Source organism: Nocardiopsis rhodophaea, assembly GCF_039530945.1.
GTDB classification, from domain to species: Bacteria; Actinomycetota; Actinomycetes; order Streptosporangiales; family Streptosporangiaceae; genus Nocardiopsis_C; species Nocardiopsis_C rhodophaea.
The window spans coordinates 168320-225990 of the sequence record NZ_BAAAPC010000009.1 but is presented as its reverse complement, the minus strand read 5'-3'; the positions used below and the strand labels follow the sequence as shown (position 1 = coordinate 225990).

At 69.6% G+C, this 57671-nt stretch carries 52 protein-coding genes (2 of these 52 running past the window's edge); 23 read left to right on the top strand and 29 right to left on the bottom strand.

The annotated features are described in order from the left end of the window. Positions 1 to 1261 carry the 5' portion of an acyl-CoA synthetase gene (locus ABD259_RS12570; protein WP_344162446.1) on the bottom strand. Its footprint begins 143 nt before the window's first position, so 1261 of the gene's 1404 nt are visible here — the first part of the coding sequence; its start codon is at positions 1259 to 1261; the stop codon falls past the left edge of the window. Positions 1262 to 1378: 117 nt separating this feature from the next. After that, positions 1379 to 2002: a TetR/AcrR family transcriptional regulator gene (locus tag ABD259_RS12565; protein ID WP_344109445.1), complete on the bottom strand. Its 624-nt coding sequence runs from the start codon at positions 2000 to 2002 to the stop codon at positions 1379 to 1381. Between the two features lie 175 nt (positions 2003 to 2177). On the opposite strand from ABD259_RS12565, the gene ABD259_RS12560 reads away from it, so the two are divergent. Further along, entirely contained in the window at positions 2178 to 2582 is a 405-nt protein-coding gene (locus ABD259_RS12560) for a DnaJ family domain-containing protein (protein ID WP_344109447.1), read from the top strand. A 95-nt stretch (positions 2583 to 2677) separates the two neighbouring features. On the opposite strand, the gene ABD259_RS12555 is transcribed toward ABD259_RS12560, so the two are convergent. Then, on the bottom strand, positions 2678 to 3091 hold the full coding sequence (locus ABD259_RS12555) for a hypothetical protein (protein WP_344109449.1): 414 nt from the start codon (positions 3089 to 3091) through the stop codon (positions 2678 to 2680). Positions 3092 to 3580: 489 nt separating this feature from the next. Between ABD259_RS12555 and ABD259_RS12550 the strand changes: the two genes are divergently transcribed. Then, complete coding sequence (locus tag ABD259_RS12550) at positions 3581 to 4723, top strand: helix-turn-helix domain-containing protein (protein ID WP_425573516.1); 1143 nt, start codon at positions 3581 to 3583, stop codon at positions 4721 to 4723. An 879-nt stretch (positions 4724 to 5602) separates the two neighbouring features. On the opposite strand, the gene ABD259_RS12545 is transcribed toward ABD259_RS12550, so the two are convergent. From ABD259_RS12545 to ABD259_RS12525, 5 genes are all read right to left on the bottom strand, one after another. Next, on the bottom strand, positions 5603 to 6160 hold the full coding sequence (locus ABD259_RS12545; RefSeq protein WP_344109458.1) for a GTP-binding protein: 558 nt from the start codon (positions 6158 to 6160) through the stop codon (positions 5603 to 5605). Positions 6161 to 6173: 13 nt separating this feature from the next. Continuing rightward, positions 6174 to 6452: a DUF742 domain-containing protein gene (locus ABD259_RS12540; protein ID WP_344162444.1), complete on the bottom strand. Its 279-nt coding sequence runs from the start codon at positions 6450 to 6452 to the stop codon at positions 6174 to 6176. Between the two features lie 125 nt (positions 6453 to 6577). Further along, positions 6578 to 7003: a roadblock/LC7 domain-containing protein gene (locus ABD259_RS12535; RefSeq protein WP_344109450.1), complete on the bottom strand. Its 426-nt coding sequence runs from the start codon at positions 7001 to 7003 to the stop codon at positions 6578 to 6580. Between the two features lie 75 nt (positions 7004 to 7078). Next, positions 7079 to 8116, bottom strand: a complete 1038-nt coding sequence (locus ABD259_RS12530; protein ID WP_344162441.1) for a sensor histidine kinase — start codon at positions 8114 to 8116, stop codon at positions 7079 to 7081. 1190 nt (positions 8117 to 9306) lie between these two features. Continuing rightward, positions 9307 to 9777: a type 1 periplasmic-binding domain-containing protein gene (locus ABD259_RS12525; protein ID WP_344162438.1), complete on the bottom strand. Its 471-nt coding sequence runs from the start codon at positions 9775 to 9777 to the stop codon at positions 9307 to 9309. A 15-nt stretch (positions 9778 to 9792) separates the two neighbouring features. On the opposite strand from ABD259_RS12525, the gene ABD259_RS12520 reads away from it, so the two are divergent. After that, entirely contained in the window at positions 9793 to 10998 is a 1206-nt protein-coding gene (locus tag ABD259_RS12520; protein ID WP_344162436.1) for an RNA-guided endonuclease InsQ/TnpB family protein, read from the top strand. After that, positions 10904 to 12063 (top strand): IS3 family transposase gene (locus ABD259_RS12515; protein WP_344162463.1). Its coding sequence is split into 2 segments (ribosomal slippage): positions 10904 to 11156 and positions 11156 to 12063, totalling 1161 coding nucleotides; the frame shifts between segments, so codons are not numbered across the junction. Before ABD259_RS12520 ends, ABD259_RS12515 begins: the two co-directional genes overlap by 95 nt. Before the next feature lie 498 nt (positions 12064 to 12561). Here the strand turns inward: ABD259_RS12515 and ABD259_RS12510 are convergent. Further along, complete coding sequence (locus tag ABD259_RS12510) at positions 12562 to 13170, bottom strand: hypothetical protein (RefSeq protein WP_344162433.1); 609 nt, start codon at positions 13168 to 13170, stop codon at positions 12562 to 12564. Positions 13171 to 14812: 1642 nt separating this feature from the next. Here ABD259_RS12510 and ABD259_RS12505 point away from each other — a divergent pair. The 5 genes from ABD259_RS12505 (at position 14813) to ABD259_RS12485 (ending at position 19777) form a co-directional block, all read left to right on the top strand. Next, positions 14813 to 16045: an aminotransferase-like domain-containing protein gene (locus ABD259_RS12505; protein WP_344109049.1), complete on the top strand. Its 1233-nt coding sequence runs from the start codon at positions 14813 to 14815 to the stop codon at positions 16043 to 16045. Positions 16046 to 16101: 56 nt separating this feature from the next. After that, entirely contained in the window at positions 16102 to 17052 is a 951-nt protein-coding gene (locus ABD259_RS12500) for a D-alanine--D-alanine ligase family protein (RefSeq protein WP_344109039.1), read from the top strand. A gap of 207 nt (positions 17053 to 17259) precedes the next feature. Continuing rightward, positions 17260 to 17709, top strand: a complete 450-nt coding sequence (locus ABD259_RS12495) for a nuclear transport factor 2 family protein (RefSeq protein WP_344109037.1) — start codon at positions 17260 to 17262, stop codon at positions 17707 to 17709. A 395-nt stretch (positions 17710 to 18104) separates the two neighbouring features. Continuing rightward, positions 18105 to 19304, top strand: coding sequence for a saccharopine dehydrogenase family protein (locus ABD259_RS12490; protein WP_344162430.1), 1200 nt, complete (start codon positions 18105 to 18107; stop codon positions 19302 to 19304). Between the two features lie 167 nt (positions 19305 to 19471). Then, the gene (locus ABD259_RS12485; RefSeq protein WP_344109032.1) at positions 19472 to 19777 is read left to right on the top strand and encodes a hypothetical protein; all 306 of its coding nucleotides are present in this window, start codon (positions 19472 to 19474) and stop codon (positions 19775 to 19777) included. Positions 19778 to 19829: 52 nt separating this feature from the next. Here the strand turns inward: ABD259_RS12485 and ABD259_RS12480 are convergent, their stop codons facing one another. After that, on the bottom strand, positions 19830 to 20339 hold the full coding sequence (locus tag ABD259_RS12480) for an NUDIX hydrolase (protein WP_344162427.1): 510 nt from the start codon (positions 20337 to 20339) through the stop codon (positions 19830 to 19832). A 184-nt stretch (positions 20340 to 20523) separates the two neighbouring features. After that, complete coding sequence (locus ABD259_RS12475) at positions 20524 to 21627, bottom strand: pyridoxal-phosphate-dependent aminotransferase family protein (protein ID WP_344162425.1); 1104 nt, start codon at positions 21625 to 21627, stop codon at positions 20524 to 20526. 246 nt (positions 21628 to 21873) lie between these two features. On the opposite strand from ABD259_RS12475, the gene ABD259_RS12470 reads away from it, so the two are divergent. Both ABD259_RS12470 and ABD259_RS12465 read left to right on the top strand, forming a co-directional pair. Further along, entirely contained in the window at positions 21874 to 22440 is a 567-nt protein-coding gene (locus tag ABD259_RS12470) for a GNAT family N-acetyltransferase (RefSeq protein ID WP_344162422.1), read from the top strand. A 209-nt stretch (positions 22441 to 22649) separates the two neighbouring features. Beyond that, positions 22650 to 24170 (top strand): aminopeptidase P family protein, encoded by a 1521-nt coding sequence (locus tag ABD259_RS12465; protein ID WP_344162419.1) that lies wholly within the window; start codon positions 22650 to 22652, stop codon positions 24168 to 24170. A gap of 506 nt (positions 24171 to 24676) precedes the next feature. Here ABD259_RS12465 and ABD259_RS12460 read toward each other — a convergent pair. The 4 genes from ABD259_RS12460 to ABD259_RS12445 form a co-directional block, all read right to left on the bottom strand. Beyond that, positions 24677 to 25354 (bottom strand): YdcF family protein, encoded by a 678-nt coding sequence (locus ABD259_RS12460; protein ID WP_344162416.1) that lies wholly within the window; start codon positions 25352 to 25354, stop codon positions 24677 to 24679. 260 nt (positions 25355 to 25614) lie between these two features. Next, the gene (locus tag ABD259_RS12455) at positions 25615 to 26061 is read right to left on the bottom strand and encodes a hypothetical protein (protein WP_344162413.1); all 447 of its coding nucleotides are present in this window, start codon (positions 26059 to 26061) and stop codon (positions 25615 to 25617) included. 111 nt (positions 26062 to 26172) lie between these two features. Beyond that, the gene (locus ABD259_RS12450) at positions 26173 to 26346 is read right to left on the bottom strand and encodes a hypothetical protein (protein WP_344162410.1); all 174 of its coding nucleotides are present in this window, start codon (positions 26344 to 26346) and stop codon (positions 26173 to 26175) included. Between the two features lie 303 nt (positions 26347 to 26649). After that, positions 26650 to 27336 carry a lysophospholipid acyltransferase family protein gene (locus ABD259_RS12445; protein ID WP_344162407.1) on the bottom strand — a complete coding sequence of 229 codons (687 nt, stop codon included), beginning with the start codon at positions 27334 to 27336 and terminating at the stop codon, positions 26650 to 26652. A 201-nt stretch (positions 27337 to 27537) separates the two neighbouring features. On the opposite strand from ABD259_RS12445, the gene ABD259_RS12440 reads away from it, so the two are divergent. Further along, positions 27538 to 28362, top strand: a complete 825-nt coding sequence (locus ABD259_RS12440) for a potassium channel family protein (protein WP_344162404.1) — start codon at positions 27538 to 27540, stop codon at positions 28360 to 28362. Between the two features lie 140 nt (positions 28363 to 28502). On the opposite strand, the gene ABD259_RS12435 is transcribed toward ABD259_RS12440, so the two are convergent. Beyond that, positions 28503 to 29432 (bottom strand): threonine/serine dehydratase, encoded by a 930-nt coding sequence (locus tag ABD259_RS12435; protein ID WP_344109017.1) that lies wholly within the window; start codon positions 29430 to 29432, stop codon positions 28503 to 28505. A 322-nt stretch (positions 29433 to 29754) separates the two neighbouring features. Between ABD259_RS12435 and ABD259_RS12430 the strand changes: the two genes are divergently transcribed. Beyond that, complete coding sequence (locus ABD259_RS12430) at positions 29755 to 30648, top strand: LysR substrate-binding domain-containing protein (RefSeq protein WP_344109047.1); 894 nt, start codon at positions 29755 to 29757, stop codon at positions 30646 to 30648. Positions 30649 to 30759: 111 nt separating this feature from the next. Here the strand turns inward: ABD259_RS12430 and ABD259_RS12425 are convergent, their stop codons facing one another. Next, on the bottom strand, positions 30760 to 31605 hold the full coding sequence (locus ABD259_RS12425; protein ID WP_344109015.1) for an SAM-dependent methyltransferase: 846 nt from the start codon (positions 31603 to 31605) through the stop codon (positions 30760 to 30762). 488 nt (positions 31606 to 32093) lie between these two features. On the opposite strand from ABD259_RS12425, the gene ABD259_RS12420 reads away from it, so the two are divergent. After that, positions 32094 to 32513 carry an ATP-binding protein gene (locus tag ABD259_RS12420; RefSeq protein ID WP_344109013.1) on the top strand — a complete coding sequence of 140 codons (420 nt, stop codon included), beginning with the start codon at positions 32094 to 32096 and terminating at the stop codon, positions 32511 to 32513. Between the two features lie 290 nt (positions 32514 to 32803). Here the strand turns inward: ABD259_RS12420 and ABD259_RS12415 are convergent, their stop codons facing one another. Then, on the bottom strand, positions 32804 to 33712 hold the full coding sequence (locus ABD259_RS12415) for a LysR family transcriptional regulator (protein ID WP_344109011.1): 909 nt from the start codon (positions 33710 to 33712) through the stop codon (positions 32804 to 32806). 72 nt (positions 33713 to 33784) lie between these two features. On the opposite strand from ABD259_RS12415, the gene ABD259_RS12410 reads away from it, so the two are divergent. Beyond that, entirely contained in the window at positions 33785 to 34918 is a 1134-nt protein-coding gene (locus tag ABD259_RS12410; protein WP_344109009.1) for a YeiH family protein, read from the top strand. Positions 34919 to 34942: 24 nt separating this feature from the next. On the opposite strand, the gene ABD259_RS12405 is transcribed toward ABD259_RS12410, so the two are convergent. Continuing rightward, positions 34943 to 36385: an amidase gene (locus tag ABD259_RS12405; RefSeq protein WP_344162401.1), complete on the bottom strand. Its 1443-nt coding sequence runs from the start codon at positions 36383 to 36385 to the stop codon at positions 34943 to 34945. Between the two features lie 236 nt (positions 36386 to 36621). Here ABD259_RS12405 and ABD259_RS12400 point away from each other — a divergent pair, with 236 nt between their 5' ends. Together ABD259_RS12400 and ABD259_RS12395 are read left to right on the top strand one after the other, a co-directional pair. Further along, on the top strand, positions 36622 to 37176 hold the full coding sequence (locus ABD259_RS12400; RefSeq protein WP_344109005.1) for a TetR/AcrR family transcriptional regulator: 555 nt from the start codon (positions 36622 to 36624) through the stop codon (positions 37174 to 37176). Positions 37177 to 37219: 43 nt separating this feature from the next. Next, positions 37220 to 37654: a tautomerase family protein gene (locus ABD259_RS12395; RefSeq protein ID WP_344109003.1), complete on the top strand. Its 435-nt coding sequence runs from the start codon at positions 37220 to 37222 to the stop codon at positions 37652 to 37654. Positions 37655 to 37676: 22 nt separating this feature from the next. On the opposite strand, the gene ABD259_RS12390 is transcribed toward ABD259_RS12395, so the two are convergent. Together ABD259_RS12390 and exaC are read right to left on the bottom strand one after the other, a co-directional pair. After that, positions 37677 to 38108, bottom strand: a complete 432-nt coding sequence (locus tag ABD259_RS12390) for a DUF779 domain-containing protein (RefSeq protein ID WP_412759485.1) — start codon at positions 38106 to 38108, stop codon at positions 37677 to 37679. Continuing rightward, entirely contained in the window at positions 38108 to 39631 is a 1524-nt protein-coding gene (gene exaC, locus ABD259_RS12385) for an acetaldehyde dehydrogenase ExaC (protein ID WP_344162398.1), read from the bottom strand. Before exaC ends, ABD259_RS12390 begins: the two co-directional genes overlap by 1 nt. A 716-nt stretch (positions 39632 to 40347) precedes the next feature. Between exaC and ABD259_RS12380 the strand changes: the two genes are divergently transcribed. Together ABD259_RS12380 and ABD259_RS12375 are read left to right on the top strand one after the other, a co-directional pair. After that, on the top strand, positions 40348 to 42246 hold the full coding sequence (locus ABD259_RS12380; RefSeq protein WP_344105906.1) for a serine/threonine protein kinase: 1899 nt from the start codon (positions 40348 to 40350) through the stop codon (positions 42244 to 42246). A 272-nt stretch (positions 42247 to 42518) separates the two neighbouring features. Next, entirely contained in the window at positions 42519 to 43367 is an 849-nt protein-coding gene (locus ABD259_RS12375) for a DUF817 domain-containing protein (RefSeq protein WP_344105904.1), read from the top strand. A gap of 506 nt (positions 43368 to 43873) precedes the next feature. Here the strand turns inward: ABD259_RS12375 and ABD259_RS12370 are convergent. The 5 genes from ABD259_RS12370 to ABD259_RS12350 form a co-directional block, all read right to left on the bottom strand. Continuing rightward, positions 43874 to 44824, bottom strand: a complete 951-nt coding sequence (locus tag ABD259_RS12370) for a MerR family transcriptional regulator (protein WP_344105902.1) — start codon at positions 44822 to 44824, stop codon at positions 43874 to 43876. A 61-nt stretch (positions 44825 to 44885) separates the two neighbouring features. Further along, on the bottom strand, positions 44886 to 45908 hold the full coding sequence (locus ABD259_RS12365; protein WP_344162395.1) for a helix-turn-helix transcriptional regulator: 1023 nt from the start codon (positions 45906 to 45908) through the stop codon (positions 44886 to 44888). A 181-nt stretch (positions 45909 to 46089) separates the two neighbouring features. Then, the gene (locus tag ABD259_RS12360; RefSeq protein ID WP_344162392.1) at positions 46090 to 48522 is read right to left on the bottom strand and encodes a glycoside hydrolase family 65 protein; all 2433 of its coding nucleotides are present in this window, start codon (positions 48520 to 48522) and stop codon (positions 46090 to 46092) included. After that, a complete protein-coding gene (locus ABD259_RS12355; protein ID WP_344105896.1) occupies positions 48519 to 49277 on the bottom strand; it encodes an HAD family hydrolase in 759 nt (252 codons plus the stop codon). The genes ABD259_RS12360 and ABD259_RS12355 overlap by 4 nt, the downstream gene beginning before the upstream one ends. 447 nt (positions 49278 to 49724) lie before the next feature. Then, on the bottom strand, positions 49725 to 50087 hold the full coding sequence (locus tag ABD259_RS12350) for a hypothetical protein (RefSeq protein WP_344162390.1): 363 nt from the start codon (positions 50085 to 50087) through the stop codon (positions 49725 to 49727). A gap of 387 nt (positions 50088 to 50474) precedes the next feature. Between ABD259_RS12350 and ABD259_RS12345 the strand changes: the two genes are divergently transcribed. From ABD259_RS12345 to ABD259_RS12335, 3 genes are all read left to right on the top strand, one after another. Beyond that, complete coding sequence (locus ABD259_RS12345; protein ID WP_344162389.1) at positions 50475 to 51641, top strand: site-2 protease family protein; 1167 nt, start codon at positions 50475 to 50477, stop codon at positions 51639 to 51641. A gap of 213 nt (positions 51642 to 51854) precedes the next feature. Then, entirely contained in the window at positions 51855 to 53429 is a 1575-nt protein-coding gene (locus tag ABD259_RS12340; protein WP_344162387.1) for an alpha/beta hydrolase, read from the top strand. 529 nt (positions 53430 to 53958) lie between these two features. Continuing rightward, positions 53959 to 56445, top strand: a complete 2487-nt coding sequence (locus ABD259_RS12335; RefSeq protein WP_344162384.1) for a lysylphosphatidylglycerol synthase domain-containing protein — start codon at positions 53959 to 53961, stop codon at positions 56443 to 56445. 173 nt (positions 56446 to 56618) lie between these two features. On the opposite strand, the gene rpmF is transcribed toward ABD259_RS12335, so the two are convergent. From rpmF to rpmG, 3 genes are read right to left on the bottom strand one after another with little or no spacing between them, the layout of a single operon-like run. Continuing rightward, entirely contained in the window at positions 56619 to 56789 is a 171-nt protein-coding gene (rpmF, locus tag ABD259_RS12330; protein WP_344105884.1) for a 50S ribosomal protein L32, read from the bottom strand. 57 nt (positions 56790 to 56846) lie between these two features. Continuing rightward, positions 56847 to 57101, bottom strand: a complete 255-nt coding sequence (locus ABD259_RS12325) for a type B 50S ribosomal protein L31 (RefSeq protein WP_344105882.1) — start codon at positions 57099 to 57101, stop codon at positions 56847 to 56849. Between the two features lie 46 nt (positions 57102 to 57147). Beyond that, positions 57148 to 57312, bottom strand: coding sequence for a 50S ribosomal protein L33 (rpmG, locus tag ABD259_RS12320; protein ID WP_344105881.1), 165 nt, complete (start codon positions 57310 to 57312; stop codon positions 57148 to 57150). Positions 57313 to 57659: 347 nt separating this feature from the next. Here rpmG and ABD259_RS12315 point away from each other — a divergent pair, with 347 nt between their 5' ends. Continuing rightward, positions 57660 to 57671: the beginning of a MarR family winged helix-turn-helix transcriptional regulator gene (locus ABD259_RS12315; RefSeq protein ID WP_344105877.1), read on the top strand. The gene runs 438 nt beyond the window's last position; only the first 12 of its 450 coding nucleotides appear in the window; it begins with the start codon at positions 57660 to 57662; its stop codon lies off the right edge, out of view.

Genomic DNA, 57671 nt, shown 5'->3' with positions numbered 1-57671 from the left:
TGTTCTCGCCGACGAGGTAGGCCACGATCCGCTGGCCGAGATCGTCATCGGCCTCGCCCACCACCGCCGCCTCGCGCACCGCGGGGTGGTCGAGCAGAACAGCCTCGATCTCGCCCGCCCCGATGCGGTAGCCGCCGCTCTTGATCAGGTCGGTTGACATCCGTCCCACAATGCGGTGCCAGCCGTCCGCGTCGAGGACCGCGGCGTCGCCCGTGCGGAACCACCCGTCCTCCGTCCACCCGGCCGCGGTCGCTTTTGGCAGGCCGAGGTACCCGTCGAACAGCGTCGTTCCGCGGACCTGCAGCTCGCCCGTGGTCTCGCCGTCCGCCGGAACCGCCTCCCCGTGCTCGCCGCGCAGCCGTGACTCCACGCCGTCCAGTGCCGTACCGACCCACCCCGTGCGCCGCGGCGCGTCGGCTCGGGCGGCGAGCGTGATCAGGGTTTCGGTCATCCCATATCGCTCAACCGGAGCGAGCCCAATCGAGGCCGCAAGGCCGTGCGCCACCGCATCGGGCAGCGGCGCGCTGCCCGACACCAGCAGCCGCGCCCCGGCCAGCGCCCGCATGCTGTCGGGATCCCCCGTGATGCGCGACCACACCGTGGGCACGCCGAAGAACAGGGTGCCCCCGGCCCGCGCCGCGGCGGCGTAGGCAACGGGCGTGGGCCGCACCGTGTGGATCAGCGGGCTGCCCACGCGCAGCGGCCCCAGCACACCGAGGACGAGCCCGTGGACGTGGAACATCGGCAGACCGTGCACCAGCACGTCATCGGGGGCCCACGCCCACGCGTCGGCCAGCGCGTCGAGGTCGGCGGCCAGGGCCCGCCGCGAGATGACGGCCCCCTTGGGTGGGCCGGTGGTCCCGGACGTGTACATGATCAGCGCGGTGGACTCCGGCGCGGGCTCGGGCATGGAGACTGAGGAGCGGGCGGCGGGATCAGCGGGGACGACCGGCAGGTCCACGTCCTCCCGCGGCGCCCCCACCCACAGCGCGGCCCCGGAGTCGCGCAGGATATGCCGCCGCTCTTCCGCCCCGGAATCGGCCGGGACCGGTACCACCGGTACGCCGGCCGTCAGACCGCCGAGGACCGCGACGATCGTCGACAGGTGCGCGTCGCCGTGCACTGCCACCGCCGGAGCACCGGCCACACGTTCGGCCACGGCCGCGGCGGCCGACCGCAGCTCCTCGCGATCCATCGCGTCGTCGCCGACCCGCACCGCGGGGACATCGGTCCGCACGGCGGCCCCCGTATCCAGCAGCATTGCCCTCCCCATTCTTCTCCCGTGCGAGCGGCACGACGCGGGTGCGACGGCATGGTCACGCTAGCTCACGGGGCGCCGGTGGTCCCGTCAGGGGCGGGGGCAGGGTGGCCGCGGCGGTCAGGCGCGGGGCGCGGCCTCCTCGGCCCCGAAGAGGTGATCGAGGTGGTAGCGCAGGACGGCTTGCGCCGCCTCCGGTGTGCGTTGTCCGACCAGGACGCTGGTGCCCAGCCCGTGGTTGACGGCGGTTAGGCGGGCAGCCTCGTGGTCGGGGTCGAGGCCCGCGGGCAGTTCGCCGGTGGCCTGGGCCTTGCGCAGCACGTCCGCGAGCTGCCGTTCGAGTCGGTTGGGCCCATCGATGAACGGCTGTTCGGCCAGTGGCTCGTCGGTCATCGCCAGGACCGCGTAGGAGGTCCACACGAGATGGAAGACGCGGCTGCGCTCGTCGGACGGCAGGGCCTCAGCGAGGAAGGCCTCCACATAGTCGCGCGCTGTGTGTGGGCTCGGCAGCTCGGCCAGCCGTGCCGCCCACCGCTCGTTGCTCGCGCGTTCCAGGTGGAGCAGTGCCGAGTGCATCAGCTGCGCCTTGCTCTCGAAGTAGTACTGCACGAGCCGCAGGGAGACGCCCGCTTCGGCGGCCACGGACCGCATCGTGACGGCGTGGAGTCCCTCGCGCCCGGCGACGCGGACCAGTCCCTCGGCGATCTGCGCGCGGCGCTGGTCGTGATCGGCGGTTTTGGGCACGGGATCATCCTCTCGTACGGGCGGGCCCGCTGTTCATGGTATTGGCGCACCATTATGGTACCTGTGTACCAGAATGGTGCGGGGGAGCGTCGGTCCGGCGCGAGCGCACAGCGCACAGCGCACAGCGTGGAGGGCGTTTGTCCCGGCGCCGACGACAGCAGGAGGGATCCACGCCATGACCGAACGCAAGCCTCCGGGCGTCAGCTTCGAATCGTGGGTCGACCGGCAGATCCGCGAAGCGGCGGACCGCGGCGACTTCGACAACCTGCCGGGCGCCGGCAAGCCCATCCCCGACCTCGACAAGCCCTACGACGAGAACTGGTGGGTCAAGAAGAAGCTGCGTGAGGAGAACGTCTCCCTCCTGCCGCCAGCCCTCGCTCTGCGCAAGGAGGCTGAGGACGCGCTCGCCGCGGTCCGGGAGGCGAGGACCGAGGCTCGGGCGCGCAGAATCGTCGAGGACATCAACGAAAAGATCCGCGACGCTCTCAAGCGGCCTCTCCCCGGGCCGCCCCTCCACCTGATGCCCTACGACGTCGAGCGCGTCATCGACGAGTGGCGCGAGCGGCACACCGGCGACTGACGATCAGCGATCGGAGGGACGGGCGAAACCGGCATAGCGCGAAGGCCCAGCGGCACTCTTTGCCCCGCACACGCCCCGTCCCTACAGCGCGCCGCTCAGGACGTACCCGAAGGCGTCTGCGGCTTGCAGCTGAAGCAGTTCATCCGGAAGACCTCTTTGCCGTTGACCGTCCCGCGGTACGTCCCGGGCAGGCCGGCGTCACCCGGTTCCTGCTGGGACAGCCGGTAGCGATCGATCATGCCGGTGAAGTGCGCCTCCGCCTCGGCGTGCGTCAGCCCGCTGCACTCCACCACCAGATCGGTGGGCTGCTTGATGTCCGGCTGGCATTCGAGCTTCCCCTGGATGGGGTGGCCCTTCCGGGCGAAGGCGTCCTGGGCCTCCTGGCGCAGCAGAGCCGCCGAGAGTTCACCGGTGACCCGCTTGAATTCCCCCAGCTCCGAGGCGCACCCAGCGAGCAGCGCGCCGGTGATAAGCGCGGACAGCACGGCGGATGTGGTTCGACGTCCCATTGACAGATCTCCGATCCCGGCCATGTCTCGGACGTGCTTCCTATGACGGTTCTCTACCGAAACTATTACTTAGAGTAAACACACTGTGATTCTAAGTAACGGAAAGAATGTGTAAGGACTCCGCATGGCCGCGGGTGAGCCCCGTTGCGCGTCCGCTGGCCCGGCCCGGCTCCCGTGTCTTTTCCCCCGTCCCACATTCGGCGATTCCCGCCAAAACGGGCATATCGTCCCGCGAGCCTCGACCGAAAGGCGGCGGGCTTCGCGGTTTCGGTTGATCTCCACCGCGTCCCCCACAAGGATGAAGTGATCCGTCCCACCAGTGAGGTCAATGGGGTCGCAGTGGCGCCAACACGCCTTGACACCGCCCTGCCTGCGGGCATCGATGCGCGGGAGTACGCCCGATTGCTGCGCCGCGTCCACGAGGCCACACTGTCGGGGTCGCCCCCGCCCGCGCGGCTGCGACCGGTCATCGAGGAGTCCTGGCGGCGCATGCTCCGCCACCGGATCGACCCCGACCACTGCAGGCCGAGCATGGCGCTGCGGCGCGAGGAGATCCAGCGCCACCGCAACGACTCCCCGCTCTCCGACCTCATGCCCCTCCTGCGCCAATCCCTTGTTCCCGTGGCCGAGGACGCCGGACACGTCATGGTCGTCGCCGATGACAGGGGTCGTGTCCTGTGGCGCGACGGCCCCCGCGAGATCAGTCGCGTCGCCGACGGCGCCGGACTGGTCGTCGGAGCCGCCTGGGACGAGTACTCGGCCGGGACCAACGCCATCGGCACGGCGTTGATGGTCGGCCGCCCCGTCCAGGTCTACTCCGCCGAGCACTACGTGCGCGGCCTGCACTCCCTCACCTGCGCCTGCGCCCCGATCCGCGATCCCCGCGACGGCCGTGTCGCCGGGGTCATCGACGTGACCGGTCCCGCGTCGACCGCACACCCCTCCACCCTCGCCCTGGTCGACGCCGTGGCGCGGTTGGCCGAATCCCGACTGCGTTGCATGCACCACGCGCACCTGGAACGGCTGCGATCGGTCGCCGCCCCCCTCCTGGCGGGCCTCACGGAAAAGGCGCTAGTGGTCGACGACGAGGGATGGACGGCCGCCGTCGCCAACATGGAGCCGGTGCGCCGCGTCCCACTGCCCAAGCGCGCGGAGCGCGACCGTGTCTGGCTGCCGAAACTGGGCGAGTGCCGGATGGAGCCGCTGCCCGGCGGCTGGCTGATCCGCCCGACCGACGCCGAGACCGCACCGGCGATGCGCGCCCGCCTCGACCTCACCGCGCCTTCGGCTGCCTCCATCACCGTCGGCGGCCCCAGCGGGGAGTGGACCCAGCGTCTCACCGCGCGGCACGCCGAACTCCTGTTCCTCCTGGCCCGCCACCCAGAGGGGCGCAGCGCAGCCCAGCTCGCGGCCGACCTCTTCGGAGACGAGGAACGCGTGGTGACGGTCCGCGCCGAAATGTCCCGCCTCCGACGCCACCTCGGAGGGATCGTGGAGAGCCGCCCCTATCGATTCAGCGAGAACGTCGACGTCACCGTGCTCGCGCCGGTGGACCTCATGGCACTCATGCCCGCCTCCGAAGCCCCCGGCATCCGCCGCGCCCGCGCGGACCACGGTCTTGCGTCGACCTGATCCCCCGCGGAAGGGCGGGGGAGCCGCGGGCGTCGCCATCGGCACAGCGTCGGCCGTCAGCCGGGCTGTCCTGTTCCGCAATCACTAGATGACTCTGGGTCAAGTTCATGCAACGTTCTGCAACCTTTGCTGGTTGCTTTCTGATGCGCTGAACTGATTCCACTTCGACGGGGGATCGACTCCGACCACGTCCGCCGGTGGTCCGCGCTTTGGGGGAGCGAGGGTCGACCGCAAGGCGGACCGTCCAGCGGCGGCCCGAGGGTCATGGGGAATACCTCGGGTCGCCGCAACCATAGAAGTCGTCGTGGCGAGGCTCCGCCCCCGAAGGCGGGAACAGGGCACAGGGGAACGTGTCCCCGCTCCTGTCCGCACGGTCGCGGCCGATGGCCCGCCGACGCGTCCTCGCCGCGCGCACCGGTATCCGGTTGGACGGGGCCGGGTAGCGGGGCTGGGTCGGCCGGATCCCGCAGGTGCGCATGTGGATGGTGGTCCGGCCGACGAAGCCGACGCCCTTCGCCCTCGGTATCCCGCCGACGGCGGAGGGCCTGTCCACCCCTGCGCACAGTGGAACGCCGATCTACCGAAGCCGACGCCGCGCGGCAGGCGCGGGCACCGGTTGCCGGATCAGCGAGGGAGAACGCGGGGGATGCGATGCCTACGAAGGTCGTTCCCTAGGGCGCTGCTTCGTGGCGGCGGGGCCGGTGGACCCCCTGGATGCCGATCCAGGCGATCCGGGGTCCCGCCGATCCCGTCGTCGGGGCAGCGGCTCAGGGGAGCTTCTCCGACGACGGATCGAGAGCGCGGCGGACAGCGGACGAGCAGGCGGCAGCACGCGGACGCGCGGACATGGCTGGGCGACCCCGCCCCAGATGGGCGGGGTCAGCCAACGAGTTCGGTGTCCTGGGGGCGCTCCAGGGCGTGCCGCAGGAGGGACATCAGGACACTGCCGCATGACTGGGTGTCGCGCGCGTCGAAGTCGACGATCTGGACATCGGGGCCGACCTCCAGTGCCTCGCGGACCTGGTCGACCGAGTAGTCCAGGTGGCCGTCGAATCTGTTCAGGGCCACGATGTAGGGGATGCGCCGGTTCGTTTCGAAGTAATCCACCGCGTCGAAGCTGTCGGCCAGTCGGCGGCAGTCCACGACCACGACGGCGCCGACGGCCCCCCGCACCAGGTCATCCCACATGAACCAGAAGCGTGACTGCCCGGGCGTACCGAACATGTACAAGATCAGCTCCCGGTCCACGGTGATGCGCCCGAAGTCCATGGCGACCGTGGTGGTCGTCTTGAAGGGGGTGGCTGAAGTGTCGTCGTGCCCCACACTGGCCTCGGTCATGATGGCCTCGGTGGCGACCGGCGGGATTTCGGATACCGAACTGACCAGGGTCGTCTTCCCGGCCCCGAAGCCGCCGGCAATGACGATCTTGGTCGACAGCATCGACCTGTTGTCACTGGAAGAGTCGTTCGAGACCACGTAGAGCCCTCTCGAGAACCTGGTTTTCCGATGGACTGTGACCGGTGATGGTCGGGTGGATGTACACGAGGTCTTGATCGGCGAGGTCGCTCAGCAGCACCTGGGTGACGCCCAGCGGGATCTTCAGCTCCGCCGACAGCTCCGCCACAGACCGTGTCGACCGGCACAACTCGAAGATGTTGCGTGCCTCCGGCATCATCGACGGCGGCGGCTGGGTTCCGGGGTCCGCGATCGACACCAGCGTCTGCACCATGAGCGGATGCCGTGATCTCGTCCGCCCGCCCGTGAAGGTGTAGGGGCGGATGCGGCCGCTCCTTCTCCTGCGATAGCTCATGTGATGGCAACCTCTTCACGCATGGTTTGGACGGACGGCCTGGGCTAGTTGCCGACCACTTCGCGGAGTTCGGAACGCAATTGGGGGGTGAGCACGTGGGCGGCGCTTTCCACGAGCAACGTCATTTGGTAGGCGACGATGCGCATTTCGGCATCGGGGGAGGTGAGCACGGCCAGTGAGGAGCCGTCGCTGATTGCCATCACGAAGAGGTGACCGCGCTGCATGCGCACGATGAGCTGTTCGCAGTTGCCCCGGGAGAATATCCGGGCGGCGTTATGTGCGAGGCTGTGCAGGCCGGTGGCGATAGCCGCGAGCTGCTCGGCGTGTTCCATCGGGAAAGCGTCCGACGCTGTCAGCAGGAGTCCGTCAGAGGAGACCACGATGGCGTGCTCGACTCCCGGAACCTCTTCGACGAAGTTGGAGACGAGCCAGGCGAAGCTCTCCGCATTCTCACTCAGCTGGCGATTCATTTCGAGAAACCCTTTTCTCTACTAGGGACCGGAGGGGGTAGGGCATGCGCCCATTTCACAGGTCACGGATCGTGTTCAGGGATCGTTCTGGCTTGAGGCCGCCTGCTCGCCCTGGACGAAGCCGTCGAGGTCGGCGCTGATCCGCGCGGCCCTCTCCGATGAGTCCGTGGGGGTGTGTGGTGCTGCGTCCGTGGCCGTTGCTGGCATGTCCATCCCCTCGGCGATCCGCTGAGCGGTCTGGGAGCGGTTGGCGGTGCGCCGGGGCAGCCCGGCCGAGGTCACTGGCGACCGGTCGCCGTCGCTCTGCGGGGCGTGGCGACCCGTGGGCGACGCCGGGGGAGCGCTCGGCGACACCAGGGCGGGCATGGACGGCCGTGGCTCCTGTGTGGGGGCGCCGTACGGGGAGGACGCGCGCAGCAGGTCGGTCGGCACGATGACGAAGGCGCTGATGCCGCGGAACGCCCGCGATTCCAGCTGCACCTCGAAGCCGTGCTGCTGTGCCAGCAGGCTCACCACGTACAGGCCCATGTGCCGAATGACCTGCTCGTCCAGCACGGGCTTGCCGTTGAGCCGGTAGTTGAGGTCGGCGATCTGCTCCCTGGAGATGCCGATGCCCTCGTCCTCCACGGCCAGCAGGACGCGGCCGTCGGACATGCGCTGCCCGCTGATGACCACCTGGGCGTGGGCCGGCGACTTCGCCGTGGCGTTGTCCAGAAGTTCCGCCAGGAGATGGCTGAGGTCGTCGGCGGCAGAGCCGGCCAGAGCGGTCGACGGCAGGCGGCCCACCTGGACCCGGTCGTAGTCGCTGATTTCGGAGATGGCCGCGCGGGCCACGTCGAGGAGCGGGACGGGGTCGGTGCGCGGGTCGTCGATCTCCTGCCCGGCGAGGACCAGGAGGTTCTCGCCGTTGCGGCGCATCCGGGTGGCGAGGTTGTCGATCTTGAACAACCGCTCCAGCAGGTCAGGGTCGTCGCTGGTCTCCTCCAGATCCTCCACGACGGCCAGCAGGGAGTCGATGAGCGTGAGGTCGCGCATCGCGAGGTTGGCCAGGGTGTCGGTCATCAGCCGGGCCTGTCGCGCCGCCGCGGCGTCGATGGCCGTCTGCTCCGGCACAGGGACGCTTTCGTACGCGGCGACCTGGGTCGCCTGACCCTCCGGGGCCGCCGACTCCGCAACCTCCGTCCCCCGCCCGGCATCCCCAACACGTTCGCCCTCGGGTGTAGACGCCGCCGACGGAACCTCCGTTCCGGGGGGCGAGGTTGGCGGGGGCGGCGCCGGGGGCGCACCGGTTCTGGGAGCCGTGCCCTGGTCGGCCGGTGGAGCGGGTGGGGGCTGCGGCGTAGGGGCGGAGGGCGCCGATCCCCCGAGCCATGACAGGAAGCGGCGTAGCCGCCCCTTGCGGGCCTCACCTTTTCTCCTCACCTCCTGGCGTCCCTCCTTCCCCGGCGGTTGTGTTCGGGGCTGGTCGTCGCGACCGGCCGATGACGGCACCTCTGCCACGGCGCATCTCCTCACTCAGGGCTGTCCGCTCAGGGCGGTCTGCTGACTCGCCGCTCCGTGGGCGGTCTGTCGTTCTTCGACGTCCTCGCTGCCGCGAATGACAATCCGGTCAAAAAGCATCATCGCGGCGTTGGCTGGTCTTATGGGGTCACATGGTTGATTTTGGACAAAACAAATAGAGAGGGCACTGAAAAGCGCCCGTCGGGGTGCGGTCGAGGGCATCGGCACACGCCGATGCGGGGTCTCCGCGTTGGCGGGGAAATGGCTCAGGGGGATTTCGCACCCAGGTGCGCCGAATGACCGGATATCCGGAATTCAACTACCTGGCATTCCAGCCGGAGGTGGACCGACCGGGTGGCTGACGTGTTCTCGCCGCCCCGCCGTTTAACGGCCGAGAACGATGATGCGCGCCTCCACATGTCTGGTCGGCCCGTGCGGCGCCGACACCGAACCCGGAGGTCCTTCCCCCGTTGGGCCGGGGATGTTCGATCCCGTCACCGCAACACCTAACGTCATAGAATGCACAAATCCTCAGGGCGCGAGACGTGGCCTCCGAAGAGACCGACGGCCGCGCGAAAGTACCGGTTGTTCTGCGCCTGCTGTTCTGCGTGGCTCAGAACAGTACCCCCGCATCAGGGGCGCGCTCAGGCGTTTCCGTATATTTCCGGGGTCGATTTGCCAGTCCGTCCGAGATTCATTCCGGGGCGCCCTCATGACCTGCTATGACGATTGTGTGCGAGGCCAGGGGGAGGAATCGCCGCGGTTACCGTGGAGCCGTAACCGCGGCCGGACGGGGCGCGTCGCTATTCCGCCGTGGTGACGAAGGTGTCGCCCTTGGCCGCCCGCACGTCGTCGGGGCCGCGGACCTCGATGACCGGGACGAACTTGCCCGCGGGGTTGCCGTTGCCCTCCTGCGTGAAGCTCAGCGTGCCGCTCGCGCCCGGGACCGGGCGCGCGGTGTGGAGGAGGAGTAGCGCGTCATACACGTCCATCGGCCGCAGCCCCTCCCCCTCAACCGGCTCGGCGAAGCGGACCGCCGAGACGGCTGTGGCCATCGCGTCATGGTGCATGATCGCGTAGCCATCGTTCAGGGCGTCGGAGCCACGGCCGATGAATCTCGTGTAGGCGGAGAGGAAGGCGGGGAAGTACTCGGGGGCGCCATCCGGATTCTTCGACCAGTCCGGATCGGTGGCCGACGCGTAGACGAGGGTGATCTTGCCCTGCTTCAGCTTCTCCAAGGCCTCCTCGTCCTCCAATATGGACAGGCCCGTCACCGAATCTCTCGGAGGATGGCCCGGCCTTTAGGCCGGGGAGGAATCCGGTTCCCCGCGCAGCGGTACAAGGGAAGCCGAACCGCCCCCCGGGCGGTCCGGCGCCCACCCCGAGCAGCCTCGGTATCTCATCTGTCGTACTCCTTCGCTAGATTGGCGGACATGCCCACCCAGCAGACGGAACAGGACACCGGTTCGGCCCGGTACACCTACCGTCTGCGCCTGTCGGCAACCGCGCACCGTGCCCTCCTCAAGGAGTGGGGTCGTTGCCGTTGGGTGTGGAACCAATGCGTTGCCGAGTCCAAGCAGGCGCACGCCTACAACCGGACCCGTCCCGAGGGTGCAGACCAGCGGACCTGCGGACCGGGTCAGCTCGACAAGATGCTGACCGGGTGGCGCTTGGGCAAGAAGTGGCTGCGCAAAGGCGCGTCCGTTCCCCAACAGCAGATCATCCGGGACTTCGCCCGCTCCCGCGCCAAAGCACAGAAGGACATCAAGGCCCGGGTGCCCGTCCGGCAGCGCGCGGGCCTGCCCCGGTTCAAGAAGAAGGCCCGTGCCGACCCGACGCTGAACTACACGCGGCGCGGATTCCGGTTGAAGGACGGCCGGTTGCACCTGGCCGGGGGCATCGTGGTTCGGGTGGTGTGGTCGCGCGACCTTCCGGGCGATCCGTCCAGCGTGCGCGTGTACCGCGACAGCTTGGGGCACTGGTATTGCAGCTTCGTGGTCCCCACGCAGGTTGAACCACTTCCCACCACGGGACGTGTGATCGGTATCGACTGGGGTGTGAAGGAAACCGCCACCACCACATCCGATGCCCACGACCTTCCGCACGCCGAGCACGGCAGGAACGCGGCGGCGAAGCTTGCCCGGTATCAGCGGATGATGGCGCGGCGCCGCCAACCCCGGGGGAAATCCCAGACTAGGGGATACCGAAGAGCCCAACGGCAATCGGCCAGACTGCAAAAGAAGGTCGCGCGGCAGCGCACCGACACCGGCCGCAGGTGGGCCAAGGCCGTAGGGGACTTCCCCCCGAGTAGTGGACATATCGGACAATTGAGTCTGAGGAGGAGTCCACACCATGGCCATGAAGGTCTACCCGCCGGAGTTCAAGGCCGACGCCGTCGCCCTGTACCGCTCCCGGCCCGGGGCCACGATCGCCGAGATCGCCGACAGCCTCGGCGTCAACCGCGAGACGCTGCGCTCCTGGATCCGTATCGATGACGGCCGTAAAGACCCGGGGTCCACCGCCCCGGCCGCGCGGGGTCCGGCCAGGGCGCCTGAGGGGCCCGGCCTGGAGCAGGAGAACCGGCGGCTGCGCGCACGCGTCGCCGAGCTGGAGAAAGAGCGGGAGATCCTGCGCAAGGCGGCCGCCTATTTCGCGGGAGAGATGAAGCAGTGAGCCGCTTCTGCTTCGTCGAGGACCACCGCGGCGCTTATGGCGTCAAGCGGCTGTGCCGGGTTTTGGAGGTGTCGCGCTCGGGCTACTACGCCTGGAAGGCGGGAGCGGCGGGGCGCGCGAAGCGCGCGGCCGCCGACGCCGAGCTGACCGCGGCCATCCGCGCCGTCCACGGCGAGGACCCGGCCTGCGGGGCGCCGCGGATCACCGCCGAGCTGCGCGATCAGGGGCACCGGGTCAACCACAAGCGGGTGGAGCGGCTGATGCGCGCCGCCGGGATCCAGGGCGTCCATCTGCGGCGGACGGTACGCACCACCGTTCCCGACCCCTGCGACCAGGTGGTGCCGGACCTGATCGGACGGGACTTCACCGCCGAGGCGCCCAACCGGCGCTATGTCGGCGACATTACCTACCTTCCCTTGGACAGCGGCCGCTTCCTGTACCTGGCCACAGTGGTTGACCTGTACTCGCGCCGCCTGGTGGGCTGGTCGGTGGCCGACCACATGCGCGCTGAGCTGGTCACCGACGCATTGGAGGCGGCCCGGCGCGAGCGCGGTTGCCTGAGGGGTGCAGTGTTCCACTCCGACCACGGCGCCCAGTACACCTCCGCCGCCTTCGCCGCGGCCTGCGAGAAGGCGGGGGTGGCCCGCTCGATGGGCGCGGTCGGCTCCAGCGCGGACAACGCGGCCGCGGAGGCGTTCAACGCCACGCTCAAGCGCGAGACGCTGCACGGGCGGGGGCTGAGGCGGTGGGCGAGCCCGCGGGCGGCCAGGCTGGCGGTGTTCTCCTGGATCGCGCGCTACAACACCAGGCGCCGTCATTCAGCGAACGGGCACCTCAGCCCGCTCGTCTACGAACAGCGGACGGTTAGCCTGGAGCTCGCTGCCTAATCAGAACGTGTCCACCCTTCGGGGGGAATGCCCGGACAAGAACTCCGCGCGGGTGATGCTTGTCCGGGCTGGTCTGGACCCGGATGGTGTTGAGGGTGTGAGACCAGGTCAGGCGCTGCCTGATCTGGCTGCCTGAGCCATGGATCCCCACCTAGGCTATGAAGGCTGGAATCCCCCGCCTTCAAGCGGGGGAGCAGTCAAGGAGAAGGCCACGGTCAGCGGGTCGTTTCGGCACACCCGTACGGAGAGCGAGTCGATGAACTTGTGCAGGTCCTGGGTACGTCCGGCGTAGACGACCATGTCGGGGTCGGCGGTGCAAATTGCTGAGCGTGATCCTGTCGAACAGGCCGGCACGCGGAGCTTCGTCGAGCGTCGAGCCGCGGAACGGCAGCGCTGGGAAGTCCTTCAACATGTCAGACAGCTCCCGTTCGTAGGCCTCGCGCAAGGTCGAGACGAAGAGGTCCGGTTCGTTCGAGTCGCTGAGGAGGATGGCCGACTTCAGGTCCTTCTGGTCGTCGGTATAGGCGTCCAGCGCGTCGACGCACTGGACGCCGACGAGCCTGACGCCGGACTGTGTGGGGAACCCAAGGCCAGGGCATGGTAGTCGGCAGCGATCTGCTCATGGAGGTGGCGGCGCTCGGTACCGGTGAAGGGATCGGCGGCGAGCCACAGGGCAGCGACGAGGCGCCGGATCTGCGTCGCGAAGGGCAGGTGGTCCGCGGAGGTCGGCTCCCTGTCCCCCGCGGCCTGCGCCAGCAGTTCGTGCATGTGCTCGATGGGCGCGGGCCGATCCAGCGTGACGTCCGAGTGGGGCGCGATCGTAACAGCGGTCAGCAGCCCGTTCCGGGTGTGGACCTCCGGACCGTCCGGGGAACCGATGGCGGTGCCGTCGGCCGGAGGGGCGGTCGGTCCGGCCGCTCCGTGACCCTTGTCGAAGCGCTCGGTCAGTTCCGTGGCGACGACGTTCAGCTCTCCCAGGGCCAGCGTGTAGTAGAGCAGGCCGACGATGTCGTCCCGCCGCAGGGCTTCCGCGCGCAGCCAGCAGAAGACCTTTGGCCAGTTTGTCTTGGTGTTGGGTCCGCATCGGGCGAGCCGCCGCAGCAACACTGGCGCTGACAGTGGCCGTGGTGTCGTCCGGCAGTGCCCACAGCAGCGAGCCGCGACTGGTCGCGGTGATCGTCAGCGCGCCGCTACGGTCGTCGATTTCCAGGGCGCGGCGCGCACGGGCGAGGTGACCGAGAAAGCTGCGGCCGGGTTCGTCATCGGCGTTGTCCAGCAGGACCACTGGGGTCAGCAACCAGGACGCCGAACGCTTTCCGTGGGAGAAGGCCTTCCGCAGATCGGCGAGGAAAGCCGCGCACAGGACATCAGCCGCCTCATCCCGGTCGCCGTTGTGGCTCGGCGCGTTCCACTGCTGGTTCAGCTGCACCAAGGCGCCGATCGGGTCGTCGGTGTAGCCCTGGTCGCGGTGGCCGAACCAGACTTTGTAGCGCCCCAGGAACAGACGGCTGCCGAAAATCCGAGAGGTCAGCGCGCTGACGGCAGCGGTGACCGGGCGGCCCAGCAGGCCTGTAGCGGCATTTCCGGTGAGCGGATCCACAGGAAGGGAGAGGATGTCGTCTGCGATCTTACGGAGGAGATCTTCGATCCGGTCGAGCCTGCAGTACTTCTTAATTTCGGCGACCACGAGCTCGCGTGCCCCGTTGCGGTCCGTGTAGCTGAGGTCGAGGCGCAGTACCAATTCGCCGATGGTCAACCGGGGGAAGCTGATGCGACCGTAGTTGGGCGTGTAGCTGCTCAGTTTGAAGGCGAGAGCCGCCAGGATCTGGTCCGCATCCGCCTGCGGAATGTGGTGGAAGTCGATATGGGCGTAAGGGCACCTTCTGACGCGGAACTCTGGCGATCTGGTGGAGTAGGGCGGACTTGCCGATTCCCCGCATGCCTTCGAACACCAGGATCGGACGCCGTGCCCCGGTCGGGGTACCGTCGGGACCGGGCCGGGTCATGAGGCGTTCGATGACCGCCATCGCATGTTCGCGACCGACAATGAATTCGCTGTCCGAATTCACCACGTCCTCGTTTGCGATGTCCGAAGTTCGCGGAAATAAAAGATCGTATCAATGGCAGGGGTGAACATCTGGGGCATATGTGAAGTATTCATGAGTGCATGCCCCTCACTCTATGGTGGCCGACTGATTCAAGGCGCCAGTGTGTCCGCATCCGGTCGACAATTCCCCGTCGAACATCGGTGGAATGCTCGGTCGAATCGGATCGCCGGAGCACCCGTCGCATAAGAAGGGCGTGAGAAATGAGGCGCACGGTGTCGCGGGAGGCGATTTCTTTCCCGGTCGTCCGCTTTGCGTTCGGCGGAGGCGTGCGGCATCGGGCCGGGGCCGCCATCGGGTGGCACGCCCCGTGGCCCCGCCGGGAGGCCCGTCCTGCCCGCGAGGCGGGGGCCGGTGCCGCCGGTGTTGGACGCGGCCGCATACACTGAGCTGTGATCACTGTGTCGTCTGAGGCCGGTGATCGCGCGGCTACTAGCGAACCCGCCGCGGTGACATGCGGTGACAAACGGCGCCAATGCGAACCAATACCGTCATCCGCGCGTCCCACATGTCATCAACACAATGGCGAATCCCAGCGGAGGTGGATCGTGTCCCAAGATCCCCGAGAACCCCACCGGCAGCCCTCGACACAGGGCTCGCGAATCGACCCCTACGTCGGCGCCTACGCCGCACGCGCACAGGGGATGGTGGCCTCGGAGGTCCGGGCACTCTTCGCCGTCGCATCGCGCCCCGAAGTGGTCTCCCTCGCGGGCGGTATGCCCAACGTCAGCGCGCTGCCGATGGACCGCATCGGCGAGATCGTGCAGGAGGTCATCGCCGACCAGGGCCCCACGGCCCTGCAGTACGGCTCCGCCCAGGGCGACCCCGTGCTGCGTGAACAGATCTGCGAGGTGATGGGCCTCGAAGGGATCGAGGCCGACGCCGACGACGTCATCGTCACCGTGGGCTCCCAGCAGGCGCTCGACCTCGTCACCCGCGTCTTCGTCGACCCCGGTGACGTCGTGCTGTGCGAGGCGCCTACCTACGTCACCGCCATCAACACCTTCGCCGCCTTCCAGGCCGACATCCGGCACATCGCCATGGACGACAGCGGCGTGATCCCCGAGGCCCTCGAAGAGACGCTGGCTCGGCTCACCGCCGAGGGGCGGCCGGTCAAGTTCTTCTACACGATCCCCAATTTCCAAAACCCCGGCGGCGTCACCCTCACCACCGAGCGCCGCCGCCGCGTGCTGGAGATCTGCCAGCGCTACGGCCTGCTGGTGCTGGAGGATAACCCCTACGGCCTGCTGCGCTACGAGGGCGAGGCCGAACCCACGCTGCGCGCCGACGCGCCCGACAACGTCATCTATCTGGGCTCCTTCTCCAAGACGCTGTCGCCGGGGTTCCGCATCGGCTGGGCGCTGGCCCCATCTGCGGTGCGCGCCAAGCTCGTGCTGGCCGCCGAATCCGCGATGCTCAGCCACTCCACCTTCAACCAGATGGTCGTGGGGCGCTACCTGTCCACCCACCCGTGGCGGGAGCAGATCAAGGACTTCAACGAGATGTACCGGGAGCGCCGCGACGCCATGTTCGGCGCGCTCGACGCGCTCATGCCGGCCGGGACCACCTGGACCCGTCCCGAGGGGGGCTTCTTCGTCTGGGTGACCCTGCCCGAGGGGCTCGACGCCAAGGCCATGCTGCCGCGCGCCGTGAGCGAGCGCGTTGCCTACGTCCCGGGCACCGGGTTCTACGCCGGGGACGAGGGGCACCGCCACATGCGCCTGTCGTTCTGCTACCCCACGCCGGATCAGATCCGCGAGGGCGTGCGGCGGCTCGTCGGCGTGATCAAGAGCGAGACGTCGCTGCGTGATACGTTCGGCAGCACGTCGGTCCCGCCCACGAGCGGCAGTGACGCACCGACGCCCGATATCCCCTGACTCGCAAGGCGCGATCCGCCGTGGTGGCATCAGCAGAACAGAAGGAAGGCAGGACCGTGGCCGATCTCGACCGTGTGCTCGTACTCGCGGGTGGGATGTCGCCGGAGCACGAGGTCAGTGTGCGTTCGGGGCGACGCGTGGCCGAGGCGCTGCGCCGCCTCGACGTCGAAGTTCAGGTCGCCGACGTCGACTCGGGGCTGCTCGGCATGCTCAGCGACGACCCGCCGCAGGTCGTGTTCCCGGTGTTGCACGGTGCCTTGGGTGAGGACGGAGCGGTCCGAGAGATCCTGGAGCTCAGCGGCCTCCCCTACGTCGGTGCACCGCCCCAGGCGTGCCGGGTGGCGTTCGCCAAGCCGACGGCCAAGGCGTTGGTGGCTGAGCAGGGTGTGGCGGTGCCGCGTGGCGTGACGCTGCCGAAATCGGCGTTCCACGACTTGGGCGCGCCCGCGCTGCTGGAGCGCATCGTGGCGACGCTGGGGGAGTCCCTGTTTGTCAAGCCCGACCAGGGCGGTTCGGCGTTCGGCGCGACCCCGGTCGACTCGGCCGAGGAGCTGTCGGCGGCGCTGGTGAGCTGTTTCGCCTACGGCGACACGGCCCTGATCGAGGAGCGCGTGCGCGGTACGGAGGTCGCCGTCGGTGTCCTGGACACCGGCGAGGGACCGGTGGCGCTTCCGCCCGTGGAGATCGTGCCGGACGGCGGCGTGTACGACTACGCCGCGCGCTACACGGCCGGACGTACGGAGTTCTTCTGCCCTGCCCGCCTCGACGACGCGACGGTGCGGGCCGCCTCGGATGCTGCCCTGACCGCCCACCGGGCGCTGGGGTTGCGCGACCTCTCGCGGACCGACCTCATCGTCGACCACGAGGGCACGGTGCGCTTCCTGGAGGTTAATGTCGCCCCGGGGATGACCGAGACCTCCACCTTCCCGATGGCGGTTGAGGCCGCCGACCGCGACTTCGCGCTCACCTGCCGCGAACTCGCCCACCGCGCCATGCTGCGCTGCTGATCACCCGCCTGCGCGCGCCGTAGGCGCCCTACAGCGACACCAAGGGGTCAGTGGCTGGCTCAAATGAGCTAGCCACTGACCCCTTTTGTTGGTGCGCCCGCGAAAGCCATCGGAATTCTGTTGCGGTATCGCGTACGACGTACGGTACGATCTGCGACCTGGCGCGGGCGGACGAGTGTGCCGCGGGGGCTTTCGGAAAGGTGAGGCATGACGTTCTCGAACCAGACGCACGGAATCGCGACCGGCTATACGCCGACGGCGGACGATCTGAAAAGCCTCGAATGCTGGTTTGCCCGCTACGACGAGCGCGCCGAGAAGTCGGACGCCGAGGGCATGGTGAACATGGGGATGTTCCCGATGAACCTGGTCAGCGACGACTCCGAGGGTAACGGTGTCGCCGCTCAGTGGACCCGCGATCAGTACCTGAAGATGCTGGCCCACGAGGTCCCGGACGGATCCGCGGACCTGAAGACGGAATCCGTGCGGACGCCGGTGTTCCTGAGCGCGCAACTGGCGCTGGTGTTCACGGAGGCCACCATGACCACGAAGGACGGGACGGTGAAGATGCACTACGCTGACGTGCTGGTGAAGTCGGACGGCGAGTGGGCCTACCAGACCATGGTCCAGAGCGGCTGGGGCGACGCCATGAAGGGCTAGCGATCTCACGATCTGGCGAGTGAAGTGCTTCAGGGCATTGCCCGGCGCTTGGGGAAGCCAACCTCTCCCTGAGTTTTCCCAGCTAGCGAGCGCAGTTTGCACAGCCGCCCGCCCCGCTTATCCCAACCAGACCTGGATGTTTCTGCCATTCCCCAAGGACGAACCAGGGAGGAGACAGCGGACGGCGCTGATCCGCCATCGTCACTCTCTTCCCTCTCCGATTCCGCCACGCGCCCCTCAAGAGTCCGCGTGCGCAAGCCGGGAGAGGGATCCCCGGAGTGCATCACTGAGCGGGGTGGGTCGACCTCCCGGAGCCGGGTGCCCCCGAGTCACGAGTCAGGGGAAGCACAGGGGGCACCCGGCCACCCTCCTGCGTATCCACATAGAATTGTCGAATGGAACGGCCATACGACATCGTGCTCTACGGGGCTACCGGATTCAGCGGCGGACTCACCGCCGACCGTCTCGCCGCCAACGCCCCGGCCGACACGCGCTGGGCTCTGGCCGGGCGGGACCGGACACGGCTGGAAGCGGTACGCGGCCGCCTTGCCGGGATCAACCCGGCCTGCGCGGACCTCGACCTGCTGATCGCCGACTCCGCCGACCCCGACTCGATGCGGTCGGTCGCCGAGTCCGCCCGGGTCGTTGCCGCCGCTGCCGGTCCCTACGCCGCTGTCGGCGAACCCATGGTGGCCGCCTGCGCGCGGGCTGGGACCGACTACATCGACCTCACCGGGGAATCGGTCTTCGTCGACCAGATGTACGCCCGCTACCACGAGGAGGCGCTGCGTACCGGCGCCCGCCTGGTCCACGCCTGCGGGTTCGACTCCGTACCCCACGACCTCGGGGCCTACTTCACCGTCCAGCACCTGCCCGAGGACGTTCCGATCACCATCGAAGGCTTCGTCCGTATGTCGATGACCCCGTCCGGGGGTACCTGGCACAGCCTCATCGGGATGGTCGCTGACCAGGGTGCCGCCGCGCGCGCTGCGAAGGAACGGGCCGCCAAGGAGCGGCACCTGTCGCGTGCCGAAGGCGGTGGAACGGGACGACGTGCCCGGATCGACCAGCGTCCTGTGCCGCGCACCCGGTTGACCAAGGGGTGGGCGCTGCCGATGCCGACCTTGGACCCGCAGATCATCCGGCGATCGGCTGCTGCTCTCGACCGGTATGGACCCGACTTCCGGTATGGCCAATACATGGTGACGCGGCGTCTGGTAGGCGCGGCGGGGACGGCCGCTGGCGCGGGTGGGTTGGTCGTCGCTGCCAAGATCCCCCGAATTCGTGACTATCTGCTCGGCAAGCGCCAGCAGGGCGAGGGCCCGTCGGAGGACGAACGCGCCACGGGAAGCTTCCTGCTGCGCTTCCTCGGGGAAGGCGGCGGGCGTCGTGTGGTGACGGAGGTCGCGGGCGGTGACCCCTACGACGCCACGGCTGTCATCTTCTCCCAAGCCGCGCTGTGCATGGCCCACGACGATCTCCCGGCGACGGCGGGCCAGGTCACCCCGGCCATCGCGATGGGTGACGCCCTGACCGCCCGACTGCGAAACCAGGGCATCGCATTCCGCCTCCTCAAGGAAGAGGAATCCGCCTAGCAGAGTGGCGAAATGATTCTGCCGGGTGACCAGGTAAAGGGGGCATTCTGGCTATACCGGGATACGGGTAGACGGATAAGGGGGATTGTGTCGCTGTCCCGGTAGGCGGAGCGTGCGCTGTGCTGAAAAGTGGCCGATTGGCCATCACAGTCAGCGTTTGGAGTGAAGTGAAGCGTTACGCAGCCGTCCTCGTCATCGCCGCCCTCATTCTTGGTGGCGTGGCGTCCCCCGCCCACGCTGCCAAGGGCACCTTCTCCTACACGGTCGGCTTTCACGAGCCCAGCCTCGTCAACCCGCAGAACTACATGTGCCACAAACTGGCCGAGACTCCTCCCGCTCGTCTACTGACCAACCGCACCGATGCCCGTGCGCTGATCTTCGACGAGTCCGATTGCCACACGTTCGTGTCCGCTCTGGAGCCCGGTGAGACCGGTTCTCCCGTGATGACCGGTCGCAGCGTGGCGTTCCTCTAGCGATCGCACGCCACGGCCTGACGGGGCGGCAGCCTCGCGACTTGGACCGTGTTCAGTCCAGTGCAGGGCCAGCAGTGGGGGACATGACGGGCAGCCCCCACCTGGCCTCGGCGATGCGCCGCGCGCACGCGGCCTGTCCCTCGGAAGAAGGGCCCCAGTTCAGGCGGTCCAGCACCGCATCGAACGGTGCGAGCAGCCGCCCGTGGACGCGCCCGTTGTCCGGGTCCGGGCGGCGGGGGAGCAGCTCGACGATGCGGGCGACCATACGCAACTGGGCATGGGAGGGCTGTTCCGGGTGGAGGACTTCCTGGTACCCCAGGTATACGGGGTCGGCGATCCGCACCTGCACCTCCTCATCGACCTCGCGGACGAGGGTGGCGACGCGGTCGGTGTCATGGGGCTCAGGCGTGCCGCCCGGCAGGCCCCAGTGGCCATTGTCGATCCTGGCCATCACGCGCCCGTGGCCGTCGACGAGCCACCCATAGACCTGGGTGACCTTCATGCCGTCGGGGACAGCGGTGTCGGCGTACCACCGATAGCTGGTCTGGGGCGGATGGCTCATGGGGGTCTACCTTACGAGCCCGGCGAGAGCGGGATGCCCGCGACCTCGGGAGGAAACGGCCGCCGGGGGAGCGGCCGGAGATGAGCAGGCCGCCCGTCGGGGCCGCAGACGGTAGAGGGGCGCGCCCAGACGGACGCGCCCCTCGTTGGTAGTTGGTACCGGGCTTGGTACAGGTTGCCCCCGGCTAACGCTCCAGGACCCGACGCAGGGCGGCGAGCACCAGTTCGGCGCGGTCGAGGCGGGCGTTGTGTCCCATCAGCCCGATCCTCCAGATCGACGAGGCGAGGTCGCCCACGCCCGCGCCGATCTCGATGTCGTATTCGTTCAGCAGGCGTTCGCGGACCTTGGCCGAGTCCACGTTTTCGGGGACACGAACCGACGTCAGCTGAGGGAGGCGGTGGCCTTCCTTCGCGAACAGTTCCAGCCCCATCTCCTGCAAGCCCTCCTGCAGACGGGTGCCCGCCGTGCGGTGGCGTTCGGTGATGGCGTCCAGGCCCTCGTTCTGGATGCGCTCCAGCGCGGCGTCCAGGGAAGAGATCATCGCGGTCGGGGCCGTGTGGTGGTAGACGCGGCCGCCGCTGCCCGGGGTGCCGTGGACGTAGGCGCCCAGAAGGCCGAGGTCCAGGTACCAGACCGGAGGCACCTCCACCCGGCGCTCCCAGGCGCGCTCGGAGAAGGTGAAGGGGGCGAGGCCGGGCGCGACGCCGAGGCACTTCTGCGTTCCGGAGTAGGCGATGTCCACACCCCACTCGTCGATGGCGACTGGGATACCGGCCAGTGACGTGACGCAGTCGGCCAGCAGCAGAGTCTCCGGTGACTGCGCCCTCAGGGCCGCGCCCAGAGCCGCGATGTCGCTCTGGACACCGGTGGAGGTCTCGGCGTGTACCGCCGCGACGATCGCCGGTGCGGGGTGGGCGGCCAGAACACGCTCGATGTCCACCGGTTCGCCCCACGTGTGGTCGACACGGATCACCTCGGCGCCGTAGCGGGAGGCGACCTCGCACATGCGGACGCCGAACACGCCGTTAACCGCGACCACGACGGCGTCGCCGGGGCGGACAGTGTTGGCGAAGGCGGCCTCCATGCCGATCGAGCCGGTCCCCGACAGCGGAAGCGTCACCGGATTGGTCGTCCCCCACGTCGCGCGCAGGCGGTCGCACGTCCGGTCCAAGAGCTTGATGAACTCCGGATCCAGGTGTCCCAGGAGGGGCGCGGCCAGCCCGGCCGTCGCCTCGGGGTAGGGGTTGCTCGGTCCAGGTCCCAGGAGGATGCGCTCGCTCAAAGCCATGCCGATCACTCTAAAGGCGGCCTTCTTTCCGCTGATCACCGACCCTCTGTTCACGGGTAGGACGAGGCTTGGAGCAGAGAGTGAGTGCGTCTGAACTGGCGCGGCAACAGGACGTATCGTGCATTGTGGCCGTCGGAGCGTTGGGCGGACCGGACCGAGAGGCGTGGAGGGCGACGCGTGGACATGTCGCGCAGCGGGCAAAGCGGGGCGTGCGCAACCCGTGAAGGGGACCGAGGCAGCTGGGCAGTGGTCGATGCGAGCTCGGGCGGGGCGTCCGACGGGATCACGGTGCGCTCCGTGGCCATCACCGACCCCCTGGCCACGCCCATGCTCACCGAGCTCACCGCCGAGTACTGCCGCCGCTACGGGGAGGAGAACGGCCGCTACGAGATGAACTCCATCCCCGACTCCGACTTCGCCCCTCCGGACGGCGGCGTCCTGCTTCTGGAGCACGACGGCGAGGTCATCGCCGGTGGGGCGTTCCGCCGCTGGGAACACGACCTGGAACAAGCCGCCGCCACGGGCGGCGGACTCGGCGGAACGGTCGAGTTCAAACGCGTGTGGACCGCCCGGGCCCACCGGCGCCGCGGCCTGGCCCGCCGGGTCATGGCCGAACTGGAAGCGGCCGCGCGGCGCGCCGGATACCGCACGGCGTTCCTCATCACCGGCCCGGCCCAGCCCGAAGCGATCGCGCTCTACACCCGACTCGGCTACACGCGACTCGACCCCGCCGACGTCCCGGGGATCGTCTACCCCGACTGCGTCCCGTTCATCAGGCGGTTGGTGGAGGGTGGCGTAGAGGCTGCTCCGTAACCCGACAGGGCCACACCGGTCGTCGGCGACCTCTCCCCGGTGATGGCGGGGTTGACCCTGGGTTTCCGACCGCCGTCGGTGCCGCGGTCCCGTCGTCCACAGGGCCGGTGTACCTCGGCGATGCGACGGCCCGGGACCCATACGATGATGGGGGAGAGCCGCCACAAACGGCTTCCGTAGTCCACGCACTCGATGAGGAGGGCCCTACCGTGTCCGAGCACGAGCGTCCGCAGTCCGAGACGGAATCCACCAGCTCCGCAGACGCACCGGTGTTCACACCGCGCAAGAACGGGCAGGCGCAGGCGCCGTCTGAGGAGCTGCTCGCGTGGATGCGCACCGGGTGGGCCGATACCGAGATGCGCGACCTCAAGCCCATCGAGCAAGCCGAATACACCGCCCGGCGCCGCGCCGCCCTCAGCGCCCGTTTCCCCGGTGAGCGACTGGTCATCCCGGCGGGCAATCTCAAGACCCGCTCGAATGACACCGAGTACCCGTTCCGCGCCGCCTGCGACTACGTCTACCTTTCCGGCGACCAGACCGACGACGGCTGCCTGGTCTTCGAGCCGCGCGCCGAGGGCGGGCACGACGTCACCGCCTACCTGCGCCCCCGCTCCAGCCGCGAGAACGGCGAGTTCTGGCTCGACGGCCACGGCGAGCTGTGGAGCGGCCGCCGCGAGAGCCTCCAGGAGTCCGCCGCCCTGCTCGGCCTCAACACCGCCGACGTGCGCACACTGCCCGACGTTCTACGCAACGCGGCCACCGCCCCCACCCGGATCGTGCGCGGCCACGACAGCTCGCTGGAGGCCGTCCTCGCTGAGCTTCGCGGCGGCGACTCCGCCACCCAGGAGGGGTGGGACGCGGCCGCCGAGCGCGACGAAGAGCTGGCCATCACGCTCCACGACCACCGCCTGATCAAGGACGAGTGGGAGGTCGCCCAGCTGCAGCAGGCGGTCGACTCCACCGTGCGCGGCTTTAACGACGTGGTCGGCGCCCTGCCCAAGGCCAAGGCCACCTCCGAGCGCTACATCGAGGGCACGTTCTTCCTGCGCGCGCGGGTGGAGGGCAACGATGTCGGCTATGGCACCATCGCCGCCTCCGGCCCCAACGCCACCACCCTGCACTGGGTGCGCAACGACGGACCGGTGCGCGACGGCGAGCTGCTGCTCCTCGACGCGGGAGTCGAGACCACCACCCTCTACACCGCCGACGTCACCCGCACGATCCCGATCTCCGGCACGTTCAGCGACGTCCAGCGCCGCGTCTACGACCTGGTGCACAAGGCCCAGCAGGCCGCGATCGCCGCCGTCAGGCCAGGCCAGCCGTTCCTCGCCTACCACCGGGCGGCGCAGCGCGTCCTCGCCGAGGGCCTGGTCGAGTGGGGCCTGCTCGACGGCCCGGTCGACAAGGTGGTGGAGCAGGGCCTGCAGCGCCGCTACACGCTCCACGGCACCGGACACATGCTCGGTCTGGACGTGCACGACTGCGCGGCCTCCCGCACCGAGGTCCACCTCCACGGCGACCTTCAGCCCGGCATGGTGCTCACCGTCGAGCCCGGCCTGTACTTCCAGCCCGACGACCTCACCGTCCCGGAGGAGCTGCGCGGTATCGGCGTGCGCATTGAGGACGACGTCCTGGTGACCCCCGAGGGCAACCGCATCCTGTCGGCCGGTCTCCCGCGCCGTTCCGACGAGGTCGAGGCCTGGCTGGCCGAAACGCTGCCCGCGGCCTGACGCCGCGAAGCTCGCAGGGACACCGCCATCAGCGAGCGGACCACGCGGCCTGGTGCGACGGCACCAGGCCGCCCCCGCGAATCGTGGCACCCCCGGCGCCGACGAGCCGTCCCGGACCAAGCGCCGCCTTTTATCATCAACCCACCAGAAGAAAATTGGCTAAAAGGTCAAAAAGAGCATGGGACAAGTTCCGCGCCCGCGTTGAAAAACTCGGTAGAAGAGTCTCCGAATCCGAGGGGAAGGGCGCAATGAAACCCCACGGGTGGTGTGCGCGGCCGGACACGCGTGCACACCGACGCCGAACTATGTCCAACAGGGTGGGAGCTTGTTCCGCAGTTGATGAACTCGGGGGAGAGGTCGACGACGCTTCTTACGGGAGCGCCATCTAGTTCCGACAACAAACGCCCTCCGGTTGAAAGACCGGAGGGCGCGAATGTACCGCAACGCGGATTTCTCGTACACGCCGCATCCTCCTGGAGTCGCCGCGCCGTGTCCAGATCCAATTCCTAGCCTCTCGATGCCGCCAACAACCGCGCATCGAAACCAGCTTTAACCAGCCGCTCATAGGCACCCAACACCGCATCCGGAACGTCTTGGGCGATCGCGAAACCATGGATTGGGTACTCGATCACCCGCTGCATGTCCCCTACGATCATCTCGACAACACTGGCCTCGTCGCCGCCCCGCACGTACTCGTCGAAACCAACCGGCTGAGAGGAACACACGACCTCCACCTCCGGCCAGGACTTGCGGCACGTGGCATACGCTCGACGCTCCATGTAGGGCATGGTCACCAGCATCAGGGACGACGCCTGACGGTCGTTTTCCTCCAGGACTTGGCGGGAGAACTCCACGTTCTGGCCGGTGTTAGTCGCCCGTTCCTCGGTGAGGATCGCCTCGGCGGGAACCCCCAATTCGATAGCGCGCCTACGGTAGGCAACCGCCTCACCCTCGGGAAACTTTTCAGCGGTCGTGGGACTGCTGGCGCCGGTCATTACCATCACCGGGAACATCCCCGCCTCATATAGCCGCGCCGCGTGCTCGGCGACACCGATGTCATGGCATCCGAACACCACAGCCGCACAACACGGCCAAAGAGTGTGGCCCATCTGGTGGTAGTCCCAGATCAGTTTCGCGTCGCTACGCTCCTGGGCCTTCAGAACGCGCGGGTGGTGGTCGGGCACCGGGCATCCTCCTGTCGGTTCACCGCGGGCAGGCCTCAACGTTGTTGCTCCTCATTGAAGCGATGATCGGAATATCGCACGGCTTCGATACTGCGGACCTGGTGGTGCAGACCGTAGCGCGCCGCGGTGGTCTCCGCCTTAGACAGGAGAGCGGACCCTTCACCCCGGGTTGCAGGGTCACTCAGGAGGATATGGCCGTGGGCGGTATCCAACCTCACGCGCTGCATCGGAGTCCTAGACGTCCCCGTCGTGCGGGCGCCTCAACCGAGGAAACCACCCTGTTCCACCTGACCGGCGGGTTCGACTCGGGCACCGTGGCCACCCGCGCGGCCGAGCGCTACCCAGGCCGGTTCCCCACGGCAACACTGATTATCGGAGGACCTGGGCGTGAGCAGCAGATACGGCGCCGCTCCGAGATGCGATCGGCAGTTCAGTTCGCCGACCCAGACATCGCCATCGACGCCATGAAGTACCCGCCATTGGCGCCTGAGTGCCGATGGGTGAACGGGGACGTGATCAACCCCGCCGAGGAACCACTGCACCACCCATTCACACAGATGGCGCGGACAGTCGCCGAAACCGGCGCCCGAACCGTCGTAACCGGCCTGGGCGGTGACGAAATGGTCGCACTCACCCAGGAAGAGGAGCCACACAAGGGACTCGGCGAGATCACTGACGCCCAAATCCTGCCATGGATCGGACCACACTCCCGGAGCGTGCTGGAATTCGCCGACGACGGCATCGCACCCCCGGCCCCGATCAACAGCATGACCCTGCTCTCGCTGGAGACTACCGCCCCGGTACTCCTGCGCGAAGGCCTATGGCCGATGCACCCATTCGCCGATTCGGCCATGGTCGAACTCGGCGAGCAACTGCCATTCGCGTGGCGCGAGCTGAAACAGTTGCAACGGCAGCGCCTCCGTGCGCTCGGCATGAGCGACGACGTCATACACCCCGTCGCGCGCGAGTCCTTCGCCGAAGTCGTAGGCCACTCCCTGACCACCCACGCACCCCGGATTTTCGCCCATATGCTGGCCGAAGGATCGCCTCTGTTCGACGAAGGTCTCGTCGACCCCGACGGGTTGCGTTCCGCGCCCCGCTCTGCTGGCTCAACACCACTGAGGCAGCAGACCAGTGTTCCAAGCATAGCTGTGGGAGCACCTGACGGGGGCGTCATCTCACCGATGCCTACCTATCTGCCGCGGTGCAGGCGCGACGCTCCGCGCGTCACCAGAGGTCTGCACCGGTCCGCAGGCGACCTCACGGGACCGCTCTCCGGTCGGCGTCGTCGCAGGTCAAAGCTCCTGGTCAGGGGCAACGTCGGACGGGTAGGTGTTGTACACCCCCGCCTCCTCCTGGCCGGACAGGCGCTGGATGGCGGCCATGACCTCGTCGGTGATCGCCCGGCGCGCGGGCCCGGGTTTCATGCCCGCGTACTCGGCTCCGAAGTGCATGGGCGCACCGAATCGGATGCTGATCTTGGCGAGCCTGGGCACCCGCGCGCCGATCGGCTGAATGTGTTCGGTGCCCGACAGCGCGACCGGAACGACAGGCGCGCCCGACTTCAGCGCGAGGTGGGCCACGCCGGTACGTCCCCGGTAGAGTCGCCCGTCGCGCGAACGAGTTCCCTCGGGGTAGATCGCGAACGCCTCCCCGTCGCTCAGCGCCTTCAACCCCAGCTCCAGCGCGTCGATCGCTTCGCGCGCCGTGCCGCGTCGCACCGGCACCGCGCCGAGCGCGTTGAACGTGAACCGGGAGAGCCGCCCCTTGACGCCGGGGCCCTCGAAGTAGTCCGACTTGGCGAGGAAGCGAACGCGGCGCGGCACGGCGAGTGGGATGACCACGCTGTCGCTGAAGGAGAGGTGGTTCGCGGCCAAGATCACCGGACCGCTGCGGGGGATGTGCTCCAGGCCGTCGATGGTCGGCCGGTAGAGCGCTCGGCCCAGCGCCGACGCGGTGGCTCGCATGGTGCCGTACAGCAAAGATCTCCGATCGTCGGACGTCTGTGGCGTCATCACGGGTTCGCCACGCATTTCCGCCACGACAATGTAGCGTCGGCCTCCGGCGAGCCGAGACGCGCCCCGGGCGCGGGGCCGAGGACCGGAACACCAGGCTTCCGCGATCGCCCGCGCCAGGGAAGAATGTGACCCGAGTGCAACTCCGGCATGATCCAATGGTGCGCCGTGGATAACGCGCACCTGAGTACCGGAGATGATGCCCTCGAACGGTGGCGGCGTAAGACCGAACTACCGCTGGCCGCCGCCGCGCTGCTCTTCCTCGCCGCCTATGCCTGGCCGATCCTGCATCCCGAGATCCCCAAGCTCTGGAAGCTCATCTGCGAGGCGACCACCTGGGGAGTATGGGCAATGTTCGTGGCCGACTACCTGGTCGGGTTCACGCTCGCGCGTGATCGCCTGGCGTATCTTCGTAGCCACATCCTCGACCTGATCATCATCCTGGCGCCGTTCCTGCGTCCGCTGCGGGCGCTGCGGCTCATCACCGTCGTCAGCGTGCTGAACCGGCGCCTCACCAGCACACTGCGGCGCCACGTCGCCGTGTACGCGGTGTGTGTCTCCGTCCTGGTGGTGTTCGTCGCTGCGCTTGCGATTCTCGACGCGGAACGCGGAGCGGCCGGAAGCAACATCTCTGCGTTCGATGAGGCCCTGTGGTGGACGTTGGTCACCATCACCACCGTCGGCTACGGCGACTACTACCCGGTCACCGAACACGGCCAGCTGATCGCGGTGGCGCTGTTCATCGGGGGCATCTCTCTCCTGGGCGTCGTGACCGGGACCGTGGCCTCGTGGTTCACCGAGAAGGTCGAGGGCTCCCAGAAGGCCGCCCTCGCCACCCAGGAGCAGGTGGCGCTGCTGATGGCGGAGGTCCGGGACCTGCGGGCCGAGCTCGCCAAGCGGGAGCGGGGAGGGGACCCCGACCACGACCAGGAATGGGAGCGGGAACCGGAATCGGTCATGGACGGGTCCGCCCAGCCGCCGGGGAGTGGGTGACCGCCGGACGCCGCCTGTCGGCGGCCCCCGATGAGCCCGGCCCCGACGGGGCGACAGGGGCAACCCCGTTCACGTAGCCGATCCAGCCGGCCCCCGGCCCCTTGCCGGGCGAACCGACCTCCGGTCTCCTCCGGCCTGGATCAGTCGACGGGCCGCCAGTCGGCATTCGCTCCGCAGATGACCAGACACGCGTCATCCCCCGGAACACGCCCGGCCAGCCAGGCCGCGAACGGAACGGCGGCCGCGGGCTCGGCGGCGATGCGGAACTCGTCCCACAGCCGGTCGCGCGCAGCCAGGATCTCCGCGTCGCTCACCAGTACCGGCGTGACCGGGTTCTCGCGCAGCACCGAGTAGGGGACATCCCCCAGCCGGGCCGCGCCCAGCGCGGAGGCCGCCACCGACTCCACAGGTGTGTCGACCGGCTCCCCGCTGGCCAGCGCCGCGTGCAGACTCTGGCACCCTTCCGGCTCCACGGCCACGACCCGACGGCCTCCGGAACCCAGACGTACGCCCGCGACCAGGCCTCCGCCGCCCACGGCCACGGCCACGGTGTCGCAGTCGGGAGCGTCGTGGGCGATCTCGTAGCCGATCGTGCCCTGCCCGGCGACGACGAACGGGTCGTCATAGGCGTGCAGGTAGCGCACCCCCGTGGACTCGGCGTGCTTCCGCGCGGCCGCGGCGGCCACTGCGTAGTGCTCGCCGACTCGCACCACCTCGGCGCCGGACGCCTCCAGACGGCGGGCTTTCGCCTCGGGAACGGTCTCGGGCACGTACACTACGGCCGCGATGCCCAGCAGTCGGGCGGCGGTGGCGACGCCGAGCCCGTGGTTGCCGCCGGAGGCGGTGATGACCTTGTCGGTCTTTTCCCCGGCGATCAGTGCGTTGAGCGCGCCGCGCAGTTTGAAGGCACCGGTGAGTTGGAGGTGTTCCAGCTTCAACGTGAGCGTGCGGCCATCCACCTGCGCGTGCAGCACCGGCGTGCGTCGCGCGTGAATGGAGATGCGATCGGCCGCCGCACGGACATCTTCGGCCGTCGGGATGTTCGCGGGGATCGCGGTACTGGGTGTCATGTTCCGACTCTGCCTGCCAAGGTCATTAAGTTAAAGTTGGGTTTGCTTAGGATCATTAAGTAGAACTTTGTGTCGATTGATGTCTGGCCTGTTCCGTAGGGTGCCCCCGTGCGCTGCCAGGCGATCCGGGATCGACACCCTAACGGGACGCGCGTCGCACCCGGACGATTTCGTGCGGGTCGCGCGGGTCGCGGGCAAGGGCCGGGGCAGAGCAGCGGGAACACCGTAGGGCAGGGGAAAGGGCGTCGTGCCGACGGAGCCACCCGGATTCGGTGCCGTCGGAGTGCGGCGCGGCGGGGACACGGGGGAGTGGGTGGGCGCATTGCTCGACGCGAACCGGGTGCGGGTGCTGGTGGAGATCGCGCACGCGGGGTCGATCGCGGCGGCGGCCGAGCGGATGTCGTTCACGGCGCCCGCCCTCTCCCAGCAGTTGGCCAAGCTGGAACGGGAACTCGGCTGCTCCCTGGTCGAACGCGGGCGGGCCGGGATCCGGCTCACCGAGGCCGGGGAGGTCCTGCTCGCCTACGGAGAGCGGGTCCTGGGCGAGCTGAGGGACGCGGAGACGGCGGTGCGTGCCACAGCGGGAGAGGCGCCCCGCAGGCTCGCGCTGGGGACCTTCGCCAGCGCGGGCAAGGTACTCGTGCCCAACGCGCTCGCCGCGTTCGGCGAGGCGCACCCGCACGTGCGGCTCGCGCTGTCCGACGTCGAGCCGCCCGGCGGATACGGCCTGGTGACCTCGGGAGAGCTAGACCTGCTCATCACGCACCGGTACTCGGGCGTGAACCTGCCCCCGGCGGCCGGACTGCACCGCGAACAGATCCTCGTCGACCCGCTCCTGCTGGTCCTTCCCGAAGGCCACCCGGCGGCCGCCGCGCCGCCGCGGCTCGCGGACCTCGCCGACGAGGAGTGGATCTGCGGGGCGCCCGGCATCTCCAACCGGATCTCCCTGGACCGGGCGGCCGAGGCAGAGGGCGTCCCCCTGTCGGTGGCCTACGAGACCCGTGACTACGAGGTCACGCTCGCCCTGATCCGGGCGGGCGTGGGGGTCGGACTCATCCCGCGCAGCATCCTGGGGGCCGCCCTGCCCGGGGGATGGGCTGCGCTGCCTCTCGCCGGAGTCGACCTCGTGCGGGAGGTCTACGTCGTGCACCGCCGACGGCCGCCCGCTCCCGTGCCGGAGATGGTCGCCACCCTGCGTCGTACCGCCGTCTCCTGACAGGAGCGACAGCGCCAAGCCGGCGCCCGGGACGGACGGGCCAGCGCACCACCGTCCGCCGGTCACCGGGTATCTGCGGGACACCGCGCCGCCGGCGCAGCCGACGTTCGGTCAGGCGTTCTTGCGCGCCAGGGCCACCATCATTGTGCGCTGATAGGGTTCGAGGTCGTCGACGGCCGGGGCCGGTGCGGTGGGATCTTCGGGGCGCCAGCGCGCGATGTACTCCAGGCCGGGCGGGAGCAGTTCCAAGCCGTCGAACTGGCTGCGGATCACGTCCAACGGCCGCTTCCAGCCGGTGCCGAGCGTCTCTAGGCAGGCACGCGACAACGCCGCCTGCGCCGGATCACCGGTGTCGGGCCAGTGCGTGGTGAACAGGTAACTTCCGGGGCACATCGCGTCCATGAGCTCGTGCAGGAGACGGCCGGGCTGCTCGGCGTCGCTGATGTGCATGAGGATGCCGATCAGGATCACCGCGACGGGCCGGTCGAAGTCGAGGAAGGAGGTGATGTCGGGGTGGCGCAGGATGTGCTGCGGATCGCGCAGGTCGGCGGTGATGACCGTACTGTTGCGGTCGGTCGCGAGAAGCGCGCGGCCGTGCGCGAGGACGATGGGGTCATTGTCGACATAAGCCACGCGTGCCGCGGGGTTGTGCTCCAGGGCGGCTTCGTGCGTGTTGGGCGTGATCGGAAGTCCGCACCCGATGTCGAGGAACTGGTCGATGCCGACGGTGCCGGTGAGGTACTCGACGCCGCGGATCAGCGCGCCGCGGTTCTCCCAAGCGATCTTCCGTGCTTGGGGCAGATTGGCTAAGAAGACATCCGCTGCCTGCCGGTCAATCTCGAAGTTGTCCTTGCCTCCGAGGATCGCGTTATAGACCCGGGCGGTAGAGGGGCGAGACAACCCCAGGTCAGGAAGGTATTTCTGGCCCTGAGTGGACGTCCCTTCAGTGGGGCTCATTGGAGGTGCCTCCGCCTCTTCTACGTCGGGGGGAACTGTAATCGTACGCCTGTGGCGTACTTTGTACCCCCTGAGTTTCCCTATTCCTCCCCCGGCAACTGATGTATCGGCGCTCGGCGGCAGATCCCAACCGCGTGTGCGGCGTATACGGAACCACGACCAAAGCCGAGGGGCGCCAGCATGCGGAAGGAATGTCGCCTAAATGATCGAATCGGTTTAAAAGCGTCGGCATCGTGGCACGCCATGGTCTGGAGCGGGATCATGGTCCGACAGTGCGTCCGGTCGCGTGCCCGGGAGCTGCAATCCGGAGGTCAGAGACTGGAAGCCGGAAGTCGGAAGCCAGAAGTTCTTACGGCAATTCGATGAATAACGCAAGTCCTATGTGGCGGCGCTGTGCGTATGGGGCGCCGCCGATGCCGCAGAGGAGCGCTGACGTGCAGGATCCATGCCCGCGCCACAGGTCCTCGACGTTGGAGGTGGCCTGAGTAGTGGTCGCCTCCACCCCCACCCCCACCACATTCACACGGACATTCCGCGGCCACCCCCACGACGTCGCCACGGCACGGCACTGGGTCGAGGGCATGCTGTCGGCCGTGACCCACCGGCCGACCATTCCGGACGACATCGTGGGCACCGCCGTTTTGCTGGTATCCGAAGCCGCGACCAACGCGATTCGCCACACCGCCACGGGACTCGGCGGGCGGTTTACCGTGGTCGTGCATCTGTCGCCCGGTATGCTGAGCGTCCAGATCGAAGACGACGGCACCGCGGGAGCGGTGCCGTTGCATGTCAAAGCCGGGCCATTCGCCGAGTCCGCTCGCGGCATCGGCCTCGTCTCACACTTCGCCGAGGCGTGGGGCGTCCTCCCCGATGACGCCGGCGTGTATTTCCGCCTGACCTGGCCCTAGAGCTGATATCTCGGCGAGACCACCGAGGAAGGCCGCGCCTCTGGCCCCGACCACGGCGCGCTCCTGCCGCGCACGGGCGCTCCGGGTCGGGGACCGCCCGGATGGATCGGCGGCGTGGTTCTGGCCATCTCCCGAGCCCGCACGGGTCCGCGCCGGGTCCGGTGGGCGACACACCGCCGACACCTGGATGCGGCCAGCACGCTTCGCGGCCGCCGGCCGGGCGTGATGGGCGCGGCACCAGCTCGGCGGGCCGTCCCTCGCGCCGCTCCTCCCGACCGGTTCCGTCGGCGTCACCCCGTCCGTCCCGCCGCGATGCGCACCAGGCGCTCGCCCGGGTCGGTCAGGCGGGTTCGGGAGCGCCAAACCGCGCGCAGAGGGCGGCGCAGGTCGATGTCCTCGATTGGGACCTCGCGCAGTCGGCCGTCCGAGATCTCGGCGGCGACCGCCAGCTCACTGAGAACGGCCGGCGCGGCACCGCTCAGCACCGCCACCTTCACGGCCGCGTTGGACGACAGCTCCAGGGCGGGGGCGGTCGGCCCGACGCCCAGAGCCTCGGCCAGCGCGTGTTCCAGTGTCGTGCGCGTGCCCGAGCCGCGCTCCCGCATCACCAGCGGGGTCGCGGCGAGTTCGGTGGCGGGGACCGGGCTGCGGCGACGCGCCCAGGGGTGGGTCGGGGCCACCACCGTCACCAGCCGATCCACGCGCACCCGCGTTGCCGCGATGTCCCGCGGCAGGTCATAGGACTCGATAAACCCCATATCCGCCATGCCGCCGTGGATCTGCTCGGCCACCTCTTCGGAGTTCAGAACCTGCAGGCCCACCTCGACCGCCGGCTCAAGTTCACGGAGACGTGCCAGCCAGCCCGGCACCAGGTACTCGGCCACCGTCATGCTCGCGGCGAGCTGGAGCGTCGCCTTGCGGTGCCGACGCAGCGCGGCAACACCGCTTTCGAGGTCGCGGGCGGCCGCGACCACCGCGTGGGCCCAGTCGGCGACCGTCTGGCCCTGGGGGGTTGGACGGGAGCCGGTCGTGTCGCGCAGGAGCAGGGGCACGCCCAATTCGCGTTCGAGCGTGTCCAGACGACGGCTGGCGGACGCCTGGGTCAGTCCTACCTCGGTCGCGGCACGGCCGATGCTGCCGTACTCGACCACCAGCAGGAACAGCTCCAGACTCGCCACGTCCGGCCATTGCGCACTCATACAGTCACTGTATGACCTGATGCGTAATAGGGCTCTACCGAGCCTCCCAGCGGACGGTCAGAGTTGGGCCCCGTGAGTCAACAATCCACCGAGCCATCCGCCGAGCCCTCGACCTCGGCTTCTCCCACGCTCTTACCCTCGCCGCCGCCCGCCAAGCGGCGGATCTCCGCGCTACCGCTGTGGAGGCTTCCAACCCCGGGGCAAGCACGCGCGGCCGTCCCCGGGCTGCTGCTCACGGCTCTCGGCGTCGGGGTCGCGCTCCTGGTCAACCGGATGGTGCCCGGGGTCAGCGCGCTCATCGTGGCCCTGGTCCTCGGCGCTGTACTCACCAACGTGGGCCTGGTTCCCGAATCCCTGCGCCCAGGGCTGCGCGCTGCGGTCAAGACCCCCATGCGCGCGGGGATCGTCCTGCTGGGGCTGAGCCTCGCCCTCCCCGACGTGCTCGCGCTCGGCGCCCCGGTGCTGCTCGTGGTCCTGGGCGGAGTCGCGGTGACCTTCCTCGGCACGCTGCTGCTGGGCCGGCTCCTGGGCATCGCGCGCGAGCGACGCCTGCTCATCGCTACCGGTGTCTCCATCTGCGGGGCCTCGGCGGTGGCCGCGATGAACGATTCGGCCGAAGGCGACGAGGACGATGTCATGACCGCGGTCGCGATCGTCACCCTCTTCGGCACCCTCGCGGTCCTCGCCCTGCCAACGCTGCGCACAACCCTGGGACTCGACTCCGCGACCTTCGGGATCTGGACCGGCGCGAGCGTGCACGAGGTCGGCCAGGTTGTGGCGACAGCAGGCGCGGTCGGCGCCGCCGCGCTGGCCCCCGCCGTGATCGTGAAGCTCACCCGGGTGGTGCTGCTGGCCCCGCTGATCGTCGCCGTCAACCTCTGGCAACGCCGCGACAGGCCGATCCCCGCGCCCCGCGAGGGGCACCCGCCCACCCCAGAGCGCGCCCGCCCGCCGATCGTCCCGCTGTTTGTCATCGGGTTCCTCATCGCCGTGGGCGTCGGCAGCGCGGGGGTGCTCCCGGAGTCGGTCCTCGGGCCGGTGAGCGTCCTGCAGACCGTGCTGCTGTCCGCCGGGCTGTTCGCGATGGGCACCGGAGTCCGCCTGGGAGCCCTGGCCACATCGAGCGCGCGCAGCATCGCCTTGGGGGCGCTGGCCAGCCTGCTGATACTGCTCGTGACCTACACCGGCCTCATGCTGGCCACCTGAATGTGGACCGGAGCCGTGCGCGCATCACGTCGGCTCCGAGCGGCGCACCTCGGGGCGGCGTGTGCCGTAGCGGGTCGCCTGCTCGAAGGCGTAGGCGTAGCGCAGCAGCGGCAGATCCGCGCGGTGCTCGGCGACGAGCTGGACGCCCACCGGGAGGCCCCCGGGCGTGAAACCGGCCGGGACCGACATGGCGGGACACAGCGTGGCCGACACCCAGGAGGACGAGGACATCCAGCGGAGGTAGTCGTCCATCGGCTCACCGGCCACCTCGGCGGGGTACTCCAGGCCGGCGTCGAAGGGGACCACCTGGCTGACCGGCAGCAACAGGACATCGTATTCCGCGAAGAACTCGCGGAAGCGATGGTAGACGTCGGCCAGCTCCATCTTCGCCTGACCGACGTCCTCGCCGGACATCCGGCGCCCCCGCGCGATGTCGTCGGCCAGCGCCTCCTTCACCTGGCCCGGGTGCTCGTCGACGATCCACCCGTAGGCAACGGCGAACTGCCAGAAGCGCAGGGCACGAAAGACCCGATCGGCGCGCGAGAAGTCGGGGTGGACCTCCTCGACGCCGCAGCCGAGCCCGGCGAAGACCTCGGCCGCCGCGGCGCCCGCCGCGGAGGGCTCGGTCTCGATGGGCAGGGCTCCGCCGAAATCCGCGGAATACGCGACGCGCAGCCCGCGCATGTCGCAGTCCAGCGGACCGGCGAAGATCGAGCCCGGGTCGGACATCGCCGTCGGCGCCCTGGTGTCAGGACCGGAGATCACCGACATCAACAGCGCCACGTCGGACACCGTCCGCGCCATCGCCCCAGCGACCGTCATGGGCTCCCAGGGAAGGAACGACGGCCACTGCGGTACCCGCCCGGGCGACGGCCGAATCCCCACGACGTTGTTGAACGACCCGGGATTGCGCAGCGAGCCACCCATGTCGGATCCGTCCGACAGCGGATGCATTCCCGCCGCGAGCGCGGCTGCTCCGCCGCCGGTGCTGCCTCCGGCCGAACGCGCGAGGTCGTAGGGATTGCGCGTCACCCCGAAGACGGGATTGAAGGTGTGCGACCCCGCGCCGAACTCCGGCGCGTTGGTCTTGCCCATGACGATGGCCCCGGCCGCCCGCATCCGCTCCACGGTCAGCGCGTCGCGTTCGGGCACGTGGTCGGCGAACACCGGCGAGCCGTACGTCGTCCGCATCCCCGCGGTGTCGTGGGTGTCCTTCACGGCTACCGGAATCCCGTGCAACGGCCCGACCCCACCGCCCCCGGCCAACCGCTCGTCCGCCTGCGCGGCCTCGCGCATCGCCTTCTCGGCGTCGAGGGTCACCACGGCGTTGATCTCGGGGTTCACCTCTTCGATGCGCTCCAGGTGCGCCTGCGCGACCTCGCGCGCTGACAGCTCACGGTCACGCAGTCTCCGGGCGAGATCGGTGGCATCGGCGTAGGTGAGGTCGGCGTTCGCGTTGCGGTCCACGCCCCAACTGTAGTTTCGCCCCTCGCGGCCCTGCCGTGCGTGACACCAACGAACGCGTCCGACGGGGCGCGGGCGAGCGCGCTCGCCCGCGCCCCGTCCGCAACAGGTCGTCCCGATCCGATCCCTAGCGTCGACCGGCCGGTCGCTGCGGCCCGGTCGGCGGAGCGGCGTGAGGGTGCGGGAGGCGCGCTTCCGCTCCCGCGCTTCTGTACCTACGAGTATGTATAGTCGCGCTTATGGACACGAGGGAACGCCTCATCGAGAGCACACGCGAGCTGCTCTGGGAGCGCGGCTACGTAGGCACCAGCCCGAAGGCCATCCAGGAACGCTCCGGAGCGGGTCAGGGCAGCATGTACCACCACTTCCATGGCAAACCCGACCTCGCGCTCGCCGCGATCAGCCGCAGCGCCGAGGACATGCGCAGCAGGGCGGAGGCCGATTTCACCCGCCCCGGAACCGTGGTCGAGCGGATCAGCACCTACCTGCGGCGGGAACGGGACGCCCTGAAGGGCTGCCCCGTCGGCCGCCTCACGCAGGACCCCGACGTGATGGCCGACCCGCGCCTGCGCCGACCGGTCGAGGAGACCTTCGCCTGGCTCACCGGCCGGTTGGCCGAGCTACTGGCGGAGGGCCGCGCCAACGGGGAGCTCGACGCCGGGATCGACCCCGCGGCCACGGCAGCCGCGCTGACCGCCGTAGTGCAGGGCGGCTACGTCCTGGCCCGCGCCACCGGATCGGCCAACGTGTTCACCCAGGCCACCGATAGCGCCCTCGCCCTGCTTCGCCGGTGACGAGCCGACGATCCACCCCTCTTCGACAAGGAGAACCCCTGGCATGCCTTTCGTCCGCATCGACGCCCTGGGTGCCGACCGGGACCGGCTCGACGCGCTCGGCCGTGCCGTGCACGAGGCCCTGGTCGAGACCATCGGCGTCCCGCACAACGACCGGTTCCAGGTGCTGACCGGTCACGACGGCACCAGCAGCACACTGCGCTACGACGACTACTTCGGTGTGCACCGCGACGACGGCATGGTGTACGTCGCGATCACGATGCGCTCCGGACGCACGCCCGCGCAGAAGCAGGCGCTGTACCGGCGCATCGCCGAGCTCACCCACGCGTACGCGGGGACCGAGTCGCGCAACGTGTTCGTCACTGTGACCGAGAACGCGTCGAACGACTGGTCGCTCGGCCACGGGGCAGCGCAGTACGCCGCCTCCTCCGCTCCGCCCACCGCCACCTCGGAAATCGCCGGTGACCGGGGGCAGTGAGCAGCGTTGGCATGGCCGCGCGCTAGGACAGAGCTACCGTTTCCTCCTCGGTGAGCAGGCGGGAGCGGATGATGAACCTCCGCCCCGTCGGCGCCTCCAGGGAGAAACCGCTCCCTCGGCCGGGGACGACGTCGATGGTGAGGTGGGTGTGGCTCCAGTACTCGTACTGGGCGCGGGACATCCACACGGGGACCGGATCGGGCGCACCGATGCGCAGATCCCCCAGGTGGACATCTGCCGCACCCGTCCGGAACTCCCCCGCCGGATAGCACATGGGTGAGCTGCCGTCGCAGCAGCCGCCCGACTGGTGGAACATCAGGGGACCGTGCTCGGCACGCAGGGTACGCAGGAGTGCCGCCGCCTCCGGGGAGGCGGCCACCCGCGAGTGCGGCGCTGTCCCCCGGCCCGGCGCTGGCGCCCAGCCATCGCGCGTCTCGCTGTCGCCGGCGCCCATCAGAACAGTCCCAGTGCTTTATCCGAGTAGCTGACCAGCATGTTCTTCGTCTGCTGGTAGTGGTCCAGCGCCATCTTGTGGGTCTCGCGTCCGATACCCGACTGCTTGTAGCCGCCGAAAGCCGCGTGGGCCGGGTACGAGTGGTAGTTGTTCACCCAAACCCGACCGGCCTGGATAGCGCGTCCGGCACGGTAGGCGGTGGTGGCGTCCCGGCTCCACACCCCGGCGCCCAGGCCGTACAGGGTCTCGTTGGCGGTGGTGATGGCGGCGTCATAGTCCTCGAAGCGGGTCACCGACACCACCGGCCCGAAGATCTCCTCCTGGAAGATCCGCATCCGGTTGTCGCCCTCGAACACGGTCGGGGCGACGTAGTAGCCACCGGCCAGCTCACCCTCCAATTCCACCCGCTCACCACCGATGAGGACCTTCGCGCCCTCCTGCTTGCCGATGTCGATATAGGACAGGATCTTCTCCAGCTGGTCGTTGCTCGCCTGCGCCCCGACCATCGTCTCGGTGTCCAGCGGGTTGCCCTGCCTGATGTCGCGCGTGCGTTCCAGCGCATCGCCGAGGAAGGAGTCATAGATCGCCCCCTCGATCAGCGCGCGCGACGGGCACGTGCACACTTCGCCCTGGTTGAGGGCGAACATGGCGAAACCTTCCAGCGCCTTGTCGTAGAAGTCGTCGTGGGCGGCGGCGACATCGGAGAAGAAGATGTTGGGGCTCTTGCCGCCCAGCTCCAGGGTGACGGGGATCAGGTTCTCGCTCGCGTACTGCATGATCAGGCGCCCGGTGGTGGTCTCCCCGGTGAAGGCCACCTTGCGCACCCTCGGGTTGGCCGCCAGGGGCTTGCCCGCTTCCACACCGAAGCCGTTGACCACGTTCACCACGCCCGGGGGAAGCAGATCGGCGATCAGCTCCATAAGCACCAGAACCGAGGCCGGGGTCTGCTCCGCTGGCTTCAGCACCGCGGTGTTCCCCGCGGCCAGTGCCGGCGCCAGCTTCCACGCGGTCAGCACCAACGGGAAGTTCCACGGGATGATCTGTGCGACCACCCCCAGCGGCTCGTGGAAGTGATAGGCCGTGGTGTCATCGTCGATCTGCGAAAGCGTCCCCTCTTGCGCGCGGATCGCCCCGGCGAAATACCGGAAGTGGTCGGCCGCCATCGGGATGTCGGCGCCGAGCGCCTCCCGCACGGGTTTGCCGTTCTCCCACGTCTCGGCGACCGCCAGGCGCTCCAGGTTCTGCTCGATCCGGTCGGCGACGCGGTTCAGCACTTTGGCGCGCTCGGCTGCCGGGGTGCGTGCCCAGGCGGGCGCGGCGGCGTGCGCGGCGTCGAGGGCGAGTTCGATGTCGTCGGCGTCGCTCCGCGCGACCTCGGTGAAGACGTCTCCGGTGACCGGCGTGGGATTCTCGAAGTACCGGCCCTTGACCGGTTTCACCCATTCTCCACCGATCCAGTTGTCGTAGCGCGGGGCGAAGTCGATGACGCTGCCGTGACGGCCGGGTGCGGTGTAGATCGCCATTGCGAGCTGCCTCCTAGCTCGGACGCGCGGCGGAGCACAAGGAGCGTCCCGCGGCCGCGCGCCGTCGGTGGGGGACACGGACTACGCGGGTAACGCGCGTGGCGCGGACGCACACGCTCGGTCCCGACCCGATCGCCCCTGACGATCGGGGCGCGGCCCTGGCCGGAGGAAACACCTTCCTGTCGCCCCTCGGGTTTCCTAGCGTGTGCGGGATCCGGCGCGTGGGCGCTCCACTATGGCGTGGGCACTCCGTCCACCGCGCGGTCATGCGTCCTGCGCGGGGGACGGGGCTGCCCACGCCGTCCAGTCAACATCCCCAGCGGGGCGCAGACCAGAGGGCAGCGCCGCCGATTTTCCACCGAAGCCGCCCCCACGCCGGTGACCTGTGGTGATGACCGCTAACTTTCTGTTGAGGCGGGGAGGTGCGCGCCCAGCCCCGCAGGAAAGCTCCGCCCCCCGCCGGCCGACACCCCTCGCGAACGGCGCCGCCCTTGGGCTGAATCCCTGTCCCCGCCGCGCTCGTGGCGCCCACAGCGCTTCCGGGATTGGCCCGCACCGTGGCCCGCGTTCGGGGGTTCCGGCCGCCTCTTAGGGGCCCGGTGGAATCCTTGGTGAACGGTCGGGCATACCCGCTTGTGCGGTCGAGGCACTCCGGGCCTTGACTACGATCGCAAAGGATTCCTCGATGACATGGCGGCTATTGCGGAGGTGCGGACGTGGGTCCGTTGGAGAGCGGTGACCCGGAGAGGATCGGCCGGTACCGGTTGATTGGTCGGCTGGGCGCCGGAGGAATGGGCCAGGTCTTCTTCGGCCGGTCCGCCGGCGGCCGTCCCGTCGCCATCAAGCGCATTCATCCGCACCTGGCCACCGACCCCTCCTTCCGTGAGCGCTTCGCCCGCGAGGTGACGGCGGCCCGCCAGGTCAGCGGCGCCTTCACCGCCCCGGTCATCGACGCCGACCCCGACGGGGAGGTCCCCTGGCTGGTCACCTCCTATGTGCCGTCGCTGCCGCTGGACGAGGCGGTGCGTGCTTATGGGGGGTTGCCCGAGCACACTCTGCGCGTCCTGGCCACTGGTCTCGCCGAGGCACTCAGCGAGATCCACCGCGTCGGGCTCATCCACCGCGACCTCAAACCGGGCAATGTGCTGCTGGCCGAGGACGGCCCGCGTGTCATCGATTTCGGCATCGCCCGCGCCACCAGCGGTACCGCCGCCACGCAGTCGATCATCGGGACCCCCGGGTTCATGTCGCCCGAGCAGATCCAGGGTGAGGCGCTGGGCCCGAGCAGCGACATGTTCGCCTACGGGGCAGTGATCGTCTACGCGGCCGCCGGGACCGGCCCGTTCGGCGAGGGTGCGATGCCCACCATGGTCATGCGCGTCCTGCAGAACGAGCCCGACATCTCCGCGGTGCCGCCGTCTCTGCGCAACCTTGTCGCGGCCTGCCTCAGCAAGGACCCCCAACGCCGTCCCGACCCCGGCGCCCTGCTGGACGCGCTCGGTGACGTGCCGATCGGCGAGTCCTGGCTGCCCCCGGACATCATGCGCGGCGTCCGCGACCAGGTGGGCAAGGTCAACGCCGCGCTGAGTGGCGCTCCGACCGCTGCCCCGGCCGATACCGCGAACCACGCGTCGGGAGCGACCTCGGTCCTCGGTGGGGCCGCCGCCGGGGCGGCCGCGGGTGCTGCTGCGGGATACGCGCTCGGCGACGACCAGGCCACCCGCGCGGTGGGCGGGCCGAGCGGTGTCCAGGGTGGCGCCGACGCGACCTCGGTCATGGGGGCTGGGTCCGGGCAGACGGCGCAGTACCCCCAGCAGCCGACCGGTCAGTACCAGCCGACGGCCGCCTATGGGCAGTCGACGGGCTACCCACACCAGCAGGTTCCGCCCACCGCGGCCTACGGGCCGCAGCCGGGCGCTGTGCCGCCCACCGCGGCCTACGGCCAGCACACGGGTCCGACCATGGGGCAGAACGCGGGCTCCGCTCCGCCCACCGCGGCGATGCCGCCGGCCGGTCGGGACGACGCCTACGCCGACCTGTACCGGGGCAGCGGTTCGCCTGCCCCCTCCGCCCACTCCCGCCAGACCGAGCAGCAGCGATGGCAGGGAGAACAGCCGTGGCGCCACCACCCGGAGGCGGATGAGCGCCGCCGGATGCAGGAAGAACAGCGCCAGCGGCAGGAGGAGCAGCGGCGAAGGCAGGAAGCCGAACGGGCGCACCAGGAGCGGATCCGCGCGGAGCAGGCCGCCGCCCGTCGCGCGCAGTTGCAGGCCCGCCGCGCCAGCCAGCCGAGTCTGTGGAGCTTCGTCAAGCTCCTGCCCCTGCTGATCATCCCCATCATCCAGATTCCGCTGGGGTGGGGTGCCTCGTATGCGTGGGAGTGGATCACCACCTCGCAGATGTGGAGTGGAACGCGCTATTTCCACCCGGGCATTTTCAGCGAAGAGGGCTTCTTCCACGCGATGTTCCTCGGCTACTTCCTGCTGAACAACCTGATGGGGCTGGAGTACCTCATCCGGTCCCTGCGCACCTCCTTTATGACGGGAGCGGTGCTGGCCGTCCTCGTGATCGCGGCGACGAACGGAGCGCTGTACTCCTACGGATTCTTCGGCTGACCAGACGGTCGATCGCCGTGCGGCGGGCTCAACCGCCGCCCCGCCCGGAGCCCCACCGCGCAGCCCCTGCCATCGGCCGGAACGCGAACGCGTTCGCGCGTCCAGGACCAGGTCGCCTCCCCTTTCGCTGCTGTCCGCCGTTCCGCTTTTGTCCGGATGTGGCCGGTAAGCGACGCTGCCGCGACGAACACCCCCGTGATCCGCTCGCCGCGGCGGCACGTCCCACCCCACGGGGCGGTCGAACCGATCGCGGTGAGCAGAAGGAGACGTGCGTGGAGAGATGGACACACCGCATCGCCCAGCTGGTGCGGTTCGGCCTCCTGGAGGCATGGTCGTGCGCGTTCGCGGTCGGAATCTTCATCGGACTGGCCGCATCATCGGTGATCCCCCTGCCGATCGCGCGCTACGACGCGCTCCTCGTCTACGGCATCGCGCTCACCGCCATCTTCTGGGGACTGCGCCTTGAGACCGGGCGCGACGTCCTCGCGATCCTCGGATTCCACGTCGTTGGCCTCGTGTTCGAGCTCTTCAAAGTGCACATGGGGTCGTGGAGCTACCCTGAGGACGCCTGGACCAAGATCAGCGGGGTCCCGCTGTACAGCGGATTCATGTACGCGGCCGTCGGCAGCTACGTCGTGCGCGCGTGGAAACTGCTCGACCTGAGACTGAGCGGTTACCGGCCGCTGGCAACGGGCGTCGTCGCCGCGCTGATCTACGTGAACTTTCTGACCCACCACTGGCTACCCGACGCGCGCCTGCCGCTCGCCGTGGCGATGGTCGTCGTGACATGGGGCGGCTGGGTGTACTTCACCGTGGGCAGGGTCCGCTACCGGATGCCATTGGCGCTGTCCTTCGTGCTGATCGGCTTCTTCCTCTGGGTAGCGGAGAACATCTCCACCCTTCTGGGCGCATGGCGCTACCCCCACCAGGTCGACGCGTGGGCGATGGTCCACCCCTCGAAGTTCGGCGCGTGGGCACTGCTGGTCACCGTGTCCTTTGTGCTGGTAGCGGTCTGGAAGCACCCGCGGCAGGTCGGCGCGGCAGATCACTCCGGCGACGACGCGGGGGACAATGCGACCGCAGCACGCAGCGGCGCGCCGTCCGAGGCGGCCAGGCCCTGACGCTGATACGGCCACTGCGCGAACCAGCACACGAAAAAGGGAATGTGCTGCGCTCTCTATCTTCGTCGGGGAAATGGTCAAACATTCCCGCTGCCCGATTCTGTTCGATTGGTGCCTGGGGTTTCGAAATTTCGATATTCAGGGCATTTCGGCGGGGGGTGGAATTACATTGGCTTTCTGTGGGGTGTTGCCCCTTGCGCGCCGACATCCACGCGGGTGACGTCCTATCGCAAGCGGCGGTATCCGATCTACGGGCCTGTGGTTCACGGCCTGCAGGGGCGACGGTGTCGGTGGCCGGTATTGGCGCTGACGGCAGCGGCGGCCAGCGGCCGAATTACTCCCTCCCCCGGTAGTTAAGGGGAACTCCTTCGGCCTCGTCGGTCACCCCTCCGTCCGTTCTCCTGAGATCAACGGAAGGAGGGACGCGGGGAAAGCGGTCGGCTCTCCCCTCCGGAATGGGGCACCGGGTCACTGGCACCCCATTCCGGTTTCCGCGGCATCGCTGGTTACTGGGCGCTCCCCGCACGCAGGGCCGCGATGAGCCATTCCCAGGCAGGCACGCGCGGCTCGAACGAGGGCCAGCCGTTGATGATGACCAGCAGCTGCCAGTAGCGCTCCACGCGGGCATCGGCGAAGACGGACATCTCTTCGGCGATTTCTGTGCGACGTGACGGGGAATCGGGGCCGCCGTAGACACCGATGATCGCGGGCATCAGCTCCTCGACAACGGCCTGGCCCTCGGCGGAGTCCGGAGCCGTTCCGGCGGCGAGGGCCGAACGGCCGGCGGACGTCACCTGGTCGGCGAGGTCCTGCTGCGCCGGGGACGGGTACTCGGACGCGCCCTCGGTGCGCGCGCGGGTGCTCTCCACGGCCATTTCCCGGCTGCGTTGACGGAACGACCGGTCCTGGAGCAGTTCGGCCAGTTCCACCCAGGCGTCCACCTGTTCGGGGGTGGGATCGTCCGGCAGCGCCGGGGCCACGGCGCGGTACTTCTGCTGGACCGCGTCATCCGCCTCCAAGCCGCCGAAGACGGCTTCGTGGTAGTCGTCGATAATGCTCTGCCGGTCCTCGGCGGAGAGCTGGGCGAGTCGGTTCATTAGTGAGAGCTCCCGTTCTGTTGGGGTCCGATGGGCCACGGTGCGCAACACGGCCCGGCGCACGCGCAACACGCGGATCTGCACGTCGAGCGCGTCAGCGTGCGCGGTGGCCACCGCTTGGATGTCGGCCTTCCGCTCCAGGACCGCCCGGATCGTCGCCAGGTCGATGCCCAGGTCGCGGAGCGTGCGCACCAACTCCAGGCGGGCCACGGACTCGGCGTCGTAGAGCCGGTACCCGGCCGCACTGCGGTCCGACGGCGGGACGATGCCCTCATCCGAATAGAACCGGATGGTCTTGACCGTCAACCCGGTGAGTTTGGCCAGTTCACCGATGGAGTGCCGGCCGTGTTGCGTTTCCATGGACACCACGGTGGCGTCTCCCCTCACTGGAGGGTCAAAAGGGTTGTGGATGTCGTGCGGCTCACGTGGCCGTCTCTTCGTAGACCGCCGCGGTGGCGCGGGCGAATTCGGCGAGGCGGGCGCGCAGCTCGGGCGGGCCGAGGACCTCGATCTCGGGGCCGTACCGCACGAACTCCGAGACCGCGACTTCGACCGATTCGACGCGCAGCTCGACCTTGTAGCGGCCGTCCTCGCCCAGCTCGGCTCCGCAGGTCCCGGCGGCGGTGATGGCGCTGGACAGTGCCCGCACCAGTTCGAGCCCGCGCGGCGTGAGGAGCACCCGGGCGCGAAGGGAGTGCCGGCTCTCCTCGAAGTCGCGCGACCAGATCGCCCACTGCTCGGCCAGATCGAAGCCTTCGGGCCGCTGGAACACAACCCCGGTGTCGGCGAGTTCCTCGATGCGCGTAACCCGAAACGTGCGCACCTGCCGGGTCGGTGGGCGGTCGCTGTCCTCTCGCGCGCGCTCCGGACGCGCGGCGTGCGGGCGGGCGAGGAAGTACCAGCTCCCAGCCTTGAGCACCAGACCGAGGGGGTCCAATGTCCGTCGCACGTGGCACCCGTCGTAGCGGCGGTAGGCGACCTCGACCGTGTGCTCCGCCCATACCGCTGTGGCGAGGGCCGACAGGTGGGGGACCGGGTCGGGATCCTGCCACCAGGCGGGAGCATCCAGGTGGAAGCGGGAACGCACGCGCTCGGCGCGCTCACGCATCTCCTCGGGGAGCGCGGCCAGCAGCTTGAGGTTGGCCGCGGCCATCTCGGCGCCCAGCCCGAGCTCGGCGGCGGCCCCGGGCACCCCGGTCAGGAACAGCGATTCGGCCTGGCCCTCGGTGAGGCCGGTGAGCCGGGTCCGGTAGCCCTCCATCAGGCTGTACCCGCCGCCGGTGCCCCGGTCGGCGTAGATCGGGACGCCCGCGGCGTTGAGCGACTCCACATCCCGGTAGATGGTGCGCTCCGAGACCTCCAGCTCCTCGGCGAGCCGGGCCGCCGTCATCCGGCCCCGGTTCTGCAGAAGGAGGAGCAGGGAGAGTAGTCGACTGGCGCGCATGGGCCCAGTATCGCCCGAGTTCCGGACAGGATGTGTCAGGTGCCGGGCATCGTGACCGTCGGGGCCGTGGTCAGGGCCCCTATCGCGAGCGGACGCTGCGCCCGGTGGTGCGGTCCGCGGTGATCCGGACGCCAGGAGTCCGGCCGCCGCCCGCGCACGGCCGGACAGGACCGGCGCCCCTTCACCCGCCGGCCGGTTCCTCCTGCGTGGAGGGCAGTCGGAACACCCGACGGCTGCCCGGCGTGACGGTGAACCTGTGTCCGGCGAGCTCCACTTCGATCGGCGGCTCGTCCGAGCGCGGCACGGTGACCTCCACCCGGTCCTCGCACACGGCGACCGCGATGCCCCAGTGCCCTCGGTAGCGGATCCGGAAGGCGAGCCGGTCGAGCCCCGACGGCAGGAGCGGGTCCAGCCGGAGGACCCCCCGCGCCGCGACCAGTCCGGTGTAGCAGCGGGTGAGGATATCCACCGTCCCCGCCATCGCCCCCAGGTGGATGCCCTCGGCGGTCGTCCCTCCCTGCACGTCCTCGATGTCCGAGCGCAGCGCCTCCAAGAAGAATCGCCAGGACGATTCGCGGTCGGTGCGGGCCAGGACCCACGCGTGCACGACCGAACTCAGTGTCGATCCGTGCGAGGTGCGGGCCAGGTAGTAGTCGATCGTCCGCCCTATGAGGCCGGGGTCGCACGCATAGCCCAGGCGACGCAGGATCGAGGCGAACTCGTCGGGCGGCAGCAGGAAGAACAGCATCAGCACGTCGGCCTGCTTGGACGCCCGGTACCGGTTGCACGTATCGCCCTCGGCCTCCAGAATCCGGTCGAGGCGGCGGATGTCGCCGTAGGCGGCGCGGTAGCCCTCCCAGTCCAGCTCGTCCAGCCCCGCGTAGCCGTCGAACTGGCTGATGACCCCGTCATGGAAGACCACGCGCATCCGCTCGGTGATCCGGCGGAACTCCGCCAGCTCGTCGGGCGCCATCTCCAGGGCCTCCCGCAGCTCGCGCCTCCGCCACTGGGGCAGGGCCGCCACCGCGTCGAGCGCCCGGAGCAGCACCCACACCGTCATGACGTTGCTGTAGGCGTTGTCGTCGAGCCCGGGCTCCTCCCGGTCGGGCATGCCGTCGTGGTACTCGTCGGGCCCCATGACACCGCGGATCCGATAGCGGCCCATGTCCTCGTCGAACTCGGTGAGCGAGGCCAGCATGCGGGCGATCTCCAGCAGCAGTTCCGCCCCGAAGTCGGCGAGGAACGCCGTATCGCCGGTGACCTGATAGTGCTGCCAGACGTTGTAGGCGATCGCGATGCCGACGTGGCGCTGCAGGTGGGAATGGTCCGGCACCCACCGGCCCGACCGGGGGTTGAGGTGCAGGCGCTGGGTCTCCTCCCGGCCGTCGCTGCCGCTCTGCCAGGGGAACAGCGCCCCGCGCAGCCCCGCGGCGCGCGCCGCCGCCCGCGCCTGGGGCAGGCGGCGCCAGCGGTAGCGCAGCAGTGCCCGCGCGGTCAGCGGATCGCGCAGATCGAGGAAGGGGAAGACGAACAGCTCGTCCCAGAAGACATGCCCGCGGTACGCCTCGCCGTGCAGGCCACGCGCTGGGACCCCCACGTCCCGGTCAGCGGTGTGCGGCGACACGGTCTGCAGCAGGTGAAAGATGTGCAGGTTGAGCGCCAGCTGGCCCTCCGCGCCGCCGATGTCCACGGCACACAACCGCCAGATCCGCTCCCACGCGGCGGTGTGGCGCCGCAGCACCTCGTCGAACGATCCCGCCCGCGCGACCGCCTCACGGGCCGCGGTCAGGCAGTCGCTGATGGCGTGGTCGCGCGACGTGGAGAGCGCCACCACCTTCTCCACCGTGACCCGCCGCCCCTCGACGAGGTCGACGCACGGCTCACAGGCGACCCACCCATCGGCGGTGCCCATGGCCGGGCGCTGGGGGACGGCGCCGCCGGGCGGCTCCGGAACGGTCGTGGTCCGGGCGGCCAAGGCGATGCGGATCTGTGACGTGACGGTCTCGGCGCGCAGCCAGATGCGGCAGGCGTCCCCGGGACCGAGGCGGTCATAGCCGGACTCCACGGGACGCAGGTGGTCACCGCGCAGCATGGCGTACCGCGCCACGCCCTCGTTGCGCACACGCGCGTCCAGCGCCGAGCGCACCGTGAGGCGCCCGCTCCAGTTCTCCGGGACGAGGGCCGTCTCCAGCGCGGCGATGTGCGGATCGGCCATCGAGACCAGGCGCCGCTGGGTCAGCCGCGTCACCCGGCCCGCGCGGTCGCGCACCCGGCACGTGCGGGTGAGCACGCCGCGCCGCAGGTCCAGTTCCTGGCGGTGGTCGACCGCGTCTTCGGTGGTGAACCAGGCGCCGTCTGCGGCCCGGAACGTCAGCGGAAGCCAGTCCGGGGCGTTGACCAGGTCCTCGTTCTCCACCTCGTGTCCCGCGACCGTCGAGGCGAGCCGGTTGTAGCAGCCCGCGATATAGGTCCCCGGGCGACGCGACCCGTCCACGTGCGCCTCGGGCATCGCTCCCCGGGTGGCGAAGTACCCGTTGCCCAGCGTGCACAGCGCCTCCCGCACGCCGGCGTGCTCAGCGGAGAGGTCGTCGTAGGTCAGTCGCCACACGCTCATGGGGCGGCCCGGACGATGTCGAGCTCGGCCAAGTCGCCGACGACCACGTCGGCGCCGCGGCGATACAGCCCGCTGCGCTGCCCGGCACGGTCCACCCCGATCACCAGCGCGAAGCCGCCACGACGCCCGGCCTCGACGCCGGCCAGGGAGTCCTCCACCACGGCGGCGCGCTCCGGGGCCACGTCGAGCCTCCGGGACGCCTCCAGGAACAGCGCCGGGTCGGGTTTGCCCGGGAGGTGGAGCCGCGCGGCGTCGACCCCGTCGACGCGCGCGTCGAACAGGCCGTCCACGTCGGCGGAGCGCAGGACGGCCGCGCAGTTCCGGCTGGCCGACACGGCGGCGGTGGCGATGCCCGCGCCGCGCAGCTGGTGCAGCAACGCGACGGTGGAGGGGTAGGAGCGCACGGGATAACGCTGGATGTGGTCGCGGAAGTACCGGTCCTTGCGGGCCGCTACGGACGCGACGGTGGGGGCGTCGGAGGTCGCGGTTTCGGGCAGGGTCACGCCACGCGACGCCAGGAACGTGCGCACGCCATCGGCCCGCGACCGGCCGTCGACGAACCTGAGGTAGTCCCGGCCGGGGTCGAAGGGGCGCGGGGGTGACCCGCTCGGATCGCGGTGGGAGCGCAGAACCTCGTCGAAGACGAGCTTCCACGCGGCGCCGTGGACCGAGGCAGTGTCGGTGATGACACCGTCCACGTCGAAGAGCACGGCCGAGAGTTCATCGATGGGGACCTGCGCGCCTTCGGGTACCACCGTTGCCTCCCTGGAAGCGACGCGTGCGGCGCAGACGTGCGCTTGATTTCATGACACCACCCCGGGGGCGGCACGGCCAGGACGCTGGCCGCGAATCAGCGGGTCCGATGGGAACAGGGGGAGCGGGGTGGTCGGAGGCGTGCGCCGCCCTCGCCACCCATGGCCGTCCTGTCCCGGGCCGGGGAGCGGCGGCCGGTCGGCGGCGCTGTCCGCCGACCATGTCGTCCGGCGGGCCGAGGCGTTCACGACGGCGGCCCAATGACGGTGGAAAAAACCCGAAACCCGCATCTCGTCGATCCGGTGGCCGACCGCGCCGTCCCCCCGGCCTCCCGCGTCACTCCTGCGGCGGCATGTGCGGGGGAACTGGTTCGCCGCTGGCCGTGTCCAGCCGATCGGGGCGCCGCTCCCACGGCGCCCCGGAGTCGCTGCTGTTCGGCCGCGGGGCCGCTAGGACCAACGAGTGCAGCGCGAGCCCTTGCACCCACGGGTGAGGAACTTCTTCACGCCGTGGTAGAAGCCCGATTCCGGAAGGGTCATCACCCTCCCATCGAACCATCCCTGCACGTAGACGCCGTGCGTACCGCTCCAGGTCCAGCTACCGCTGTAGTAGCCGCCGCCCTGGGCGTTCCAAGTTCGGCAGGCCGTCGCCTTGCCCGGGCCGGGAGGATTGTGGGTCCGGCAGGCGCTGCCCTTCGGAGCGATCGCCGCGTCGGACACGTCGGCGGCGCTCGCGGGAGTGGCACCCAACGCGAGCGCGGGACCCGCGATCGCAATTCCGAGAAGGAACATTCTGAGGGGGGTTCTCGGCATCTCCTTTCCTCCTTTGGCTGTAGGAGGCAGTGATTTGGAATCATCGTATAGATGATCTGGTGCTGCGCTTTTCTTCGGTTTGTTTAATTTAAAACGAAATATCGTTCTGGCTGGTGAATGGTGTGTTCACACCGCTTCGTGTGGGGCTGCCCTGTGCGAGCGGTGGCGCGTGGGAAAAGAGGGACTCCACGCTGTTCTTCGGTGGCGGGTAAGAAGAATTTTGGGCCCGGGGACTCCGCGGGTGCCTCCCGCACCGTGGCGGTACCCCGAACGCGCCCCCTCGGCGCCATAGCATGGGAGGACACCGCCGCCCCGCCAACGCGGTGGGCAGCGGCCACAGGGGAGGATCCCACTCGGGCGGTCGCGCCGCCGGAGAGGACGGGTGCCGTGCAGGAGACGTTTCGTCTGGGACATCTGGCCGGGATACGCGTGGGCGTCCACTGGAGCGTCCTGGTCATTTTCGCCCTGATCGCGTTCGGCCTGGCGCAGGTGCGGCTGCCCGGCGTCTACCCCGACCGCGCCCTGTGGCTCTACTGGAGCGTCGGACTGGTCACCGCGGTCGTGTTCTTCGCCTCACTGCTCGCGCACGAGCTTGCCCACGCCATCGTCGCCCGGAGGAACGGCGTCCGGGTCGAGGGCATCACGCTGTGGCTGCTCGGCGGCGTCGCCCGCCTCCAGGACGAGGCCGCCAGCCCCTCCGCGGAGCTGCGCATCTCCGGGGTCGGACCGCTGGTCAGCTTTCTGGTGGGCCTCGGGTTCGGCGTCGTCGCGGTGGCGATTGGCTGGGTCATCGGCCCGGGCCTGGTCTTGGAGGCGGCCGCGTGGCTGGCCGCGATCAACATCCTGCTGGCCATCTTCAACGTCATCCCCGCCGCGCCGCTCGACGGTGGCCGGCTCCTGCGGGCCTTCCTGTGGTGGCGCACCGGCGACCGGGTCCGCGCCACTCTCGGAGCGTCGACCGCAGGCCGCACCTTCGGCTGGACGCTGGTGGTGCTCGGGCTCTTCCTGTTCCTCCAGGGCGTCGCCCTCAGCGGGATCTGGTTGGCCATCATCGGCTTCTTCCTCATCAGCGCCGCCACCGCCGAGGGCCGCCACGCCGAGATGCGCGGCGTGCTGGCCGGGATCCCGGTCCGCGAGGCCATGACCCCCGATCCGGTCACCGCACCGGCCGAGACCACCATCGCCGAGTTCCTCGACGGCCCGCTGTTCCGCTACCGGCACTCGGCCTTCCCCGTCACCCGCGACGGCACGCTCCCGCTCGGGATGGTGTGCATCCACCAGATCCGGAACGTCCCGGTGGGCGCGCGCTCCACGACCACGCTCGGCGACATCATGCGGCCCCGCGACGAGATCGTCACGACCTCGCCCGACGAGCCCCTGACCGAGGTGCTCACCCGCATGGAGTCCGGTCCCGACCAGCGCGCCCTTGTCCTCGACGGCGAGAGCGTCGTCGGCATCCTCACCCCGAGCGACATCAGCCGCGTCGTCACCTGGCTGACCACCGTCCGTGCCCACGCTCGGGGCCGCGACCACGAGGAGGGCCGGTCCGGCTAGCCGGACCGGCCCTCCATAGCGGAAGGTGGCGGCTTCGCAGAGTATGGGTGAGAGCCGTAGGAACTGGTCGCTGCCGAATGGAATTTCTCCAGCACGGAAAGTGCTCGCGGGCGCTGCCCGAACGAGGGGAAACACCGGAGGGCGCCTGCCCTAGTTCGCACAGCCGCGTGTCCTTTGCACCGGACCTGGTCGAGAAACAATTATCGTACGCGCATGAAGCGATGTGCTGCGGTTGCAGGAGCCGTACTGGCCTCCCTTTTGGCTCCCATCTTCCTCTCCCCGTTCGGCGCCTCCGCGCACGCGGATATCGCCGCAATCACCTGGGGGCCCTGCCCCGACGAGGGAGCCGGGACCCCGCCAAAGGGCGTGGAGTGCGGCGAGGTCGAGGTCCCCGTGGATTGGGATCACCCCCGCGGGCCGACCATCGCCCTCCCCGTGGCCCGGCGCAGCGCAACCCAACCCTCCGCCCGTATCGGCGCGCTGATGGTCAACCCCGGCGGGCCCACCGAATCCGGTACCTCGTGGGTCATCGGCGATGACCACGAGCGCTTCACCCCCGAACTCCGCAGCCGCTTTGACCTCATCGGCGTCGACACCCGCGACGCCCTCGTCCAGTGCGACGAAGACCTGCTCATCCAACGCGACGAGCTGCCCATGCTCCCCGTCGACCAGGCCGGGTTCGACTACCGCGCGCAGCTCAACCAGCACGTCGCCGAAAGCTGCCGGTCGGCATCGCCCGACAGCCTGGCCGACCACGTCGACTCGGCGACCATCGCCCAGGACCTCGACGCCGTTCGGCACGCCATCGGCGAACCGCGCCTCAACTTCTACGGCGCCTCCTACGGCACCCTCATCGGACAGATGTACGCCGAGCAGTTCCCCACGCGCTTGCGGACCCTCGTCCTCGACAGCGTCGTCGACCACAGCGGCACCCCTGAGGACTACATCCGCGGCTCGGCCCGCGCCGAGGAGGACGCCTTCCTCGCCTTTGCCCGCTGGTGCGAACGCGACGACGCCTGCTCGACGCTGCGCGCCAAGGCCGCCGGCGACAGCATCCCCGCCTATTACGACCGGCTCTACCGGGCGGCCGAACAAGGCAGGCTCCGTTTCGGCGGCGACCCCTTCAGCCGCGACAGTCTGCTCACCGCGGTTCACGGCCAGCTCCAGGGCGGTGATCTCGCTCGCCCAGACACCGCCGAGTTCCTCGCCCAACTGGAAACCGTGCCCCCGACGGGTCGCCTCGCGGCCGACAGGCCCGACACGCGCGACCGCGTGAACAGGTCCGCCGCCGCGGTCGAGGAGGACATGCTCGGCGACGCGGTTTCCGAGACCCGTTCCACGGCGCTGATATGCGGCGACTGGAACTTCGGCGTCGCCACGCTCAGGGACCTCCGCCGCGCGTGGGGGATCTCGAACCGCGCCGCGCCCCACACCCGCGCCAACGCGTGGAACTGGGAGTGGATCACCCGGTGTACGGGCTGGCCGGGCCAGCCCGACAACGCCCGCAACCCGCAGCACGACTTCCACGCCCCCGGCGCGCCGCCCATACTCCTCGTCAACATGGCGCACGACGTCGCCACCCCGCACGCCTGGGCATCCCACGTCGCTGAGCAGAGCCCGCCGGGCTCGCGCCTGCTCACCTACAGGGGCAGCGGCCACGCCGTGTACAAGCACAGCATCCTGCCGAACACGTGCGTCGCGTCCATCATTGACCAGTACTTCATCGAGGGCCCGAACGGCCTGCCCGAGTCCGACACCTACTGCGTGCCCGAACCCGTGGGGCACTGACCCCGCCGACGGCGGTCCGCGCGTCCGTTTCCCCGCTGGGCCGACGAAGGAACCCGTTCCTCCCCAGGGACCACCGCGGTTGGAGGTTGGCGAAGAAGGCCCGGAAATCGGGGGGACGAAGGTGATGTGCTCCGCCGCGGGCGGCGCTTCGTGTGCAGCTTCGAGCTCGTGGCCATAGAAGTGGACGCGGCCCTCGTCGAAGTCGTTGCGGGACAGGTAGGTGAGGCCGCCACTCCCGTCCGTGGCCACGGGAAGAAACCGGGGAATGACGCGCGAAGAAAAGCCCGGATCGCCTTGCTGGGAAGAGAATGTAATCCACTCGGATATGGGTGATCGAGGTTGGCAAAAAACGCGGCGCGGCGAATGCGATCGCAGGTCCCGCGTGCCTGCGCGTGCTCTTCTACTGCACGAACCACCGACCGACGCTATTCCTCCCGTGCCGACACCGACACCAGCCCACGACCTGCGGCGTTGCGGACACGCCGAGGGCCTGGCGCCGGAGCCGTCGCCGGTCGGGCAGTCTGGAACCGTGAATGTACGGCAACCAGAGCCCGAACAGGGCAGACGATCGGCACCGCGGTTCTCCTCCGCGCCCCCGCCGGACGCCCCGCTGAGCGCCGCCTCCAGCGAGGCGCTGTCGCCCAACGGGGCGGCGCCGCGGCAGCGCCAGGTACACCGCGGTGCCCGCCCCACCGAGCGGCGCCCCCGCGACCTGCTCTTCTTCCTCGTCGGTCTGCTCGTGATGGCCCTCGTGCTGCTGATCGTCGGCCTCACCACGGACAACGCGGACGTCACCGACCCCAGCGAGCTGCGCGCCCTCCTGCCGTCCTGGTTGCTGGCGGTCACCGCCGGCGTCGCCAACCTCGTCGTCATCGTGCTGGCGGGGGTCACCTCCGTCGAGCGGATCCTGCGCCAGGAGTACCGGCCGGTCATCCGGGGCCTGACCGCCGCCGCCACCGGCTACGCGCTCACGGGCGCCGTCAACGCCGCGATCCTCACGATTTCCGGCCCTGGCGGGCCGCCCGGAGCGCTCGCGGCGCCCGCCGCCTACAGCGCGTTCACTAACCCCCTCCACGCCTACCTCGCCGCCGCCATCGGCTACGTGGCCGCGCTCCCACTCGGCCACCTGCCCCGCGTCCGCACCGCCATGTGGTCGGGGATCGCCGTCACCGGCGCCGCCGTCCTGCTGGCCGGACTCAACACCTCACTGGCGCTCCTCCTCACCGCGGTGGTCGGCGGAACCAGCGCGGCGGCCGTGAGCTTCGCGATCGGGTTGGCGCGCCCCACCCCGGCCACCGCCCGACTCATCCGCGAACTCCGCCGCTTCGGCCACGAACCCCTCGGGCTCACCCCCGATGGCACCGACGCCGACGGCAACCAGCTGTTCGCCGTCGACACCGTCGACCGCCGACTCGACGTCGTCCTCATCCGCGCCGACGACTTCGTCGGGTACTGGCGGCACCTCTTCCGCATCATCCTGCTCCGCGACCCCGCCGCCCCGCCCGTCCTCCTCGGCCCGCGCCGCCGCGCCGAGCACACCGCCTTGATGAGCTTCGCCGCGCACTCTGCTGGCGCCGCCACACCGCGGGTCCTGGGCATCGGCGAACTGGGCGGCGGCACCCTCGCCGTGGTGCGAGAGCATGTCCGCACTCGATCCCTCGACGACGCCGCCACCGAGGAGTTGACCGACGGCGTCCTCGACGACATCTGGGCCGAACTCGCTCTCCTGCACCGCCACCGCATCGTGCACGGGAACATCAACGGCGCCACCGTGGGCTGGCGGCTCGGCGGCCGGGTCGTCTTCACGGGTATGACCGGCGGAAGCCTCGCCGCGGTCGGGCTCAAGGCGTCACTGGACGTGGCCGCCCTGCTGGCGGTGCTGGCACTGCGCGTGGGGGAGGAGCGCGCTGTGCGGTCCGCTGTGCGGGGCCTGGGCGTCGACACGGTCGCGGCGGCCCTTCCGTTCCTGCAGCCCGCCGGGATGCCGCTGCGGCTGCGCCGCCGCCTGGCCTCGCACAGTGACCTCTTGGGCCGACTCCGCGCCCAGATCACCGGGATCGCCCCCGAGGCTCCGGCGCGCCCCGCCCGACTGGAGCGGATGCGCCCGCGGACCGTGGTCAGCGTCGCGGCGGCGACCGTCGTCGGTATCGTCCTCGCCTACCAGCTCGCCGACGTCGACCTCTCCACCATCCAAGGCGCCGACCTGCGCTGGGCCGCCGCGGCCTTTGTCGCCTCGACGATGTGCATGCTCTCGGCCGCCCTGGTGATCATGGGGTTCGTTCCGGTCAACCTGCGCTTCTGGATGACGGTGCTGGTGCAGTACGCCGGAGCCTTCATCCGTATCGCCGCCCCCGCTGGGCTGGGGACGCTCGCCCTCAACACCCGCTACGCCACCCAGCGGGGCGCCTCCGCGGGGCTGGCGATCTCCGGGATCGGGCTGTCCCAGGCGGTGGGTGTCGCCCTGCACGTGGCGATCCTGCTGGTCGCGGCCTACATGACCGGAACGAGCCACGTGGCCGACTTCTCGCCTTCCTCCACCCTGGTCATCGTCACTGCCGCATTGTCGGTGCTGGTCGCGGCGGTCCTGCTGGTTCCCGCCCTGCGCCGCGCCGTGCAGGAGCGCGTGCGGCCCTACTTCCGCGGTGTGCTCCCGCACCTCCTTGACCTGCTGCAGAGTCCGCGCCGGATGACCATGGGGGTCGGCGGCACGCTACTGCTCACCGCGGCTTATGTGCTGTGCCTGCACTTCTCGGTGATCGCGTTCGGCGGCTCCGCCGACTTGGCCGCAGTGACGGTGGTCTTCCTGGCGGGCAACGCCATCGGCTCGGCGGCCCCGACCCCGGGTGGCCTGGGCGCGGTCGAGGCCGCGCTTCTGGGCGGCCTGACCGCCGTGGCCGGTGTGCCAGCGGCCATCGGCCTTCCGGCCGTGTTGCTCTTCCGAGTCCTGACCTTCTGGTTCCCGGTCCTGCCTGGTTGGGGGGCCTTCCACCTGCTGCAACGGTGGAAGGTGATCTGAAGTCGAACAATGGCGATCGTGGGCGTCGGTGGTGGGGTCCGGCCGGGTGACGGGATCCGGGCCGAGCCGCCGCAGGGGCCCACCATGCCCTGGCCGTGGTCTGAGGTTCGCGGGCTATGGGACCCGACCATGGCCCGGGCGGCGTGTTCGGCGCCCGGGCCTCGCGCTGGTCGTCAGCCGTCCAGGCGCAGCAGGCCCCTGCGGTAGGCGGGGACCAGGCGGTGGGGGACCAGCGCGGTGCGGCCGTTGAGGGTGATCGGGACGAGGTCGGGTGTTGTCGCCGTCCAGGTGGAGCGGCGCTTGCGGGTGTTGGAGCGCGACATCTTGCGTTTGGGAACGGCCATGGGGTCCTGCCTTCCGGGGTTGAGTGTCGGTTCTCGGGCGGGGTGCGCGCGGCGCCCCTACTTCGTCGTCGCCGTGCCGTAGCGGCGCTGGAAGCGTTCCACGCGGCCGGCGGTGTCGACGACGTGGCTCTTGCCGGTGTAGAAGGGGTGGCTCGCGCTGGAGATCTCCACGTCGATGACGGGGTAGGTGGCGCCGTCCTCCCACTCGACGGTGGCGTCGCTGGTCGCCGTCGAGCGGGTCAGAATGGCGAAGTTCGCGGCGCGGTCGCGGAAGACGACCGGGCGGTAGTCGGGGTGGATGCCGGGCTTCATGGCGGGTGTGCTCCTGGTGGGGTCGGGTGAATGCGGTGGGGCCGAGTCAGCGCTCTTCACGGAAGTCCACGTGGCGCCGGACGACGGGGTCGTACTTGCGCAGCACCAGCCGGTTGGGCGTGGTGCGGCGGTTCTTCCGGGTCACGTAGGTGTAGCCGGTGCCCGCGGTGGAGCGCAGCTTGACGGGGGGACGCAGTTCGTTGCGTGCCATGGGGGTGTCACCTCCGGTTCCGGTTCCTGTTCGCGGCCTCGCGGGGCATGTCGATGGCCACGCCTACGAAAGCAAATGATAACCGTTTTCATTCCCTCCTGAGAACGCCATGTCGGTTCGGCGCCCGTGTCGGCCCCAGCCGCACGGCGGTAGCGGATTTCGGTCGTGGCATTCGGTGACGTCTCGATGCCGGGATGTCACATTGCGGGGGTAGCGTTCGGGGCGGACGTTCGCGCAAGGTGTGCTCATCTCGCGCGAACGCGGTGGCGGCAGCGGCCCCCTGGAGGGCGCCCCCGGGGCCCGAAGCTGATGGGAACATGACGGTGCAGGACCGAGGGGGAGGGCGCGTGGCCACGGAC

Coding starts and splice junctions, on each gene's coding strand:
- ABD259_RS12560 (WP_344109447.1), top strand. CDS start 2,178: ATGACCGAACGCAAGCCTCCGGGCGTCAGCTTCGAATCGTGGGTCGAC.
- ABD259_RS12555 (WP_344109449.1), bottom strand. CDS start 3,091: ATGGGACGTCGAACCACATCCGCCGTGCTGTCCGCGCTTATCACCGGC.
- ABD259_RS12550 (WP_425573516.1), top strand. CDS start 3,581: ATGCTCCGCCACCGGATCGACCCCGACCACTGCAGGCCGAGCATGGCG.
- ABD259_RS12540 (WP_344162444.1), bottom strand. CDS start 6,452: ATGGTGCAGACGCTGGTGTCGATCGCGGACCCCGGAACCCAGCCGCCG.
- ABD259_RS12535 (WP_344109450.1), bottom strand. CDS start 7,003: ATGAATCGCCAGCTGAGTGAGAATGCGGAGAGCTTCGCCTGGCTCGTC.
- ABD259_RS12520 (WP_344162436.1), top strand. CDS start 9,793: ATGGCCCGGCCTTTAGGCCGGGGAGGAATCCGGTTCCCCGCGCAGCGG.
- ABD259_RS12505 (WP_344109049.1), top strand. CDS start 14,813: ATGGTGGCCTCGGAGGTCCGGGCACTCTTCGCCGTCGCATCGCGCCCC.
- ABD259_RS12495 (WP_344109037.1), top strand. CDS start 17,260: ATGACGTTCTCGAACCAGACGCACGGAATCGCGACCGGCTATACGCCG.
- ABD259_RS12490 (WP_344162430.1), top strand. CDS start 18,105: ATGGAACGGCCATACGACATCGTGCTCTACGGGGCTACCGGATTCAGC.
- ABD259_RS12480 (WP_344162427.1), bottom strand. CDS start 20,339: ATGAGCCATCCGCCCCAGACCAGCTATCGGTGGTACGCCGACACCGCT.
- ABD259_RS12475 (WP_344162425.1), bottom strand. CDS start 21,627: ATGGCTTTGAGCGAGCGCATCCTCCTGGGACCTGGACCGAGCAACCCC.
- ABD259_RS12435 (WP_344109017.1), bottom strand. CDS start 29,432: ATGACACCCAGTACCGCGATCCCCGCGAACATCCCGACGGCCGAAGAT.
- ABD259_RS12425 (WP_344109015.1), bottom strand. CDS start 31,605: ATGAGCCCCACTGAAGGGACGTCCACTCAGGGCCAGAAATACCTTCCT.
- ABD259_RS12415 (WP_344109011.1), bottom strand. CDS start 33,712: ATGAGTGCGCAATGGCCGGACGTGGCGAGTCTGGAGCTGTTCCTGCTG.
- ABD259_RS12400 (WP_344109005.1), top strand. CDS start 36,622: ATGGACACGAGGGAACGCCTCATCGAGAGCACACGCGAGCTGCTCTGG.
- ABD259_RS12395 (WP_344109003.1), top strand. CDS start 37,220: ATGCCTTTCGTCCGCATCGACGCCCTGGGTGCCGACCGGGACCGGCTC.
- ABD259_RS12390 (WP_412759485.1), bottom strand. CDS start 38,108: ATGGGCGCCGGCGACAGCGAGACGCGCGATGGCTGGGCGCCAGCGCCG.
- exaC (WP_344162398.1), bottom strand. CDS start 39,631: ATGGCGATCTACACCGCACCCGGCCGTCACGGCAGCGTCATCGACTTC.
- ABD259_RS12370 (WP_344105902.1), bottom strand. CDS start 44,824: ATGGAAACGCAACACGGCCGGCACTCCATCGGTGAACTGGCCAAACTC.
- ABD259_RS12365 (WP_344162395.1), bottom strand. CDS start 45,908: ATGCGCGCCAGTCGACTACTCTCCCTGCTCCTCCTTCTGCAGAACCGG.
- ABD259_RS12360 (WP_344162392.1), bottom strand. CDS start 48,522: ATGAGCGTGTGGCGACTGACCTACGACGACCTCTCCGCTGAGCACGCC.
- ABD259_RS12350 (WP_344162390.1), bottom strand. CDS start 50,087: ATGCCGAGAACCCCCCTCAGAATGTTCCTTCTCGGAATTGCGATCGCG.
- ABD259_RS12340 (WP_344162387.1), top strand. CDS start 51,855: ATGAAGCGATGTGCTGCGGTTGCAGGAGCCGTACTGGCCTCCCTTTTG.
- rpmF (WP_344105884.1), bottom strand. CDS start 56,789: ATGGCCGTTCCCAAACGCAAGATGTCGCGCTCCAACACCCGCAAGCGC.
- ABD259_RS12325 (WP_344105882.1), bottom strand. CDS start 57,101: ATGAAGCCCGGCATCCACCCCGACTACCGCCCGGTCGTCTTCCGCGAC.
- rpmG (WP_344105881.1), bottom strand. CDS start 57,312: ATGGCACGCAACGAACTGCGTCCCCCCGTCAAGCTGCGCTCCACCGCG.